This is a genomic window from Streptomyces sp. NPDC055099 (genome assembly GCF_053607685.1).
Genome location: NZ_JBSGUA010000002.1, coordinates 677,651 through 732,327, shown reverse-complemented (window position 1 = coordinate 732,327; position 54,677 = coordinate 677,651). Strand labels below are relative to the sequence as shown.

General features: G+C 70.9%; 59 protein-coding genes and 2 pseudogenes (2 of these 61 running past the window's edge). 43 read left to right on the top strand and 18 right to left on the bottom strand.

The features are described from left to right. From ACWFRU_RS07735 to ACWFRU_RS07705, 7 genes are all read left to right on the top strand, one after another. Positions 1-424 carry the 3' portion of an amino acid adenylation domain-containing protein gene (locus tag ACWFRU_RS07735; protein ID WP_453685198.1) on the top strand. The gene continues 6,158 nt to the left of window position 1, outside the view, so 424 of the gene's 6,582 nt are visible here — the last part of the coding sequence; the start codon falls outside the window, past its left edge; its stop codon occupies positions 422-424. Next, a complete protein-coding gene (locus ACWFRU_RS07730; protein ID WP_453685197.1) occupies positions 421-648 on the top strand; it encodes an MbtH family protein in 228 nt (75 codons plus the stop codon). The genes ACWFRU_RS07735 and ACWFRU_RS07730 overlap by 4 nt, the downstream gene beginning before the upstream one ends. After that, the gene (locus tag ACWFRU_RS07725) at positions 649-1,935 is read left to right on the top strand and encodes a cation:proton antiporter (protein WP_453685196.1); all 1,287 of its coding nucleotides are present in this window, start codon (positions 649-651) and stop codon (positions 1,933-1,935) included. A gap of 115 nt (positions 1,936-2,050) precedes the next feature. After that, entirely contained in the window at positions 2,051-3,556 is a 1,506-nt protein-coding gene (locus ACWFRU_RS07720; protein ID WP_453685195.1) for a tryptophan 7-halogenase, read from the top strand. A 33-nt stretch (positions 3,557-3,589) separates the two neighbouring features. Continuing rightward, positions 3,590-4,762, top strand: coding sequence for a cytochrome P450 (locus tag ACWFRU_RS07715; RefSeq protein ID WP_453685194.1), 1,173 nt, complete (start codon positions 3,590-3,592; stop codon positions 4,760-4,762). 7 nt (positions 4,763-4,769) lie between these two features. Continuing rightward, a complete protein-coding gene (locus ACWFRU_RS07710; protein ID WP_453685193.1) occupies positions 4,770-5,978 on the top strand; it encodes a cytochrome P450 in 1,209 nt (402 codons plus the stop codon). Continuing rightward, positions 5,975-6,247: a ferredoxin gene (locus ACWFRU_RS07705; protein WP_453685192.1), complete on the top strand. Its 273-nt coding sequence runs from the start codon at positions 5,975-5,977 to the stop codon at positions 6,245-6,247. Before ACWFRU_RS07710 ends, ACWFRU_RS07705 begins: the two co-directional genes overlap by 4 nt. 154 nt (positions 6,248-6,401) lie before the next feature. Here the strand turns inward: ACWFRU_RS07705 and ACWFRU_RS07700 are convergent, their stop codons facing one another. Next, positions 6,402-7,499, bottom strand: coding sequence for an alpha-hydroxy acid oxidase (locus tag ACWFRU_RS07700; RefSeq protein WP_453685191.1), 1,098 nt, complete (start codon positions 7,497-7,499; stop codon positions 6,402-6,404). After that, complete coding sequence (gene hppD / locus ACWFRU_RS07695; RefSeq protein ID WP_453685190.1) at positions 7,486-8,589, bottom strand: 4-hydroxyphenylpyruvate dioxygenase; 1,104 nt, start codon at positions 8,587-8,589, stop codon at positions 7,486-7,488. The genes ACWFRU_RS07700 and hppD overlap by 14 nt, the downstream gene beginning before the upstream one ends. Before the next feature lie 178 nt (positions 8,590-8,767). On the opposite strand from hppD, the gene ACWFRU_RS07690 reads away from it, so the two are divergent. From ACWFRU_RS07690 to ACWFRU_RS07660, 7 genes and pseudogenes are all read left to right on the top strand, one after another. Continuing rightward, complete coding sequence (locus ACWFRU_RS07690) at positions 8,768-10,102, top strand: aminotransferase-like domain-containing protein (protein ID WP_453685189.1); 1,335 nt, start codon at positions 8,768-8,770, stop codon at positions 10,100-10,102. Next, positions 10,099-10,998 carry a prephenate dehydrogenase gene (locus ACWFRU_RS07685; RefSeq protein WP_453685188.1) on the top strand — a complete coding sequence of 300 codons (900 nt, stop codon included), beginning with the start codon at positions 10,099-10,101 and terminating at the stop codon, positions 10,996-10,998. Before ACWFRU_RS07690 ends, ACWFRU_RS07685 begins: the two co-directional genes overlap by 4 nt. A gap of 125 nt (positions 10,999-11,123) precedes the next feature. Further along, entirely contained in the window at positions 11,124-11,696 is a 573-nt protein-coding gene (locus ACWFRU_RS07680) for a hypothetical protein (protein ID WP_453685187.1), read from the top strand. After that, positions 11,696-13,075: a peptidoglycan-binding protein gene (locus ACWFRU_RS07675; protein ID WP_453685186.1), complete on the top strand. Its 1,380-nt coding sequence runs from the start codon at positions 11,696-11,698 to the stop codon at positions 13,073-13,075. The genes ACWFRU_RS07680 and ACWFRU_RS07675 overlap by 1 nt, the downstream gene beginning before the upstream one ends. Further along, positions 13,072-13,779, top strand: coding sequence for an ABC transporter ATP-binding protein (locus ACWFRU_RS07670; protein ID WP_453685185.1), 708 nt, complete (start codon positions 13,072-13,074; stop codon positions 13,777-13,779). The genes ACWFRU_RS07675 and ACWFRU_RS07670 overlap by 4 nt, the downstream gene beginning before the upstream one ends. A 92-nt stretch (positions 13,780-13,871) precedes the next feature. Then, a complete protein-coding gene (locus tag ACWFRU_RS07665) occupies positions 13,872-15,044 on the top strand; it encodes an ABC transporter permease (RefSeq protein WP_453685290.1) in 1,173 nt (390 codons plus the stop codon). Positions 15,045-15,188: 144 nt separating this feature from the next. Beyond that, positions 15,189-15,656, top strand: a pseudogene (locus ACWFRU_RS07660) (PPOX class F420-dependent oxidoreductase); the annotation flags it as partial. A gap of 116 nt (positions 15,657-15,772) precedes the next feature. On the opposite strand, the gene ACWFRU_RS07655 reads toward ACWFRU_RS07660, so the two are convergent. Then, a complete protein-coding gene (locus tag ACWFRU_RS07655; protein WP_453685184.1) occupies positions 15,773-16,624 on the bottom strand; it encodes a LysR family transcriptional regulator in 852 nt (283 codons plus the stop codon). A gap of 120 nt (positions 16,625-16,744) precedes the next feature. On the opposite strand from ACWFRU_RS07655, the gene ACWFRU_RS07650 reads away from it, so the two are divergent. The 9 genes from ACWFRU_RS07650 (at position 16,745) to ACWFRU_RS07610 (ending at position 22,471) form a co-directional block, all read left to right on the top strand. Then, on the top strand, positions 16,745-17,680 hold the full coding sequence (locus ACWFRU_RS07650) for an EamA family transporter (RefSeq protein WP_453685183.1): 936 nt from the start codon (positions 16,745-16,747) through the stop codon (positions 17,678-17,680). Between the two features lie 183 nt (positions 17,681-17,863). Next, positions 17,864-18,796, top strand: a complete 933-nt coding sequence (locus ACWFRU_RS07645) for a DMT family transporter (protein WP_453685289.1) — start codon at positions 17,864-17,866, stop codon at positions 18,794-18,796. Beyond that, complete coding sequence (locus ACWFRU_RS07640; protein WP_453685182.1) at positions 18,789-19,007, top strand: hypothetical protein; 219 nt, start codon at positions 18,789-18,791, stop codon at positions 19,005-19,007. The genes ACWFRU_RS07645 and ACWFRU_RS07640 overlap by 8 nt, the downstream gene beginning before the upstream one ends. A 280-nt stretch (positions 19,008-19,287) precedes the next feature. Beyond that, on the top strand, positions 19,288-19,518 hold the full coding sequence (locus ACWFRU_RS07635) for a hypothetical protein (protein WP_453685181.1): 231 nt from the start codon (positions 19,288-19,290) through the stop codon (positions 19,516-19,518). Between the two features lie 138 nt (positions 19,519-19,656). Continuing rightward, entirely contained in the window at positions 19,657-20,160 is a 504-nt protein-coding gene (locus ACWFRU_RS07630; RefSeq protein ID WP_453685180.1) for a methylated-DNA--[protein]-cysteine S-methyltransferase, read from the top strand. Between the two features lie 46 nt (positions 20,161-20,206). Next, complete coding sequence (locus ACWFRU_RS07625; protein WP_453685179.1) at positions 20,207-20,941, top strand: 2OG-Fe(II) oxygenase; 735 nt, start codon at positions 20,207-20,209, stop codon at positions 20,939-20,941. Next, positions 20,938-21,243: an Ada metal-binding domain-containing protein gene (locus tag ACWFRU_RS07620; protein WP_453685178.1), complete on the top strand. Its 306-nt coding sequence runs from the start codon at positions 20,938-20,940 to the stop codon at positions 21,241-21,243. Before ACWFRU_RS07625 ends, ACWFRU_RS07620 begins: the two co-directional genes overlap by 4 nt. Beyond that, entirely contained in the window at positions 21,240-21,806 is a 567-nt protein-coding gene (locus ACWFRU_RS07615; protein WP_453685177.1) for an ABC transporter substrate-binding protein, read from the top strand. Before ACWFRU_RS07620 ends, ACWFRU_RS07615 begins: the two co-directional genes overlap by 4 nt. Continuing rightward, positions 21,803-22,471: an alpha-ketoglutarate-dependent dioxygenase AlkB family protein gene (locus ACWFRU_RS07610; RefSeq protein ID WP_453685176.1), complete on the top strand. Its 669-nt coding sequence runs from the start codon at positions 21,803-21,805 to the stop codon at positions 22,469-22,471. The genes ACWFRU_RS07615 and ACWFRU_RS07610 overlap by 4 nt, the downstream gene beginning before the upstream one ends. Positions 22,472-22,496: 25 nt before the next feature. On the opposite strand, the gene ACWFRU_RS07605 is transcribed toward ACWFRU_RS07610, so the two are convergent. Beyond that, a complete protein-coding gene (locus ACWFRU_RS07605) occupies positions 22,497-23,117 on the bottom strand; it encodes an L-threonylcarbamoyladenylate synthase (protein ID WP_365818036.1) in 621 nt (206 codons plus the stop codon). A gap of 83 nt (positions 23,118-23,200) precedes the next feature. Continuing rightward, complete coding sequence (locus ACWFRU_RS07600) at positions 23,201-23,959, bottom strand: PP2C family protein-serine/threonine phosphatase (protein ID WP_453685175.1); 759 nt, start codon at positions 23,957-23,959, stop codon at positions 23,201-23,203. A 197-nt stretch (positions 23,960-24,156) separates the two neighbouring features. On the opposite strand from ACWFRU_RS07600, the gene ACWFRU_RS07595 reads away from it, so the two are divergent. The 3 genes and pseudogenes from ACWFRU_RS07595 (at position 24,157) to ACWFRU_RS07585 (ending at position 27,555) form a co-directional block, all read left to right on the top strand. Beyond that, positions 24,157-25,137, top strand: a complete 981-nt coding sequence (locus ACWFRU_RS07595) for an AraC family transcriptional regulator (protein WP_453685174.1) — start codon at positions 24,157-24,159, stop codon at positions 25,135-25,137. A gap of 176 nt (positions 25,138-25,313) precedes the next feature. Continuing rightward, positions 25,314-25,880 (top strand): annotated as a pseudogene (locus ACWFRU_RS07590) (dioxygenase family protein); the annotation flags it as partial. Positions 25,881-26,016: 136 nt separating this feature from the next. Then, entirely contained in the window at positions 26,017-27,555 is a 1,539-nt protein-coding gene (locus ACWFRU_RS07585; RefSeq protein ID WP_453685173.1) for an FG-GAP-like repeat-containing protein, read from the top strand. Positions 27,556-27,649: 94 nt separating this feature from the next. On the opposite strand, the gene ACWFRU_RS07580 is transcribed toward ACWFRU_RS07585, so the two are convergent. Further along, complete coding sequence (locus ACWFRU_RS07580) at positions 27,650-28,228, bottom strand: TIGR04222 domain-containing membrane protein (protein ID WP_453685172.1); 579 nt, start codon at positions 28,226-28,228, stop codon at positions 27,650-27,652. Positions 28,229-28,450: 222 nt separating this feature from the next. On the opposite strand from ACWFRU_RS07580, the gene ACWFRU_RS07575 reads away from it, so the two are divergent. The 3 genes from ACWFRU_RS07575 (at position 28,451) to ACWFRU_RS07565 (ending at position 30,884) form a co-directional block, all read left to right on the top strand. Next, a complete protein-coding gene (locus ACWFRU_RS07575; protein WP_453685171.1) occupies positions 28,451-29,434 on the top strand; it encodes an ArsR/SmtB family transcription factor in 984 nt (327 codons plus the stop codon). Between the two features lie 188 nt (positions 29,435-29,622). Further along, positions 29,623-30,201 carry a peptidoglycan-binding protein gene (locus ACWFRU_RS07570; protein ID WP_453685170.1) on the top strand — a complete coding sequence of 193 codons (579 nt, stop codon included), beginning with the start codon at positions 29,623-29,625 and terminating at the stop codon, positions 30,199-30,201. Beyond that, positions 30,174-30,884, top strand: a complete 711-nt coding sequence (locus ACWFRU_RS07565) for a C39 family peptidase (RefSeq protein WP_453685169.1) — start codon at positions 30,174-30,176, stop codon at positions 30,882-30,884. Before ACWFRU_RS07570 ends, ACWFRU_RS07565 begins: the two co-directional genes overlap by 28 nt. A gap of 279 nt (positions 30,885-31,163) precedes the next feature. On the opposite strand, the gene ACWFRU_RS07560 is transcribed toward ACWFRU_RS07565, so the two are convergent. Beyond that, positions 31,164-31,703: an RNA polymerase sigma factor gene (locus tag ACWFRU_RS07560; protein WP_453685168.1), complete on the bottom strand. Its 540-nt coding sequence runs from the start codon at positions 31,701-31,703 to the stop codon at positions 31,164-31,166. A gap of 205 nt (positions 31,704-31,908) precedes the next feature. On the opposite strand from ACWFRU_RS07560, the gene ACWFRU_RS07555 reads away from it, so the two are divergent. Further along, entirely contained in the window at positions 31,909-32,922 is a 1,014-nt protein-coding gene (locus ACWFRU_RS07555; protein ID WP_453685167.1) for a MerR family transcriptional regulator, read from the top strand. Positions 32,923-32,944: 22 nt separating this feature from the next. Here ACWFRU_RS07555 and ACWFRU_RS07550 read toward each other — a convergent pair whose 3' ends face one another. The 3 genes from ACWFRU_RS07550 to ACWFRU_RS07540 form a co-directional block, all read right to left on the bottom strand. Then, positions 32,945-33,991 carry an iron-containing redox enzyme family protein gene (locus ACWFRU_RS07550; RefSeq protein WP_453685166.1) on the bottom strand — a complete coding sequence of 349 codons (1,047 nt, stop codon included), beginning with the start codon at positions 33,989-33,991 and terminating at the stop codon, positions 32,945-32,947. Next, positions 33,981-34,238, bottom strand: a complete 258-nt coding sequence (locus ACWFRU_RS07545; RefSeq protein WP_453685288.1) for a CDGSH iron-sulfur domain-containing protein — start codon at positions 34,236-34,238, stop codon at positions 33,981-33,983. Before ACWFRU_RS07545 ends, ACWFRU_RS07550 begins: the two co-directional genes overlap by 11 nt. Before the next feature lie 76 nt (positions 34,239-34,314). Then, entirely contained in the window at positions 34,315-34,995 is a 681-nt protein-coding gene (locus ACWFRU_RS07540) for a HemK2/MTQ2 family protein methyltransferase (RefSeq protein ID WP_453685165.1), read from the bottom strand. 371 nt (positions 34,996-35,366) lie between these two features. On the opposite strand from ACWFRU_RS07540, the gene ACWFRU_RS07535 reads away from it, so the two are divergent. From ACWFRU_RS07535 to ACWFRU_RS07525, 3 genes are all read left to right on the top strand, one after another. Then, positions 35,367-36,671: an ATP-grasp domain-containing protein gene (locus ACWFRU_RS07535; protein WP_453685164.1), complete on the top strand. Its 1,305-nt coding sequence runs from the start codon at positions 35,367-35,369 to the stop codon at positions 36,669-36,671. A 65-nt stretch (positions 36,672-36,736) separates the two neighbouring features. After that, a complete protein-coding gene (locus tag ACWFRU_RS07530; RefSeq protein ID WP_453685163.1) occupies positions 36,737-38,800 on the top strand; it encodes a CocE/NonD family hydrolase in 2,064 nt (687 codons plus the stop codon). Positions 38,801-38,963: 163 nt separating this feature from the next. Continuing rightward, positions 38,964-39,320, top strand: a complete 357-nt coding sequence (locus ACWFRU_RS07525) for a PRC-barrel domain-containing protein (RefSeq protein ID WP_363206036.1) — start codon at positions 38,964-38,966, stop codon at positions 39,318-39,320. 142 nt (positions 39,321-39,462) lie between these two features. Here the strand turns inward: ACWFRU_RS07525 and cpt are convergent, their stop codons facing one another. Both cpt and ACWFRU_RS07515 read right to left on the bottom strand, forming a co-directional pair. After that, positions 39,463-39,996, bottom strand: a complete 534-nt coding sequence (cpt, locus tag ACWFRU_RS07520) for a chloramphenicol phosphotransferase CPT (RefSeq protein ID WP_453685162.1) — start codon at positions 39,994-39,996, stop codon at positions 39,463-39,465. A 98-nt stretch (positions 39,997-40,094) separates the two neighbouring features. Next, positions 40,095-40,505 carry a hypothetical protein gene (locus ACWFRU_RS07515; RefSeq protein ID WP_453685287.1) on the bottom strand — a complete coding sequence of 137 codons (411 nt, stop codon included), beginning with the start codon at positions 40,503-40,505 and terminating at the stop codon, positions 40,095-40,097. Between the two features lie 138 nt (positions 40,506-40,643). Here ACWFRU_RS07515 and ACWFRU_RS07510 point away from each other — a divergent pair, with 138 nt between their 5' ends. The 5 genes from ACWFRU_RS07510 to ACWFRU_RS07490 all read left to right on the top strand — a co-directional run bounded on the left by ACWFRU_RS07510 (position 40,644) and on the right by ACWFRU_RS07490 (position 45,605). Then, positions 40,644-41,867, top strand: a complete 1,224-nt coding sequence (locus ACWFRU_RS07510; protein WP_453685161.1) for a 4-hydroxybenzoate 3-monooxygenase — start codon at positions 40,644-40,646, stop codon at positions 41,865-41,867. A gap of 141 nt (positions 41,868-42,008) precedes the next feature. Then, on the top strand, positions 42,009-43,514 hold the full coding sequence (locus ACWFRU_RS07505; RefSeq protein WP_453685160.1) for a SulP family inorganic anion transporter: 1,506 nt from the start codon (positions 42,009-42,011) through the stop codon (positions 43,512-43,514). Between the two features lie 141 nt (positions 43,515-43,655). Continuing rightward, the gene (locus ACWFRU_RS07500; RefSeq protein WP_453685159.1) at positions 43,656-44,186 is read left to right on the top strand and encodes a YceI family protein; all 531 of its coding nucleotides are present in this window, start codon (positions 43,656-43,658) and stop codon (positions 44,184-44,186) included. Positions 44,187-44,280: 94 nt separating this feature from the next. Next, a complete protein-coding gene (locus ACWFRU_RS07495; RefSeq protein ID WP_453685158.1) occupies positions 44,281-44,829 on the top strand; it encodes an isochorismatase family cysteine hydrolase in 549 nt (182 codons plus the stop codon). After that, positions 44,826-45,605 carry a uracil-DNA glycosylase gene (locus ACWFRU_RS07490; RefSeq protein ID WP_453685157.1) on the top strand — a complete coding sequence of 260 codons (780 nt, stop codon included), beginning with the start codon at positions 44,826-44,828 and terminating at the stop codon, positions 45,603-45,605. The genes ACWFRU_RS07495 and ACWFRU_RS07490 overlap by 4 nt, the downstream gene beginning before the upstream one ends. A gap of 28 nt (positions 45,606-45,633) precedes the next feature. Here ACWFRU_RS07490 and ACWFRU_RS07485 read toward each other — a convergent pair whose 3' ends face one another. The 4 genes from ACWFRU_RS07485 to ACWFRU_RS07470 form a co-directional block, all read right to left on the bottom strand. Further along, the gene (locus ACWFRU_RS07485) at positions 45,634-46,320 is read right to left on the bottom strand and encodes a DUF6766 family protein (RefSeq protein ID WP_453685156.1); all 687 of its coding nucleotides are present in this window, start codon (positions 46,318-46,320) and stop codon (positions 45,634-45,636) included. 83 nt (positions 46,321-46,403) lie between these two features. Continuing rightward, positions 46,404-46,820, bottom strand: coding sequence for a hypothetical protein (locus ACWFRU_RS07480; protein ID WP_453685286.1), 417 nt, complete (start codon positions 46,818-46,820; stop codon positions 46,404-46,406). 222 nt (positions 46,821-47,042) lie between these two features. Next, a complete protein-coding gene (locus ACWFRU_RS07475) occupies positions 47,043-47,234 on the bottom strand; it encodes a CsbD family protein (protein WP_365818086.1) in 192 nt (63 codons plus the stop codon). A gap of 122 nt (positions 47,235-47,356) precedes the next feature. Next, a complete protein-coding gene (locus ACWFRU_RS07470; RefSeq protein WP_453685155.1) occupies positions 47,357-47,818 on the bottom strand; it encodes a VOC family protein in 462 nt (153 codons plus the stop codon). A 92-nt stretch (positions 47,819-47,910) separates the two neighbouring features. On the opposite strand from ACWFRU_RS07470, the gene ACWFRU_RS07465 reads away from it, so the two are divergent. Together ACWFRU_RS07465 and ACWFRU_RS07460 are read left to right on the top strand one after the other, a co-directional pair. Further along, positions 47,911-48,891 carry a helix-turn-helix transcriptional regulator gene (locus tag ACWFRU_RS07465; protein ID WP_453685154.1) on the top strand — a complete coding sequence of 327 codons (981 nt, stop codon included), beginning with the start codon at positions 47,911-47,913 and terminating at the stop codon, positions 48,889-48,891. Positions 48,892-49,043: 152 nt separating this feature from the next. Beyond that, the gene (locus tag ACWFRU_RS07460) at positions 49,044-50,111 is read left to right on the top strand and encodes a S1 family peptidase (protein WP_453685153.1); all 1,068 of its coding nucleotides are present in this window, start codon (positions 49,044-49,046) and stop codon (positions 50,109-50,111) included. A gap of 104 nt (positions 50,112-50,215) precedes the next feature. Here the strand turns inward: ACWFRU_RS07460 and ACWFRU_RS07455 are convergent, their stop codons facing one another. Next, entirely contained in the window at positions 50,216-51,343 is a 1,128-nt protein-coding gene (locus ACWFRU_RS07455) for an agmatine deiminase family protein (RefSeq protein ID WP_453685152.1), read from the bottom strand. Positions 51,344-51,482: 139 nt separating this feature from the next. Here ACWFRU_RS07455 and ACWFRU_RS07450 point away from each other — a divergent pair, with 139 nt between their 5' ends. Then, the gene (locus tag ACWFRU_RS07450; RefSeq protein ID WP_453685151.1) at positions 51,483-52,073 is read left to right on the top strand and encodes a TetR/AcrR family transcriptional regulator; all 591 of its coding nucleotides are present in this window, start codon (positions 51,483-51,485) and stop codon (positions 52,071-52,073) included. 54 nt (positions 52,074-52,127) lie between these two features. Here the strand turns inward: ACWFRU_RS07450 and ACWFRU_RS07445 are convergent, their stop codons facing one another. Beyond that, a complete protein-coding gene (locus ACWFRU_RS07445; RefSeq protein WP_453685150.1) occupies positions 52,128-52,688 on the bottom strand; it encodes a DinB family protein in 561 nt (186 codons plus the stop codon). A 220-nt stretch (positions 52,689-52,908) separates the two neighbouring features. On the opposite strand from ACWFRU_RS07445, the gene ACWFRU_RS07440 reads away from it, so the two are divergent. Together ACWFRU_RS07440 and ACWFRU_RS07435 are read left to right on the top strand one after the other, a co-directional pair. Further along, on the top strand, positions 52,909-54,087 hold the full coding sequence (locus tag ACWFRU_RS07440; RefSeq protein WP_453685149.1) for a serine hydrolase domain-containing protein: 1,179 nt from the start codon (positions 52,909-52,911) through the stop codon (positions 54,085-54,087). Between the two features lie 348 nt (positions 54,088-54,435). Beyond that, a protein-coding gene (locus ACWFRU_RS07435) for a hypothetical protein (protein ID WP_453685148.1) crosses the window boundary here: on the top strand, positions 54,436-54,677 show its beginning. The gene runs 1,264 nt beyond the window's last position; the window shows 242 of its 1,506 coding nt (coding positions 1-242); its start codon is at positions 54,436-54,438; its stop codon lies off the right edge, out of view.

Sequence of the window (54,677 nt, the reverse complement as noted above, 5' to 3'; positions counted from 1 at the left end):
AGGGGAGGGCCAGGCGCAGGGCGCCGACGTGGCCTCCCTCTACCGCTCGTCCGGCATGAGCGAGCAGGCCCTCGCCAATCTGGAGACGGTCGTCCGCAACATGTCGGGTTTCGCACCGGACCACACGCCCCGCCCCTCCCGCGGCGACCTGACGCTCTTCGTGGCGGCCGCAGACCGGAGCGAGGACCGGCCCGTGGCAGAGGCCGTCGCGAGCTGGCGGCCCTACATCGAGGGCGCCATCGAATCGCACGAAGTGCCCGTCGGCCATTACGACATGCTCAAACCCGAGGCCCTCTCGCGCATTACGCGCGTCGTCGCGCGGAAACTCGACGCCACGGAGAAGACCACGGAGGGGAACGCGCAAAAGAACACGGCAATGAATCCCGACCAGAGCACCGCAGCCGAAAAGGAGACCGAACGATGACCAATCCCTTTGACAACGAAGACGGCACCTTCCTGGTTCTCGTCAACGACGAGGGGCAGCATTCCCTGTGGCCCGCTTTCGCCGAGGTCCCCGAAGGCTGGACCACCGTGCACGGCGAGGCCACCCGGCAGGAATGCCTCACGTACATCGAGGAGAACTGGACGGACATGCGCCCCAAGAGCCTCGTCGCGGACATGAGCAGGAACGAGACGGCGGCTCCGTAGATGGACACGGAGTCGCTGGTGACCGTGGCGATCGGCGATGTGGCCGTCATCCTCATCGCCTCCCGCCTCCTCGGGGCGCTGGCCCGCCGCTGCGGCCAACCGGTGGTCATCGGCCAGATCGTCGCCGGTATCGCCCTGGGCCCGACGCTGCTCGGACGCCTGCCCGGAGATCCGGCCTCGCGGCTCTTCCCGTCCGAGGTGCTGCCGTTCCTGACCGTCCTCTCGCAGATCGCCATCGTGATCTTCATGTTCGTCGTGGGGTACGAGATGGACTGGCGGCAGCTGCGCCAGGGAGGCAGAGCGGCGGCCACGGTGGCGCTGTGCGCGTTCCTGGTCCCGGCGGCTCTGGGCGTGGGCTCGGTGGGGCTGTTCCACGGGGCGTTCGACGCGGTCCAGCCGGGGCGTGCGGACGGCAGGGCGTTCTGGCTGTTCATGGCCGTGGCGGTGTCCGTCACCGCGCTGCCCGTGCTGGCGGCCATCGTCCGTGAACGGGGGCTCGCGGGCACCCCCGAGGGCACCGTGGCCACCACCGCGGCCGGCCTCATGGACGTGGTCGCGTGGCTGGTTCTGGCCGCAGCGCTGGCCGGCACCGGGCACGCCACGGGACGGTCGTGGCACGTGACGCTGCTGCTGATCTCCCTGTTCGTGGCCGCCTTGTTCCTGGCGGTGCGACCGGTGCTCGGGTGGTGGCTGCGGCGCTCGGGGGCGGCGTCGGCCAACCAGCTCACGATCGCGCTCGCCCTCGCCCTGGGCAGCGCCTGGGTGACCGCGGAGCTGGGCCTGCACCCCGTGTTCGGCGGGCTGCTCGCCGGACTTGCGATGCCCCGCGCGGGCGGCGTGCCGGACGCCGATGTGCTGCGGCCGCTCGAGCAGACCTCCGACCTGCTGCTCCCGTTGTTCTTCGTGACGACAGGGCTGTCCTTCAACCTCGGCTCGCTGGACGGGGACGGGGGCCTCCTGCTGCTGTTGATCCTCGCCGTAGCGGTCGTGGGCAAGCTCGGCCCCGCGTACGCGGCATCCCGTATCAGCGGCATGGACCCCTACCGGTCGGCGACCGTGGCCGCGCTGGTGAACACCCGCGGGCTGACGGAACTGATCGTCCTGAACGTCGCTCTGGACGCGGGGATCATCGGTCCCGCTCTTTTCACCGTTCTCGTGCTGGTGGCTCTGGTCACCACCTTCATGACAGGTCCTTTGCTGTCCCTGACAAAGAGCAGGCAGCAGCGGAAAACCCCGCGCGGCCCGGAAAAGAAGACCGTCCCCGCACTGACGGATGGACAGCCTTGACGCCCGGGCCGGGCGATTTCAGACTCGATTGAGCATCAGACATTTCTGGGGCAGTGGAATTCTCCGGGCGGGTGCCGTGGCATTCGGTTTCTCCGTCCGGGGAAAGGGGAGAGGGATGACCTTGCCGGATTCCGAGCAATTCGACGTGGTGGTGGTCGGCGGAGGGCCCGCCGGGTCGACCCTGGCCGCACTGGTGGCCATGCAGGGCCGGCGGGTCCTGGTCCTGGAGAAGGAGTTCTTCCCGCGCCACCAGATCGGGGAGTCCCTGCTGCCCTCCACCGTGCACGGCGTGTGCAGGCTGACGGGCGTCGCGGACGAACTGGCCAGGGCGGGCTTCCCGCGCAAGCGCGGCGGCACCTTTAGGTGGGGGTCCAACCCGGACCCCTGGACCTTCTCCTTCTCGGTCTCCCCGCGCATGAGCGGGCCGACGTCGTTCGCCTACCAGGTGGAGCGCTCCAAGTTCGACGACATCCTGCTCAAGCACGCCCGCACCGTGGGCGCCGAGGTGCGCGAAGGCTGCGCGGTGCTCGACGTCGTTGCCGACGACGAGCGGGTCAGGGGCGTCACGTACACCGACGCCGACGGCAACGAACGCCGGGCGCTCGCCACCTTCGTCGTGGACGCCTCGGGCAACAAGAGCCGCGTGTACCAGCGGGTGGGCGGCAAGCGCGAGTACTCGGAGTTCTTCCGCAGCCTCGCCCTGTTCGGCTACTTCGAAGGCGGCAAGCGGCTGCCCGAGCCGAACTCCGGCAACATCCTGTCGGTCGCGTTCCCCAGCGGCTGGTTCTGGTACATCCCCCTCAGCGACACCCTGACGAGCGTCGGCGCCGTCGTGCGGCGCGAGATGGCCGAGAAGATCCAGGGCGACCAGGAGAAGGCACTCATGGCGCTCGTCGACGAGTGCCCCCTGATCGGCGAGTACCTCGCGGATGCCAAGCGGGTCACCACCGGTCAGTACGGACAACTGCGCGTCCGCAAGGACTACTCGTACCACCAGACGACCTTCTCCCGCCCCGGCCTCGTCCTCATCGGCGACGCGGCCTGCTTCGTCGACCCCGTGTTCTCCTCGGGCGTCCATCTGGCGACGTACAGCGCACTGCTCGCGGCCCGCTCCATCAACAGCGTCCTGTCCCAACGCGTCGACGAGGAGGCGGCGTTGAAGGAGTTCGAGGCCCGCTACCGGCGCGAGTACGGCGTGTTCTACGAATTCCTGCTGTCCTTCTACGACATGCACCACGACGAGGACTCCTACTTCTGGCAGGCAAAGAAGGTCACCAGGACCGAGCGGCCCGAACTCCAGTCGTTCGTCGAGCTCATCGGCGGTGTCTCCTCCGGCGAGCGCGTCCTGACCGACGCCGAGATCCTCGCCAAGCGCTTCTCGTCCGGCTCCGCGGAGTTCGCCGCCGCGGTCGACGAACTCGCGGGCAGCGCGGACGGAAGCATGGTGCCGCTGTTCAAGTCCTCGGTGGTGCGCGACGTCATGCAGGAGGGCGGCCAGGTCCAGATGAGGGCCATGCTCGGCGAGGACGCCGAAGCGGAGGCCCCCCTGTTCAGCGGCGGCCTGGTGCCGTCACCCGACGGCATGTTCTGGCAGCGGCCCGCGTCCGGCCCGGCCGAGTAGGCAGCAGCCGAAGAGACAGAAGGAGGTCCGCGCATGGCGCGGCCGTCAGAGCTCTCCATGCACAACCGCAGGGACCGTCTCGACCCGCTGCCCGAACTGGGTGAACTCAGCGCCAGGGCCCCGCTGTCCGAGGTCGACCTCGGCGAAGGGCCCGGCACGTCGACGGGCTGGCTCGTCACGGGCCACGACGAGGTGCGCGCGGTCCTCGGTGACGCGGAGCGGTTCAGCACGGCCCCGCCCGCGGGCGGCAGCCGGCCGGTCCAGGCGGGCAACCTCATCCAGTACGACCCGCCCGACCACTCCCGGCTCCGGCTGCTGCTCACGCCGGAGTTCACGGTCCGCCGGATGCGGGACCTGGAACCCGCCGTCGAGGCCGTCGTGGCGGACTGCCTGGACTCCATGGAGAAAGCGGGGCAGCCCGCCGACTTCATGCGGCACGTCGCCTGGCCCGTCCCGGGCCTCGTCATGTGCGAGCTGTTCGGTGTGGCACGCGACGACCGGGCCGAGCTCGCACGGCTGCTCAAGGTCAGCAGGCCCGCCTTTAGGGGCCGGCGACTCCAGATGACCGCGGGCGCCGCCTATCTCGCGTACGTCGACCAGCTCGTGGCCCGCAACCGGCGCGCACCCGGCGACGACCTGCTCGGCAGGCTGGTGCGCCGGCACGGCGACGACATCGACGACGACGAACTGGTCGGCCTCACCGCGTTCGTCATGGGCTCGGGCGTCGAGAACATGGCCAGCATGCTGGGCCTCGGCATCCTCGCGCTGCTCGAACACCCCGATCAGCTCGCCCTGTTGCGCAGGTGCCCGCACCTGATCGACCAGGCCGTGGAGGAGTTCATCCGCTACCTGTCGATCATCCCCACGGCGTCCCCGCGCACCGCCCGCGAGGACGTACCCCTGGCGGGGAAGGTGATCAAGGCCGGTGACCAGGTGGCCTGTTCCCTGTTCGCGGCCAACCGCGTACGGCCGCCCGGGACGCCGCCGGACACCCTCGACATCACCCGCGAGGCCACCGCCCACGTGGGGCTCGGCCACGGGATTCACTACTGCATCGGGGCCTCGCTGGTGCGGATGGAGCTCAGGAGCGCCTACCTGGCGGTGCTGCGCCGCTTTCCCGCGCTGCGCTCCGCCGTGCCGCCGAACGAGATCCGCTTCCGGACGCAGGCGCCGTACGGCGTGGAGACACTGCCCGTCACCTGGTAGGGGAGCGATGACACCGACGACCGAACCTGGCCCCGTGCACGTCCGCCGCGAACGCTTCGGCCCGGGAGAGGACCTGCGGCGGCTGGCCGAAGCACGCGCCGTGTCCCGGATCGACGTGGGGCCGGGGGCCGACGGGATGCCCGTCTGGCTCGTCACGGGCCACGCGGAGGTACGCCAAGTACTCGCGGACCACCGCAGGTTCACCACCCGGCGCCGCTTCGGGCCGCGCGCACCGTCCGGGTGCGCCGAGGGCCCGCGGCCCGACGAGCTGATCGGGCAGCTCATGGACTACGACCCGCCCGAACACACCCGGCTCCGGCAGATCCTCACGCCCGAGTTCACCCTGCGCCGCATGCGCAGGATCGAGCCGGGCATCACGGGCATCGTCACCGAGCACCTCGACGCCATGGAACACGCGGGGCCGCCCGCCGAGCTGGTCGCGGCCTTCGCCGCACCCGTCCCCGGCGCCGCCCTGTGCGAGCTGATCGGAGTGCCCCGCGACGACCGCGGCGACTTCCTGCGCCGCTGCCACGCCTTCCTCGCGCCCGGCCGGGGACGGCAACGGCGAGCGGCGGCCGGGGAACTGCTCTCGCGGTACGTGGCCGCGATGGTGGCCCGGCAGCGCACCGACCCCGACGAGGGCTTCCTCGGCATGCTGATCCGCGACCACGGCGACGACGTCACCGACAAGGAACTGCGGGGCGTCTGCGTCCTGTTGGTGCTCGCGGGCCTCGACAACATCTCCGGCATGCTGGGCCTCGGCACCCTGCTGCTGCTCGACCACCCCGACCAGCTCGCCGCCGTGCGCGACGACCCGGCGGCGGTGGACGGCGCCGTCGAGGAGCTGCTGCGCCACCTGAGTGTGCCGCACGCCCCGACACCCCGTACCGCGCTGGAGGACGTCACCGTCGGAGGGCAGCTCATCAGGGCGGGGGAGCACGTGCTGTGCTCGCTGCCGACGGCCAACCGCGACCCCGCGCTGCTCGCCGAGCCGGACCGTTTCGACATCACACGCGCGCCGGGGGCCCATGTCGCCTTCGGCCACGGCATCCACCACTGCCTGGGCGCGGCGCTGGCCCGGATGGAACTGCGCATCGCCTACCCGGCGCTGCTGCGGCGCTTCCCCGGCCTGCGCCTCGCCGTGCCGCAGGACGAGGTGCCGTTCCGCGCCCACGCGCTCGCCCACGGGGTGGAGCGGCTGCCGGTCACTTGGTGACCCCCTTTCCTGTCGAGTTCCTGTCGTGCAAGAACGCGGAGGAGACGCACATGGACGTACGGGTCGACGTAGACCGCCACCGATGCGCGGGTTCCGGGCTCTGCATGGCCCAGGTCCCCGCGGTCTTCGACCAGTCGGACGAGGACGGCAAAGTCCTGCTCAACGCCCCCGCCCCGGGCCCCGAGTTGACGGCGGCCGTGCGCGCGGCGGCCGCGCGGTGCCCGTCCGGCGCGATCACCCTGCGCGAACACGACACCGCGGGCCACTGACACGCGTAGCCCTGCCTGGCCGGTCCCGGTCTATGGACTGCGCACCCTACGTAGCTCCGTTGACGGCGGCCGCGCGGTGCCCGTCCGGCGCGATCACCCTGCGCGAACACGACACCGCGGGCCACTGACACACACGTAACCCTGCCCGGCCGGTCTACGGGATGCGTACCGTACGCAGCTCCCTCGCCGCCTCGACACCGGGGCAGCCCGCGAGGCCGAGCGCGTCGCGCAGCTCGTCGGCCAGCAGATCGAGGACCTGCCGGACGCCGGCCTCGCCGGCCGCGGCGAGCCCCCACACCGGGGGCCGCCCCACCAGCACGCCGTCGGCCCCCGAGGCCAGCGCCTTGAGCACGTCGGTGCCGCCGCGGACGCCGCCGTCCACCATGACCTCGCAGGCACCGCCGACGGCCTCCACCACCTCGGGCAGGGCGTCGATGCCGGGCAGCGCGCCGTCCAGCTGACGGCCGCCGTGGTTCGACACCACGACGGCGTCAGCGCCGATACCGGCGGCGCGCACCGCGTCCTCGGGGGTGAGGACGCCCTTCACCACCAGCGGGACATGGATGGCGGCTCGCAGTTCCTCCACGCATCGCCAGGTCACCGCGGGTGAGAACGCCTCGGCCGTGTGGGCGGCCACCGCCGAGCCCCCCGCCGGCGAACGGTGCGCCGCCGAGGCCGCACCGCCGTCGAGATGCGCCGCCCGCACGTCGCCGGGCAGCGTAAAACCGTTGCGCACGTCCCGCGGGCGGCGGCCCATCCAGGGCACGTCGACGGTGAGCATCAACGCCTCGCAGCCCGCGTCCTCGGCCCGGCGCGCCAGGTCCAGGGAGCGCTGCCGCTCACGGAGCCAGTAGAGCTGGAACCACACCGTGCCGCCGACCGCCGTGACCTCCTCGACGGGGACGCTGCTCAACGTGGCCACCGTGAACGGCACCCCCGCCGCCTTCGCCGCCCGCGCGGTCGCCAACTCGCCCTCGGGATGCACCAGTCGGTGGTACGCCACCGGGGCGACGGCCACCGGCATCCGCACCGGGCGGCCCAGGAGCGTCGCGTCCGTCGCGCAACCCGAGACATCCCTGAGCACCCGGGGCGCGACGAAGACACGGTCGAAGGCCTCCCGGTTCGCGGCGAGGGACCGCTCCCGGCCGCTGCCACCCGCGACGAAATCCCACACCTCGGGTGGCAGGGCCGCGGCCGCCGCTTTCTCGGCGTCGCCCAGATCGCGCAGGGCCGCGGGCTCAGCGCGCCACACGCTGCCCGGTCCGTTCCAGCTCCACGGCCTCGTACAGCGCCTTGATGTTGGAGCTGCCGAAGGTCTGGGCGCCCTGGCGTTCGATGACCTCGTAGAAAATCGTGCCCCTCGGATGGGCCGACGCGGTGAAGATCTGGAACAGCTGGCCGTCATGGTCCTCGTCGACCAGGAGATGCGTCGCGCGCAGTTCGCTCAGCGTGTGCGACTTGAGCCCGATCCGTTCGGCGAGCAGTTCGTAGTACGTCGACGGGGTCCGCAGGAAGGCGACACCGCGCGCGGCCAGCGTGCGCACCGAGCGCACGGCGTCCTTGCTGGAGAAGGCGAGATGCTGGACCCCGGCGCCGTGATGGCTCTTGAGGAATTCGTCGATCTGGCCGGGCTGCGCCAGCGGATCGGGCTCTATGAGCGTCAGCGTCACCGCCCCGGACGCGCTCTGCACGACCTTGGAGTCCATCGCCTGGGCGCCGACGACGATGTGCTCCTTGAAGACCTCACGGAAACCCAGGGCCCGCTGATAGAAGCGGGCCGTCGCATCGAGGTCGCCGGCGTTCAGGCACACCGCGATGTGGTCGATGTCGATGAGCCCCACCTCGCTGGTGCGCGCCTCGCGCGAACCGAGCGCGGGAACGAAGCCCGGCGGCAGGCCGGGGCCTTCCCCCGGGGACCGCTCGACCAGCGTGTGCACCACGTCGCCGAATCCGGCGACGGCGGCGGTGACCGCGGGGCCCTCGCCCGCGTGCCGGGTCGGCTGCCGCAGGGGGCGCGCGCCGCCCGCCACCGCCGCGGCGAAGGCCGCGGACACATCGGCGGTGCGCAGGGCGATGTCGGCCACGCCGTCACCGTGCGTGGTCACGTACGTGGTGGCGGGGTGCCGTCCGGCTGTCGCCTCGGTGAGCACCAGTGTCATCCGTCCCTGGCGCAGGGCGATGCTGCGGTGCTCGGCGGAACCGCCGGTGCCGACGACCGTGAAGGCGTACTTGTCGACCCAGGCGAATACCGCTGCCTCAAGGCCGTCGACGTACATCTCGACATAGTCGATCGCGAGATCCGAGAGGGGACTGTTCGGTGCCGTTGCGGGTAAATCCGTCATCGGAGTCCTCGTGGGAAGAAGAATGCGGATTCTTGCTCTCGCGCCGGTTCACGGAATGCCGGAACAGCAGAAAGCGCGAGGCAGAATTGTCTTTGCGCACCTATGCTACGACTGACTTCTTTGTGTCCGCACCTGTCAAGCCATTGCTGTGGATCTGTTGTCAGGAGACGCTGAAGTGATGGAAATCCTGCAAACTGAAATCGCCGTCGCGGAGTTGAACGCGGCCACCCTGCACGCGTCGCTGTCCGATGTGTCGATGGAGTCCATGAACCTCCTCAACCAGGTCGCCGACACCTATCCCGACGCGATCTCGTTCGCGGCGGGACGCCCATACGAGGGCTTCTACGACGTGGCGCAGATCCACGAGCACCTCCGGGTCTTCTGTGACCACCTGAGGGACCGGCTCGGTCTGAGCGAGGCGCAGACCGCACGCACGCTGTTCCAGTACGGCGCGACGAAGGGCATCATCGGCGACCTCGTCGCGCGCAACCTCGCCGTGGACGAGGGCATCGACGCCGACCCGGCATCCGTCGTCGTCACGGTCGGCTGCCAGGAGGCGATGTTCCTGCTGCTGCGGGCGCTGCGCGCCGACGACCGCGACGCCGTGCTCGCCCCCAGCCCCACCTATGTCGGCCTGACGGGGGCCGCGTTGCTCGCCGACATGCCCGTGCTGCCCGTGCGCACCGCCGCCGACGGCATCGACCTCGACGACCTGGTGGTCCAGTTGCGCCGGGCACGCGCCGAGGGAAAGCGGGTCCGTGCCTGCTATGTGACGCCCGACTTCGCCAATCCGGTGGGCGTCAGCCTGCCGCTCGCCGACCGGCTCCGGCTCCTGGACATCGCCGCCGACGAAGACCTCCTGCTCCTGGAGGACAACGCGTACGGCCTGCTGAACAGCGCCGTCGACCGGCCGCCCACCCTGAAGTCGCTCGACCGCCACCAACGCGTCGTCTATCTGGGCTCGTTCGCCAAGACCGCGATGCCGGGCGCCCGCGTCGGCTACGTGGTCGCCGACCAGCGGGTGACCGGCGGCAGCGAGGGCAGCGCAGACGGCGTACTGCTCGCCGATGAGCTGTCGAAGCTCAAGAGCATGCTCACCGTGAACACCTCACCGATCGCCCAGGCCGTGATCGGCGGCAAACTCCTCGCCCACGACTGCAGCCTGGTCGCCGCCAACCGGCAGGAGACGGAGGTCTACCGCCGCAACCTGAGCCAGGTTCTCGACGGCCTCGACCGGCGCCTCGGCGACTGCCCCGACGTCACCTGGAACGTGCCGACCGGAGGGTTCTTCATCGTGCTCACCGTGCCGTTCACCGTCGACGACAGCCTTCTGGAGTACGCGGCGCGCCGCCACGGCGTGCTGTTCACGCCCATGCACCACTTCTACGGTGCTTCGGCCGGGTTCCGACAACTCCGCCTCTCCATCAGCACGTTGACGCGCGACCGTATCGAGCGCGGTCTCGACGGTCTCGCCGCGCTGATCCGCGAGCGCCTGGACGGTGAGGTCACGTGACGATCCGCACCCTGGCCGTCGTCGGCACCGGACTGATCGGCACCTCCGTGGCCCTCGCGGCCCGCGCGCACGGTGTGAGCGTCTACCTCTCCGACCGCGACGAGTCCGCCGCCCGCGCGGCGGCGGTCCTTGGCGCCGGACGGCCGGAGCTCCCGCGGGACCCCGTGGATCTGGCCGTCCTCGCGGTGCCGCCCAGCCAGATCGCCCCGGTCCTGTCCCAACTCCAGTCGCGCGGGCTCGCGTCGAGCTACACCGACGTGGCGAGCGTGAAGGCGCTCGCCGAGCGGGAGATCCTGGACACCGCCCCCGACCCGTCCCGCTACATCGGCGGACACCCCCTGGCCGGCCGTGAGCGGTCAGGCCCGCTCGCCGCCCACGCGGAGCTGTTCCGCGACCGGCCGTGGGTGCTCACCCCGACCCGCCTCACCTCCCGGGCCGCCTTCGGCCGCGCCCTCGACCTCATCGCGCTCTGCGGCGCCGTGCCGCGCGTGATGCGGGCCCGCGCCCACGACGACGCGGTGGCGCTCACCTCGCACGCGCCGCACCTGGTGGCCAGCCTGATGGCGGCTCGCCTGCGGGAGGGACCGGCGGACGCCACCCGCCTCGCGGGGCAGGGGCTGCGCGACACCACCCGGATCGCCCGCGGCGACTCCCGGCTGTGGAGCGACATCGTCGAGTCCAACGCGGCGGCGGTCGCCGACATCCTCACCCGGCTCCAGGAGGATCTGTCCAGCGTCGTCGCCGCCCTGTACGACCTCGCCGACCGCGAGCGGGGGCGGGAACTGTCCGGCAAGAGCAGGCACACCCTGGTGGACCTCCTCGACCGCGGGGCCGCCGGGGTGGGGGAGCTGGACGAACCGCGCCCTGGACAGCCCGTGCCGTGCCCTCCCCGGTGAACTCCGGGTCCTTGCAGGTGAGTTGGGATGCTTCACCGGCACCTGTGGCCGGGTGCCGGTGAAGCTGTACGGGCGGTGTCGTTTGTATCCGCCGTGTGACCGGTGCCCGCGTAGAACTTGGCCCCATGTCCACCACACACAAGCGAACCGCACAGACACTGCTCGCGGCGTCGGCGCTTGTCGCCGGCGTCTTCCTCACCGGCTGCTCCGGTGACTCGTCGGCCGCCTCGTCGGACGACCCGAAGAAACCGGACGCCTCGCCCACCAGCCCCTTCGACCAGGCCCTGGCCTTCTCCGAGTGCATGCGCGAGAACGGCGTCTCCGGCTTCCCCGACCCGCAGAAGGACGCGGGCGGCGGCATCGCGCTCACGCCGGGCGGCGATGTCGACCCCAACTCGGCGGAGTTCCAGTCCGCCACGGAGGCCTGCCGCGACAAGATGCCCCAGGGCGGCCAGCTCGGCGGGGGCGGAGGCGGCGGCGAACCGCTGGACTCGGCGAAGGTCGCGGCCTGGGCGAAGTGCATGCGCGAGAACGGCCTGCCGAAGCTGCCCGACCCGGAGATCAACGGCGGCAACATGGCCCTCGACTTCGGCGCGAGCGGCATCGACCCCGGCAGCGACGAGTTCCAGAAGGCCAGGATCGCCTGCCAGGACAAGTGGCCCGGCGGCGGCCTCACGGGCTCCGGCGGCGGCGCCTGATGACCGCGCCCGACGAGACCCGTGAGCGACAACGGGACGAGGAGACAGGGGAGTTCGAGGAGAGCGGGACCGAGGAGCCGGCCCACGGCTCCGGCAACGGTTCCGGGGCCCTGGAACTGCACACGCCGGGAGAGGTGTCCGAGCGAACCCCGGACGCCGTCGCCGCCTCTGAGGAGACCGCCCTGCGGGAGGCCGCCCCGCAGCAGGCCGCCCCCGACGCGGGCGACGGCGACGGCGGCGAGGTGACCACGCCCCCGGCGGCGCGCGGCCGCAGGCGCCGCCCCCTGCGCATGTCGCTGATCGTCGTCGCGGCGATCGCCGTGGTCGCCGCGGCGGGCGCCGCCACCACCGGCGTCCTCGGCGACGACGGCTCCGGATCGGCTGGCGGTGCCCCCTCCGCCCCGCCGAAGACCGCGGAGGTGGAGCGGACCACCCTGACACGCACGGAGACCGTGGACGGGAACCTCGGCTACGGCGACGCGACGGCCGTACAGGCCCCCGCCGCCACCAAGGCGGGCGCCGGGATCATCACCTGGGTCCCGGGCGACGGCGACACGGTCAAGCGCGGCGGCACCGCCTACAAGGTGCAGGAGCAGAAGGTCCCGCTGCTCTACGGCTCCACCCCCTTCTACCGCCCGCTGGAGACGGGCACCGAGGGCAAGGACGTCGAGATCCTGGAGAAGAACCTCTCCGCGCTCGGCTACACCGGCTTCACCGTCGACGACACGTACGACGCGGGAACCGCCGAAGCCGTACGGGACTGGCAGGACGACCTGGGCCGCGAGGAGACCGGCATCGTTCAGCCGTCGGACGCCGTCATCGCGCCCGGCGCCCGGCGCGTCGCCGAGGTGAAGGCCACGGCCGGAGCCCCGTCGAACGGACCCGTCCTCACCTGGACCGGCACCGAACGCACCGTCACCGTCGACCTCGACGTGCAGTACGAGGACATGGTCGAGAAAGGCACCGAGGCCACGGTCACCCTCCCCGACGACACCACGGTCAAGGCCGAGGTGACCGACGTCGGCACCCCCTCCACACCGTCCCAGGACGGCGGCTCCGAGGACGCGGGCGGTCAGTCCGGCGGCGACGACAAGCCCACGCTGCCGGTGGAATTGAAGGTCGAGGACCAGAAGGGGCTCGGCCGCTACCAGGCGGCCGCCGTGGAGGTCTCACTGAAGGCGGAGACCCGAAAGGACGTCCTCGTCGTCCCCGTCAACGCCCTGGTGGCACAGCAGGGAGGCGGCTACGCCGTGGAGGTCGTCGGAGCGGACGGCGAGGTGAAGCCGCGACCGGTGAAGGTCGGCATGTTCGCCGACAGCATGGTCGAGGTGTCCGGGGCCGGCATCACCGACGGCACGGTCGTGGGGGTCCCCAAGTGACCACTGTGGCGCACCCGGTGGTCGAACTCGCGGGAGTCTCCAAGACCTACGGAGAGGTCGAGGCGCTCAAAGGCGCCGAACTCGTCATCCGGCGCGGCGAGTTGCTCGCCGTCGTCGGACCTTCCGGTTCGGGGAAGTCCACCATGCTCAACATCATGGGCACCCTCGACCGCCCCACCACCGGCACGGTGCACATCGACGGCCACGACGTCGACCGGCTCAGCGACCGCGAGCTCTCCGCGCTGCGCGCCGGGACGATCGGCTTCGTCTTCCAGCAGTTCCACCTCGCCCCCGGCGTACCGGCGCTGGACAGCGTCGCGAACGGACTGCTCTACAGCGGCAGGCCGCGGGGCGAGCGCCGCGGACTCGCCGAGCGGGCCCTGCGCCGGGTCGGCCTGGGACACCGCCTCTACCACGAGCCGCACCAGCTCTCCGGCGGCGAGAAGCAGCGCGTCGCCATCGCACGCGCGGTCCTCGGCGATCCGCCGCTGCTCCTGGCCGACGAACCGACGGGCGCTCTCGACTCCCGTTCCGGTGCGGTCGTGATCGAGCTCCTGCACGAACTGCACCGGGCCGGGACCACCGTCGTGGTCATCACCCACGACCGGGACATCGCGGGCTCCCTGCCGCGCGAGGTCCGGATCAAGGACGGCCGCATCGAGCAGGACGCCGCCGCCCTGCCGCCCGAGGAGGCCGTGCGATGAGCGTGACCAGGGAGCTGAGTACGACGGAGGAGCGGGGCACCGCGCGTGAACTGCCCCGCCCCGCGCCGCCGCCGCGCCCCAAACCGGCCCGGATGGGACCGGCCGACGTGCTGCGGGTCGGTGGCTCCGGCCTGCGCTCGCGGCCCCTGCGGGTCTTCCTCTCGGCGCTCGGCATCGCCATCGGCATCGCGGCGATGGTCGGCGTGGTGGGCATCTCCACCTCCAGCAGCGAGGACCTGAACCGGCGCCTCGCCGCCCTCGGCACCAACCTTCTGACCGTCTCCCCGGGGCAGTCCTTCGCGGGTGACGCGGCCCATCTGCCCGACTCCTCCGTCGACATGATCGGCAACATCGAGGACGTCGAGTCGGTGTCCGCCATCGGGAAGACGAGCGCCAAGGTCTACCGCAACGACCACATCAAGAAGGAGGAGACCGGCGGCCTCAACGTCTACGCGGCCCGCACGGACCTGCCGAAGACGGCGGGCGCGGAGACCGTCGACGGCCGCTGGCTGAACGCCGCCAACCAGCGCTACCCGGCCGTCGTGCTCGGCCCCAAGGCGGCAGAACAACTGGGCGTGTTCCGGGCCGGACCCGACACGAAGGTGTGGCTCGGCGGCCAGTGGTTCACCGTCGTGGGAATCCTCGCGCCCAACGAACTCGTCCCCGACCTGGACTCGGCCGCGCTGGTCGGCTGGCCGGTCGCGGAGAAGGAGTTGGACTTCGACGGGCACCCGACGACGGTCTACACCCGGGCCGAGGAATCCGCCGTGGGCGACGTGCAGTCCGTGCTCGGCGCCACCGCCAACCCGGAGAACCCCAGCGAGGCCAACGTCTCGCGCCCCTCCGACGTCCTGGAGGCCAAGGAGGCCACCGACGACACCCTCAGCGGCCTGCTGCTCGGCCTGGGCGCCGTCGCCCTGCTGGTCGGCGGGGTCGGCGTCGCCAACACCATGGTCATCTCGGTCCTGGAACGCCGCTCGGAGATAGGCCTGCGCCGCTCGCTCGGCGCCACCCGTGGCCAGATCCGTACGCAGTTCCTCTGCGAGGCCCTGCTGCTCTCGGCCCTCGGCGGCCTGGGCGGGGTCCTGCTCGGCATCGCCGTCACCTCCGGCTACTCCACCTACCAGGGCTGGCCCTCGGTGGTGCCGGTCTGGGCGATGGCGGGCGGCGTCGGCGCGACCCTGGTCATCGGAGGGCTCGCCGGGTTCTATCCCGCGGTCCGCGCGGCCCGGCTGCCTCCCACGGAGGCACTGGCCACGACATGACTCCGGAGAGGTGACCCCGTAAAACCGTGCCCCAATAGACGCGGTGCCTTCGTCAGCCTAAATCCCCCGCGGGCGACGAGGGCATCGCTTTGTCCCCGGACAGTGACTCCCCTGGACGGCCCATTTCTCTCGTATTCTCGCCCCATGACTGAGCACTTAGGGAAATCCGAGCAGTCGGGGGAAACCCAGCAGTTGGGGAAAGCCGACGAAAGTGCCCTGTTCGACCTGCTCCAGGAGCAGCGCATCGGCACGCTCGTCACCCTCAAACGCGACGGCCGCCCGCAACTCTCCAACGTCGGCTACGCGTACGACCCCGACGAACGCGTCATCCGCCTCATGGTCACCGACAGCCGCGCCAAGACCCGCAACCTGCGCCGCGATCCGCGCGCGAGTTTCCTCGTCACCGACGGTGCCGGATTCTCCTACATGATTGCCGAGGGTGACGCCGAACTGACGCCGGTCGTGACCGACCCGCATGACGTGGTCGCCGACGAACTGGCCCTGGTCTTCAGGGGGTTCCAGGGCGAGCACCCGGACTGGGAGGGTTTTCGCGCCGCGATGGTGCGGGAGCGGCGCCTGGTGATCCGGCTGCACGTCAAGCACGTGTACGGGGCCGCGGGGAAACGGGTGCTTGCGGGCAGCGGCCCCAAGGTGGCCATCAAGGGACCCGGCAGCGGGCCCGTGGCCGGCGGCCCCGGTCTGCAGCTCGGCACGGACGGTCCGCCGCCTCACCTGCGGTAGAGATCGGTCGCGAGCGCCACCGCGGCGTGCGTCATGGGATGCGGGTCGTGGCGGCGCCAGATGAGGTGGACGGCGATGGGCTCGGTGTCGCGCAGCGGGCGGAACACGACGCCGTCGCGGCGGTACTGGTTCGCGGTGCTCTCCGGGGTGAGGCCGACGCAGCGGCCCGACGCGATGATCGCCAGCCAGTCGTCGATGTCCTGGGTGTACTCCACCGGGGGGCGGGCCTCTTCGGGCCACAACTCGGCGGTGGTCGTGCCGGTGCGCCGGTCGATGAGGAGCGTACGGCCTTGTATGTCGGCCAGCGGGACGGAACGCCGCTTGGCCCATGGGTCGTCGCTCGCCAGGGCGCAGAAGCGCCGCTCGTGACCGACGACGGCGCTGGCGAAACGCGACTCGTTGAAGGCGGTGCGCACCACGGAGAGGTCGCACAGTCCCTCGGCGAGCCCGCCGGTCGCGGAGTTCGTCCGGATCAGCGACAGCTCGACGTCGGGGTGCCCGGCGGCCCAGCGGCGCTGGAACTCCGCCGTGTGGCGGCCCATCGCCGACCAGGCGTGGCCGATGCGCAGCCGGGTGTGTCCGGTGGTCGCCTCCCGGATGAGGTCGTCGGCCTCCGCGAGCACGTGCCGGGCCCGGGCGAGCACCTGAACTCCCGCGGTCGTGGGCGTGATGCTCCGACTGGTGCGGTGCAGCAGGCGCACCCCGAGCACCTCCTCGAGACCGCCGAGGGTGCGGGAGACGGCCGCCTGGGAAACGCCCAGCTCGGCGGCGGCATCGGTGAAGCCGCCGGTGTCCACGATGGCGACCAGGCAGCGCAGATGCCGCAGTTCCAGATCCATGTCCGCAGTGTAGGGACGACAGGCGCACCTGGATAACCAGGGCGTATCGATAACCAGAGCGTATGCATGGTGACTCGCATGCATTTTTCGTATGTGTGAGAGTGGCGCATTCTGCGGAGCATGCGAACGTCTCAGAGCCAGGCCGTACCCGCCGCGCCAGCCGTGCCTGCCGCGCCCGCCGTCGGTGAGGGCGTCCCGGAGCAGATGCGCGATCCGGCGAACAGCTCGCGAGGTCGCCTCTCGGGGATGGCGATGATGTTCGGCAGCGGCGTGTCCAACCAAGTCGGCGCCGCGACAGGCGCGTTGGCGTTCGATGTCATCGGCCCCGCCGGCGTCGTGGCCGTACGGCAGTGGGTCGCGGGAGTGGTCCTGCTGGCGGTGGGCAGGCCGAGGGTGCGCGCCTTCACCTGGCGCCAGTGGTGGCCGCTGCTGTGCCTCGCGGCGGTCTTCGCCACCATGAACCTTTCGCTCTACACCGCGATCGACCGCGTGGGCCTCGGTCTCGCGGTGACCCTGGAGTTCCTGGGACCGCTGACGGTCGCGCTGGCCGCCTCCCGCCGTGCGGTGGACCTCGGGTGCGCGGTCGTGGCGGGAGCGGCGGTGGTCGCACTGGCCCGCCCGCAGCCCAGCACGGACTACCTCGGCATCGGCCTCGGGCTGCTCGCCGCGGCCTGCTGGGCCTCGTACATCCTGCTCAACCGCACGGTCGGCGCCCGCCTTCCCGGCGTCGAGGGTTCGGCCACGGCGGCGGGGATCTCCGGGCTCCTCTATCTGCCGGCCGGCATCGTGGTGCTCGCCCACCATCCGCCGACGGCCGCCGCCCTGGCCTGTGCGGCCGCCGCCGGAATCCTCTCCTCCGCGGTCCCGTTCCTCGCCGACCTGCTCGCCCTGCGCCGGGTCGACGCCCGCTTCTTCGGCATCTTCATGAGCGTCAACCCGGTCCTCGCGGCCCTGGTGGGCATGGTGGTCCTGGGTCAGACCCTGGGCTGGGTGGAATGGCTGGCGATCACGGCGATCGTGACGGCGAACGGGGTCAGTGTCTTGAAGCGGTCCTGAAACGGTCCTGAGGCGATCTCGGACGGCCGCTACGGATGTAGCTCAGCTTAACGATGACTAAAAACTTGTTGCTTGTCCTTTCAGGTCGGCGGCGGCATCGTTTCGTTCAGCGACGACAGCCCGGCCAGGACAGGGAGATCAACAGTGAACGGCGTCCCCGGAAGAACGTGGGCAGCGGCAAGGGTGGGCGTGCTGGCCCTCCTCTGGGGATCGACCTTCCTGTGGATCGAACTGGCCCTGGACGGCTTCTCTCCCGTACAGGTCACGCTCCTGCGCTGCGCGCTCGGAGCGGCGACCTTGACGGTCCTGCTCTTCAGCACACGCAACCGCCTCCCACGGGGCCGTGCGACGTGGAAGCACATCGTCATCGCCGCCTTCTTCTGCAACGCCCTGCCCTTCGGGCTCTTCAGCGTCGGGCAGCAGACGGTCGACTCCGGGGTGGCCGGGGCGCTGAACGCGACGACTCCGCTGTGGTCCGTCCTGATCGGCCTCGGCATCGGCACGGAACGCGGGCTGCGACCGGTCCGCCTCGCCGGACTCCTGCTCGGGTTCGCGGGTACGTCGCTGATCTTCGCCCCGTGGCAGCAGTCGGGGCTGACGAGTTGGGGCGCTCTCGCGATCGTGGGAGCGGCGGCGAGCTACGCGGTCGGCTTCACGTACATGGGGCACCATCTCGTCGGCAAGGGCATGCCCACCCTGTCCCTGTCCGCCGCTCAGCTGATGGCGGCGACGGGCCTGACGGCGCTTGCCCTGCCGGTGGGTGGTCTGGAGCCGGTCCACGTGACCCCCACGACCCTGATCGCCGTCACCATCCTGGGAGTCTTCGCCACCGGCATCACCTTCCACCTCACCTACCGGATCATCGCGGACGAGGGCGCGACGAACGCCGCGACGGTCGGATACCTGCTGCCGGTGGTCTCCGTCGCACTGGGCGCCATCGTGCTGGACGAGCCCTTCAGTCTCCGGGTGGCGGCGGGGATGGCGGTCGTCCTCATCGGAGTGAGCATGACGCGCCGCCAGAAGCGGACTCCGGCCGCACCTCCGACGAAGATCCCGGAAGCGTCGATTCATCCGGCTGGCACGCGGCATCCGTGGGTACATTCCCCGCATGACTGATGCCGTGGACTCCGACGAACTGCTGCGCCGCATCCAGCGGGCCCGAGCCTGGGCCCAGCAGGAGGAACAGCACTGGAAGACACAGTCCGACAAAGCGGAGGCGGAAAACCCCACCGAAGCGCCGGCGGCAAGAATCTCCGCCACCGCGTACGAGGCGGTCCGCAAGGTCCTGGACGAGATCATCGAACCGGGGATCAACGACGGCGACTAGGCCCGTGACCGATCTACCGATCTACCGACCTACCGATTCACCGATCTACCGATCTGCAGGGCGCTGGCGATCCACAAGGCCTGCCGCTAGGCTCCGTGTTGCTCATCCGAGAGCCACAAGCGCTGGCGACGTGTCCGATGGGGGACAGCGCTCCCTTCTCGGCTGACCATGAGCACCATGAGTCTCTGATCGTCGCGGAGCCTCAGCAGGCCATCGCATTCGGTGGTCGAGCTGAGGCTGCCCGCCGACTGGTCGACCACCCTCGTGAAGGGATCGACTGGTGAGGCTCACATTTCCCGCGCAGGTACTTCTGACGCTCCTGTCCTTCGTGTCGTCGCTACTGGTGGCGGTGGTGGCGGTGGTGGCGGGACTGCTCTCGCGCGAGGCCGGGGCGCCGCCGGCCGGTGCGGTGCTGTACGGCGGCGGCGCCTTCATCGCCTGGATGACACTCAGCGTCACGGTGCTCACGGCACTGGGCCTGCTCGGGCACCACGGTCATTCCGCGGAGTGAGGGTCACTCTCCAGCGCCGCCCGTCGCGCCATCAGCGCGATGTCCGATTCCCGCCAGCGCCCGCTGCCCCTCCACCCCATTGTTGGGGGTGGAAGGGAAGCGAAGAGAAGCACGGCAGGGAAGAAGAGGGAGGTCGTCATGACCGTCTATGCCACCGCCGCCAGCCCGCTCGGCGAACTGCTGCTCGTGGGCGAGCCGACACCGGACGGTGTCTCGCTGACGTCACTGTCCATGCCCGGGCAGAAAAACGCACCTGCGGTGAACGGCAGGTGGGTCCGCGACTCCGGCCGTTTCTCGGAGGTCACGCGGCAACTGTCCGCCTACTTCAACGGCGAACTCACCACGTTCGAGATCGAGTTCACCCCGAGCGGCACCGACTTCCAGCGGCGCGTCTGGAGCGCCCTGGAGGAGATTCCGTACGGGACCACGACCACCTACGGCGAGCTCGCGCGGCGGATCGGTGTGGAGCGGGGGCGGGTGCAGGCCCTGGGTGCCGCGATCGGTGCGAATCCGCTGCTCCTGGTGCGCCCCTGCCACCGCGTGATCGGCGCGGACGGCTCCATGCGCGGCTACGCGGGCGGCGTGGAACGCAAGGTCCAACTCCTCACCCACGAGGGCGCTCTGCAACCCGCCCTCATCTGAGTCTTTGCCTTTGCCCGACCCGCACGATCACGAAGGACCCCTCATCATGATCGACACCGCTCACCCGGCGGCCGTCCGCGTCGGCGAACGTGTCGCGGCCGAGGACTGGGGCGCGCTGGCCGCCGAGCTCGACGAGTACGGTCACGCCCTCACCGGTCAGCTCCTGGACCCCGGAGCCTGCCGTGACCTCGCCGCCCTGTACGACGACACCGACCGCTTCCGCAGCACCATCGACATGGCCCGCTACCGCTTCGGGTCGGGCCAGTACCGGTACTTCACCCACGAACTACCGGATGTCGTACGGGAGTTGCGTGAAGCGTTCTATCCAAGGCTGCTGCCCGTCGCCCGCGACTGGGCCGCCAGGCTCGGCAAGCCCGCCCCCTGGCCCGACAGCCTGGGGGAGTGGGTGGAGATGTGCCACGCGGCCGGACAGGCCAAGTCCGCCCAGATCCTGCTCCGTTACGGGCCCGGCGACTGGAACGCCCTGCACCGCGACGTCTTCGGCGACATGCTCTTCCCGCTCCAGGTCGTCATCGGGCTCGACGCCCCGGGAGCCGACTTCACCGGCGGAGAGTTCCTCATGACCGAGCAGCGCCCCCGCGCCCAGTCACGCGGCTCGGCCACGACCCTGCCGCAGGGCCACGGCCTCATCTTCACGACTCGCGACCGGCCCGTGGCGTCCAAGCGCGGCTGGTCGACCGGGCCGATGCGGCACGGCGTGAGCACCGTCCGCTCCGGGCGCAGGCACACGCTCGGCCTGGTCTTCCACGACGCGGCGTGAACCCCTCCCCGGCCGGGAAGGGGGCGGGCCCGCGTACGTACAGACTGTGCGGGGCCGACGGAAAGCCATACCCCAGCGACACACCCGGCACCCTGGGCGGCCACCGTCGCGCACGCCTGTACGGCCGCCTCGACTGCCCCTCCGCACTGCGGGCGGTAGCCCGCGGCCCGTACGCCACCCACCGGGTGTTCTTCCCCGACGAAGCCACCGCGATCGCGGCCGGATACCGTCCCTGTGCGGTCTGCCTGCCCGCTCAGTACGCTCGCTGGAAAGCAGACCCAGAAAGCACCGGCACGCCATGAGCATCCGCACGGAGCGGGAAGCCTCCCGCTCGCCCCTCGTCAGCGCCACCGAGCTGGCCGCCCACGCGGACGACCTCCGCGCGCCCGCCGCGCACACCGAAGCCGAACTCACCGCCCTCATCGGCCTGCTGACCCGGCCGAAGGCGCGGATCGAGACCGTCACGGTGGGCCACAGCCGCGACCCGGCATCCCGGGCCGTCGCCGAAGCCCTCGCCGCCGCCTGGACGGCCCGCGGCGGCACCGTCCTCGCCACGGTGAGCTGGCCGGAGGCCGCCGCGTCCTGGCTGCGCCCCGCACACCGGCTGACCGCGCAGCTCCCGGACGCCTGGGTGATGGCCGCCGCGCCCCTCGGATTCGCCCAGCTGGCCCGGCGTCTGCGCCACTCCACCGGCTGGGACCCGGCCCGCACCTACGCCTTCGTCTCCCTGCGGGACTCCCGCGTCCCGGCGCTCGCCGGCGACGACGTACTGCACGGCCTGCGCGGCGCCACCCCCGACGGCGACACCTGGGACGTGCGCCACCGCTGGGTCACCACCCACCTGTCCGCGGAGGTGCCCTCGTGAGCGCCCTGATCCCCAGGCCCATGCGGGAGATCGCACCCGGCGCGGTACACGTGCCGGAATGGCTCACCCCGGACCAGCAGCGCGAGCTCGTCACGGCGTGCCGCGACTGGGCCACCGGGCCCGTGCCGATCCGCCACACCCAGTTGCCGCGCGGCGGGGTCATGTCCGTGCAGACGGTGTGCGTCGGCTGGCACTGGCAGCCGTACCGCTACACGCGGACCGCCGGTGACGTGAACGGCCGGCGGGTCGCCCCGTTCCCGGACTGGATGGTCGCGCTCGGCCGCAGGGCGCTCGCGGCGGCGTACGGAGACGCGTCGGCCGTGGCCGATCACACGCCGTACACGCCGGACACCGCGCTGATCAACTTCTATGACGGGCAGGCCAGGATGGGCATGCACCAGGACAAGGACGAGCGGTCATCGGCCCCGGTGGTGTCCCTGTCCATCGGCGACACCTGTGTGTTCCGCGTGGGCAACACGCAGACCCGTACCAAGCCCTACACCGACATCGAACTGGCCTCGGGCGACCTGTTCGTCTTCGGCGGCCCCTCGCGTCACATCTTCCACGGCGTGCCCAAGGTTTACGAGGGCACCGCGGACCCCGCCACCGGCCTGGCCTCGGGCCGCCTGAACATCACGATGCGGGTCACCGGTCTCACCGGCTGACCGAGCGGCCCGGGCCACTCGGCTCCTACTCGAAGCGCGAGGTGTCGCCCGCCCCTCGGCGCACGATCTCCGCCTCGCCGCCGGAGAAGTCGATGACCGTGGTCGGGCTCGTGCCGCAGTCGCCGGAGTCGACCACCGCGTCCACCACGTGGTCGAGGCGTTCCTTGATCTCCCAGCCCTGGGTCAGCGGCTCCTCCTCGTCGGGCAGGAGCAGCGTGCTGGAGAGCAGCGGCTCACCGAGCTCGGTGAGCAGGGCCTGCGTGACGACGTGGTCGGGAATCCGGACGCCGACGGTCTTCTTCTTCGGGTGCAGGAGCTGACGCGGCACTTCCTTCGTCGCGGGCAGGATGAAGGTGTAGCTGCCCGGCGTGGCCGCCTTGATCGCGCGGAACACGTCGTTGTCGACGTGCACGAACTGACCCAGCTGCGCGAAGTTCTGGCACACCAGGGTGAAGTGGTGGCGATCGTCGAGGTTCCGGATCTTGCGGATCCGGTCGAGACCGTCGCGGTTGCCCAGCTGGCATCCGAGCGCGAAGCAGGAGTCCGTCGGATACGCGATCAGCGCACCGGAGCGGATGCTGTCGGCCACGGTGCTGATGCTGCGCTGCTGGGGGTTGTCGGGGTGCACGTCAAAATACTTCGCCATCCGCCGAGCGTACGTGATCGCCTCGGCAGCCCCCGGTTCCTCAGCGGCCACAGGGTGGTTCGCGGGCGTCGCGCGTCGACGCGTCAGTCGTCGTCGACGACCGTGATCAGCGCGAGCGTGATGTTGTCAGGGCCGCCGGCGTCGATGGCGGCCTTCCACAGCTCGAAGACCGCCCGGCCTCCGTCGTGGGCGGCGAGCACCTGGGCGAGGGTCTCCTCGGGCACGGGGTCGGTCAGGCCGTCGGAGCACACCAGGAAACGCTCACCCCCGACGAGCGGCACCGTGCTGACGTGCGGGGTGATCGCGGTGAACCGGAGGGCGCCGCCGAGCGCCTGCGTGACGATCGACGTGGTGCGTCGGCCGGGCGCGGGCGGCGGGCTGTCGTCGACGCTCACCTGGCGCAGGGTGCCGTTCGCGTCGGCTCCGCTCACGTCGAGCACTCTGCTGTCGCCGACGTTGAACACGAGGAGTTCCTGCCCGAGGAGCACGACACCCGCGACCGTCGTCCCCATCGTCGTCAGCTCGGGGTCGCGTTCGGCTGCCTCGTACACGGCGCGATTGCAGGCGTTCAGCGCGTCCCGCACGGCCTCCTCGCTGTCCAGCACCGATCCGAGCGCCGCAAGGCGCCGTACGACGAGACCGCTGGCCACCTCGCCGCCCGGCTGACCGCCGATGCCGTCGGCGACCGCGACGACGAGGGGGTTGCCGAGCGGGAATCCCAGGGTCTGCGGGTTCTCGGTCATCGTCCCGCACAGCGTCCATGGGCCGACGGCCAGACTGTCCTCGTTGTGGTCGCGTACGAGCCCGGGGTGGCTCAGCGCGGTGACTGTGATGTAGGGCATCCGTGGGTCACCTCTCCGCGGCGGCGGGCGTTCCGCAAGACCATTGTCGCGCCCTGAGCCGCTCCCGGCTCAGTGGCGGACCGTGGGCGCCCCCTGCCCGGCGGTGACCGTGCGTGCCATGGTGGGGGAGTCGGCTGGTCTGGACCAGTCTCCGGTCTCGGTGAGGTCCTGGTGAGGTCTCGGTGAGGAGCGTACGCATGCGCGGCACAACGGTCTTGCCCGGCGAGGGGAACAGCGGGTTACCCGGCGAGGGGAGCAGCGGCGTATCCGGTGAGGAGGGCATGCCGACGCATCGCCTCGAAGTGCCGATGCCCAACGCGCTGCCGTTCGCCATCGGCACCTTCGACACCATCGGTCCGATGTCGCGGGCGTCGTTCCCGCACCGGCACACCTTCCACGAGATCGTGCACGTCACCGGGGGCACCGGGGAACACGTCGTCGACCTGACCCGCTTCGCCCTGCGGCCGCCGAACCTGTGCTTCATCGCCCCCGGCCAGGTCCACCACTGGGAGAACGTCACCGGCCTCGAGGGGAGCGTCATCCTCTTCACCGACGACTTCCTCCTGGACCACCCCGGCGACCGTCACGCGCTGCGCGGGCTGGGGCAGCGCTCCTGGGCGGAACTCCCCGACGAGGAGGCCGACCGGACCGCGCGCCTCGTCGCCGACCTCGACGGTGAGTACCGTGCGGGCGCGGATGGATTCCAGGGCGTGCTGCGGGCCCTGCTGCATGTCCTGGTGGTGCGGGCGGCGCGGCTGCCCGCACGCCGGTCCGCCGATGTCCCGCCCGCCCCGACCACCCGGCCCGGTTCCGTGGCCGCGCGGTTCCTGACCTTGCTCGGCAGCCCGGAAGGCCCCCAGAGGTCCGTGCGCGCGTGCGCACGACATCTGGGTGTCTCCGAGGGCTACCTGAGCGAGGCGGTCAAGGCGTCCACCGGCCGCACGCCCGGTGAACTGATCCGGCAGGCGCGGGTGCACGAGGCCAAACGCCTGCTGCTGCGTACGGAGTTGTCGGTCCGTCAGGTAGCGGCGCGGATCGGTTTCCCTGACCCCGCCTACTTCTGTCGCTTCTTCCGCCGTGAGACCGGAGCGAGTCCCGGGGACTTCCGGCGCGGCACCGGCGATATTCACCACGACCACCGACTTGAGTCCATCGCCCGGATCCTGCCGCCCGCATAACTTCGGAGCCGATCCGGAACCCACCCCACCCCCCTTCAGGAGGAGCGATGGAGCGCGAGATCGGCACGGCGGAGGACGGCACACGCGACGACGGCGGAGAGGCTCAGGCCAAGGAACAGCGCGACGGTGGCGGCCCCAGCCGCAAGACCGTGCTGAGAGCGGCCGCCGCGGTGGGCATGGCCCTGCCGGTGGCCCTGATGGGGGTCCCCGCCCTGGCCAGGACCGCGGGCGAACGCGGCGTGGCGCCGGAGGCGACCCCGGCCTGCGACGACGGTGACGACCCGACGCCCCCGCAGATGGAGGGGCCGTACTTCAAGCCCAACTCGCCCCGGCGCACCTCGCTCCTCCAGCCCGGCACCCCGGGTGTGCGGCTCACCGTCACCGGTTACGTCTTCGGGCGCGCCTGCCGGCCCATACCCCGGGTCCTGCTGGACTTCTGGCAGGCCGACACCTACGGGACGTACGACAACACGGGGTACCGCTTCCGCGGCCATCAATTCACCGACGCCAACGGCGCGTTCAGGCTCACCACGATCGTGCCCGGCCTCTACCCGGGCCGCACCCGGCACCTGCACGTCAAGGCACAGGCCCCGGGGCGCCCGGTCCTCACGACCCAGCTCTACTTCCCCGGCGAACCACGCAACAACACCGACCCGATCTTCGACGCACGGCTGCTCATGAACGTACGCACCGTCGGAAACGCGAAGGAGGCGGACTTCGACTTCGTCCTGAACGTGCCCCAGTAGCCCCAGTAGCCCTGGGCGCCGTGGGGCGTCGAACCTTTGGTGGACGTGAGGGGTCAAGTGTTCGGCCGGCATGAACCGGCGGTGAAATCCGCCGGGCAGCCACCCAACCGCACTCTGAACCAAGGGAACCTGTATGTCGCGAGCCAAACAGCACGCCGTCGGACGTAACGCCCGCCGCGCCCTGCCCTTGATGGCCGCCTCCCTGCTCGTGGGCAGCGGCCTCTCGGCCCTGGCCATCGGGCAGGGCAGCGCCTGGGCGGCCACACCGGACGGCGACGCCGACCGTGCCGGCGCCGCCGCCGTGAAGGTGACGGACGACTTCAACGGCGACGGTTACGACGACCTCGTCGTCGGCGCCCCGGGCGGCACCGTCTCCGGCAAGGCCAAGGCCGGGTATGTCGTCGTGACCTACGGCTCCAAGGACGGTCTCGACCCCGCCAAGAAGAAGATCATCAGCCGCTCCACGGCCGGCGTGCCCGGCGCGGCCACCGCCAACCAGGAGTTCGGCAGGCACTTCACCAAGGCCGACCTGGACCAGGACGGGTACGCGGACCTGGTGGTCGGCACCGGTGTCGCCGGCGGGGGCTCGGTGATCCTGTGGGGCTCCGAGAGCGGCCCGACCGGCGGCACCGCCGTCAACACCTTCGGATTCGCCCCGCAGGCCGGGGACTTCGACGGGGACGGCACCACCGACCTGGCGCTGTTCGACCTGGTGGCGTATCACGGAGACGACCCGGTGGAGCAGAAGGCGCGTCTGTGGAAGGGGCCCATCGCGCGCACGGGCGCCCCGGCCGCCACCCTCGACTTCATGGACAAGTCGGAGTGGTGGAGCTATGAGAGCGAGGAGCGCCCCTACCCGGGCTGCCGCGAGAGGCCAGAGATCTGCGTCGACGGGCCGCTGTCCGTCCAGGGCCCGGTGATCCCGGAGGCCGTCGGCGACATCAACGGCGACGGCCGCTCCGACATCGCCGTCAACGACTACACCGGCGACGGCTCCTGGACCAACAGCATCCTGTACGGCAGCCCCACCGGCTTCAAGCGCGGTGAGGCGGCAGGGGCCAAGGGGCAGCTCGGCATCGGCGACATCAACGGCGACCACTACGACGACCTGGTCGTCGGCGAGAGCGGGTACGGCGAGGTCGAGTCCGAGGTGATGGTCGCCTACGGCTCGGCGGACGGCCTGAAGCCGGAGGTGCAGAAGTTCGACCAGGACCTGCCCGGCATACCCGGCGCCGAGGAGGAGGGCGACCGCTTCGGCAGCTCCGTCTCCGTCGGCGACGTGACGGGTGACGGCTTCGCCGACATCGCGATCGGTGTCGTGGGCGAGGACGTCAAGACCGTCGGCGACGCGGGCGCCGTCGTGCTGGTGCATGGAAGCGCGAACGGCGTGACCGGCACCGGCGCCCAGGCCTTCCACCAGGACACCTCGGGCATCCCCGGAGTCGCCGAGGCCGACGACCAGTTCGGTGCGACCACGGCACTGCTCGACGTCACGGGCGACGGACACCGTGACCTCGCGGCGTCATCCGTACGGGAGAACGCCCAAGCGGGCGCGATCTGGTCGCTGCGCGGCACCTCGACCGGCCTGACCGCCACGAACTCCGTCGCGTTCGGCCCCAAGGACGTCGGGGCCCCGGATGCCGCGGCGCTCTTCGGCAGCACCCTGCGCTAGGCACGGATCGGCACAAGTGGGGGCCCACGCACATGTGGTGACGGTTCGCCACCCGATGTGCGCGGGCCCGCCCTGTCCGTCGCTCGCCCGCCAGTCAGTCGCCTCCGCCGCCACCGCCCCCGCAGCCGGAGTCCGCGTGATCGGAGCCCGAGTCGCGTTCCAGGGCGTTGCCCAGGCGGATCATCGCCCGGCCGAGACCGGACGGAACGTACTGTGCCTCCGCGACGGCGCGTCGGACCGTGCCCTTCGGGAGAACCTCGGGACCGGCGAACACGTGGTCGGGGAGGGTCCCCTCGTCCTCCGCCTCCTGGAGCCGCTGCCTGCCGACCCGGGTCAGCTGGTGCCGGGACCTGGTCACCAGGCCCCACTCCGCGAGCCGGTCGCTGATCTCCTCGACCTCCGGGGACTCGCGCAGCTCCGCGCACACCGTGGCGGAATTCCGGCTGTCGGGGCACGCCGCGATCAAGGCGCGCTCGACCGGATGCTCCGGTGTCTCATCGCCCACCGCGCACATCCGTGACGCCCTGAGCCTGAGCAGCCCGCGCTCGGCCAGCCCGATCACCGCGCACTCCACCACGCGTCGCGGCCCACCCGCCAGATAGGCTATGTCGTACGCCCCAAGGGCCCGTCGTGCTGCCGCCGCCGTCGTGGCCCGCCTGAAGTACACCCGCATGCCCCCACCCCCTTCGGACACCCCGTCTTTCGCCTGTGGTGCCCGACGTCGGGAGCGCGCACCCCTCTCGCGCGCCCCTTCAGAGCAAAACTTGAGGGTTCGGGCACCACCCGTCTCCCTTGACAGCAACCGCCCCACGGGGATGGCCTTGAGCCCTGCCGCGCGCCGCCGGGGCGACGCGGCGGACACGGAACCGGGCACGGGGCACAGGGGGAGAGGGCCATGCTGCGGGTGCACTTCACGGCCGAGGACCTGGCGCGGGTACGGGTCGCGTCGGGGCCGGACTTCCTCTGGGAGATCAGCAACAGTGTCCAGACGCTCCAACGGCGCGACGGGGCGCGGGTGTTCGGGCAGTGGCGCCGCTGGGCCAGGCCGCGCCTGTCGGCCAACTGCCGCCTCCTGTCGCCCCTCCTGCCGCCGCACGGCTGCTCCCCGGACTTCCTCACCCCCACCCACGGGGAAGGCGAGACGCTCCAGGCGGCGGTCGACACCCTCGTGCGCACCCCTCGGCCGCGCCTGCGCACCGATCTGACGCGGGTGGCCGCCTCGCGTCGGCTGCCGGGCTGGACGGAGTCGCTGGCGCGTGGAGACGCCGCCGCCTTGCGGCAGTTGGGGCAAGCGCTGCACACGTACCACCTGGAGGCGCTCGCGCCGTTCTGGCCCCGCCTCCACGCCCAGATCGACGCCGACCGCATCCTCCGCCTGCACAGCCTCCTCGACGGCGGGACCGACGGCCTGCTCGCGGGCCTCGGGCCGCAACTGCGCTGGAACGCACCGGTGTTGGAGGCCGACTACCCGGTGGATCAGGAGCTGCGGCTCGACGGCCGTGGGATCACCCTGCAGCCCTCGTTCTTCTGCTGGCCCACACCGGTCACGCTCGCCGACGGCGAACTGCCGCCCGTCCTGGTGTATCCCATCGACCACGCGATGGACTGGGCCCACCCCGCACCCGCCGTCGACCGTCCGGACGACGGCGCCCTCGGGCCGCTCGTCGGTCACACGCGCGCCGCCGTCCTCAAGGCGGCGCGCACGGGCTCCTCCACGGTCGAGCTCGCTCGTCTGCTGTCGGTCACGCACCCGGCGATAAGCCAGCACGTCAAGGTGCTGCGCGCGGCGGGCCTGCTGACCACTGTCCGCCGGGCCGGGCGGTCACTTCACGTCGCCACCGCGGAGGGGCGCGCGCTGCTGCGCAGTTGCGGGTCGTAAGTCTGGGCTTTCATCGATTGCGTCTGGCATGGGCATGCAAGGAAGCTGACCGAGCAGTTGCCCACGCATCCCCCCCCACCGCGCCGCGTCCCGACACCCCGCCCCGCGCGCTGTTCAACGCGCGTCCATGTGTGAACTTCCGCGCACGGCACGCCCGGACGCCTCGACGATCCGTTGAAGGAGTGGCGTTGCGCACTACCCGTACCCTCCCCCTCGGCCTCACCCGCCGTGCGGCCGTGGTCGCCTCGCTCGCCCTGGCCGGCACTCTCTGTGCCGTGCCCGGCATCGCCCAGGCCGCCGCGTCCCCCACGGCGCCCGCGGCCTCCTCCGGGCACGGCCTGAAGTGGTCCCAGGAGCGCCATGGCCTGCCCCGCACCGGCTCGGTCGACGGCGCGACCGCCAGGGCCCTGCGGCAGGCGCCCGACGCCGAACTGCGCCGCACGTTCCGCACGGCGGCCGACCTCGGACCCGAGGAACTCGCCAACGCACGCACCGTCATCGGTGTCGGCAAGGGGGCGCAGATCCCCGAACAGGGCCTGGTCATCGCCCTGATGACGGCCATGCAGGAATCCACGTTCGTCAACTACCTGACGCCGGTCGACCACGATTCCCTGGGGGATCTTCCAGCAGCGCCCGAGAGGGCCAACGGTCCCGCTGATTCCCTGACCCGCACGCCTTCGCGCCGATTCCCCCCTCGCAACCCTCACGACCCCTCACGCCCCTCACGCCAGGAGGCCGTATGCGCAAGAGACTCGTCTCCACAGTGATCGCCGTCGCCGCCGTCGGCGCGCTCGTCACCCCGGCCGCCGCCCGGGCGGAACCCGCGCACCCGCACCGCGTGTCCGTCCTCGCCGAAGGTTCCAAGGCAGGGACCGCGGTCGTCAGCGGGCAGAACGAACCCGGCACGCGGCTGAACATCGGCGGGGCGCGGACCAAGAGCGCGCACACGCTCCCGGTCGACTACCAGGTCCAGGAGACCGGCTACTGGTGCGGCCCCGCCGCCACCCGTATCGCCCTGTCCGCGCGGATCGCCCCGCCGAGCCAGGGCGCTCTGGCGGCCCAGCTCGGCACCACCGAGGCGGGCACCGATCACATCAGTCAGGTGACCGGCGTGCTCAACGCCAACCTGGGCACCGGCTGGTACGAGACCAAGGAGATGCCGAACGACCCGCCCACCCAGGCCCAGAAGGACCTGCTGTGGAACGACATCGTCCTGGACATCGACAACAACTACCCGCTGGTGACCAACATCGTGGCCCCGCCCGGCAACCAGCCGCCCGGCTACCCCTCGGAGCAGACGATCTACCACTACTTCACCGTCATCGGCTACGACGACGCGAACCGCACCGTCCTCATCGCCGACCCCGCGTCCTTCGGCGGCAACCAGATCTACTGGCTCTCCTTCGATCAGCTCGCCACCCTCATCCCGCCGAAGGGGTACGCCGCCTGATCCGCGAGCCGTACGCCGCGTGAGCCGTACGCCGCGCGAGTCGTATGCCGTGAGGCGGCGACTGTGGGTGGCGCCACCGACACATGCGCCACCCACAGCCCGCTCGGCCGCCGTCTCGGGGGTGACGGCGACAGCCTCAGCGGCACCGACTCCGCTGAGGCCGAACAGGAAGCAGGGTCCGGGCGGTCCTGCCGACCTCAGGCACAATGACGGTCACGACGAGCTACCTACTGCTTCCGTCGCGACCCGGCGCTTGGATGCACCACGTACCAAGATTCTTCAGCAGCCCTCCCGCACGTCCTCCAGACGAAGGCGCAGACTGTGGATGCCGCGCCGGGCATGGCTCTTCACCGTGCCGAGCGGCCACCCGGTGCGCTCCGCGATCTGCGGATGGGTCAGGTCCTCGTAGAACGACAGACGCAACACCGTCCGCTGAGGTCCCGGGAGCCTGGCCAACTCCTGTGCCAGCAGCGTCCGTTCGACCGTCGCGTCCATGCCCTCGTGGGCGCCGTGATCCATCGTGGCGAACTGCGCCACCGCGCCCTCGACGAGCGCCGCCCGCCGGGTGCGCGCGCTGAGCGCGTCCGCGATCCTGTGCCGGGCGATGCCCGTCAACCAGGCGCCGAGACCGCCGAGTTCGGGGCGGTAGCCGTCCCGGCCGCGCCATGCGGCGAAGAACACCTGCTGGGTGATGTCCTCCGCCTCACGGCTGTCGCCCAGCGCGCGCTGGGCGAGGGCGTGCACCAGCGGCCCCCATCGGCGGTACACCGCCGCGAGGCTCGCCTCGTCACCACCGGCGAGGCCTCGGGCCAGATCCATGGTCCGCTCCCGCGCAGGGGCTCGCACCGGCTGTGGCACCAGTGTGCTCATCGGCGTGTCGTCAGCTCCTTCCGGCGATCGCAATCGCCGTACGAACGAACGGAAGTGGGCAGTCGCGCGGTCGCTGTGGCCGCGATCCGGTCATCCTGGAAACAGCTGCTCCGGCACGGCAACTCGCATCGGTTGTGCGTCGTATCGTGGCCGGATGAGCGAGGGGAAGCGCCGCGGTCAGGACAGCGAATCGGCCGGCACCGGAGTCACCACCGGGGCCCTGGCACGACGGCTGGGGGTGTCACCGACGACGCTGCGGACCTGGGACCGCAGGTACGGCCTGGGTCCCGCCCGGCGCGATCCCGGGCACCATCGCCGCTGGTCCGAGCGGGACATCGCCATGGTGGAGGAGATGGGCCGCCTCACCTCCTCGGGGGTCCCGCCTGCCGAAGCCGCTCACCAGGCGCTGAAACTGCTCGATCCCGATCCATCCGCCGGGACCGCGCCCGGCGGCCCGGCCGCCGTACCGCGGCCGAGGCGGCGGGCACGCCAGGCGCCGCCGTCCCCCGACACGTTCGTCCGCCGCCAGCGAGGCCTGTCGCGCGCGGCCGTGCGGCTCGACGCGCCCACCATGCAGGATCTGCTGGACGACGCGGTGGAGAGCCACAGCCTGGTCACCGCGTGGCAGGAGGTGATGGTGCCGACGCTGCACGCGGTGGGCCGCAAGTGGGAAGAGGCCGGCGACCGTTACGTGGAGGTCGAGCACATGCTGTCGTGGCATGTCTCGCGCACCCTGCACCGCTGCTCCATGGCGCCGACGGATTCCGCCGCGAACGCGCCGCTGGTGCTGGCCTGTGTACCGGGCGAACAGCATTCGCTCCCGCTGGAGGCGCTCAGCGCTGCGCTCGGTGAACTGGGCGTCCCGCAGCGCATGTTCGGCGCCGCCGTGCCGGTCGAGGCGGTCTCGTCCGCCGTGCGCCGGACGGGCCCGGCCGTCGTGGTCCTGTGGGCCCAGGCCCGCTCGACGGCGAGCGTCCCCCTGGCCCGCCACATCGCCGAGACCCGCTGGGGCGTACGAGGCGCCCGCGGGCGTCCCGCGGTCATGCTGGCCGGCCCCGGCTGGGCGGGCCCGGCCGTCCGCGGCGCACTACGCCCCACCAGCTTGCCCGAGGCACTGACCCAGATCGGCAGGGTACGCGGCGGGGCCACGGCGGAGCGGGGGACCTGACTGCCGTGTGACGCCCCGGTGCTCAGGCCGTCGCTGTCAACGGCGTGCGCAGCGCGCTGCGTTCGTCGCGCCAGGCGGCCAGGAGGCGGGCGCCCAGGCGGTCCTCCAGGAAGTCCGTGGCCTCGATGCCGAAGACCACGTCGGACTCCAGGCCGGGTTCGCTCGCGAGCAGGCCGCCGATCACATCGCGGCGCACCACCTGTTCGTGTACGGCGTCGGCCTCCACGTGTTCGTCGTAGAACCGCTCGGCCGCCTTGCCGGCACCGCACTTGCGCATCGCCTTGGCCAGCCGTCGCGAGCCCGGGGAGGACGTCACCTCGACGGCGGCGAAGTGCCCGACGAGGGCTCCGCGCAGCGCCCGGTGCAGGCCCAGCAGGGACATCAGGTTGACCGTCGCGAGTGCCTCCGCCGGGGCCGCGTCGAGATAGTGGCCGTACGCGGTCTCCAAAGAGAGGTCCCGCATGAGCTCGGCGTAGAGCCGGGCGTGGATGTCCTCGGCCCGGCCCGCCCCGAACTCGTCGAACTCGACGGCCACCATGCCCGCCTTGGCCCTGCCGTGCAGCCGGGGGATCACCCAGGCGTGCGGGTCAGCCTCCTTGAGGTGGTACAGCGAGCGCAGTGCCGCGTACTCCCTGAGCTGCCACAGCTCGCCGTCGCGTTGCAGATGGTGGCTGACGCTGGTGGGGACGTGCCCGACCGGCTCCAGGAGCAGGTCGGCCAGGGCGCGTTCGGCGCTGTCGGTGGAGCGGCAGTTGGCGCGCAGCGCGCCCAGGAAGCGTCCTTCGAGCGCGCGGCGCAGACCCAGCAGTTCGGGATCCCATTCGAGGTCCTCGCGGACCCCGTCGAAGCCCTGGTAGTGCAGTTCGTAGAGGACGTAGAGCGCCAGCTGGAGGTCGTCACCGTAAGGGTCGGCGTCGTGCGTGTCGAGGGACAGCGGCCCCGAACTCCCGCCCTGGCGCAGGGTGTTGACGACGAGCTCGGACAGCACGCCGCGGGGCTCGGGGAGGGCGGGGCTCGTGCGGCGCGACTCGCGGAGACCGTCGGAGAGTGTCTGGTTCTCAGCGGGCATCGGGTGCTTCCTCCCCCTTGGCGTGCTCGTCGGTGTGGGCGTTGGCGCTGTTGCCGGCATTGCCGCCGTTGCCGTCGGTGTTCCTGGTGTTCTCGGTGTCCTCGGGCTTCACGCGGCGGCGATGGCTCGTGTCGCACCACGGGTAGGTGCGGCTGCGGCGACAGGTGCAGATCGCGGTGGTGAAGCGCCGGGACGTCGTGACGCTGCCGTCCTCGGCGACGACCTCGACGGGCCCCTCGACGAGCAGGGGCCCCTCGGGGTCGACCGTGACACGTCGCGGCCGTGGGTCCCGCGGCGACGGGCCCGTCCCGGTCGGCGCGGGTTCAGGTGCGTTCGGCACGGATGACCACCAGTTCTTCCATCTCCTCGTCGCCCAGCAGCCCCTGCCGGCGCAGGAAGGCCCGGCGTGAGCGCAGGACGGGCCCGAACGGAATGAGCGCGCGGTCGGAGACCGAGGCCTCCAGGCCCGCCTTGGAGAGCCGGGACAGCGTGGCGTCGGTGTCACACAGCGCCGAATGGACCATGAGCAGCACACCTCCGGGGCGCAGCACCGCGGGCGCCGCGTCACAGATGCGGTCGACCAGCGCGCGGCCGTCCTGTCCAGCGTCCCAGGAACGCGCCGGGCCGCGCTGCGGCAATCGGCCGGAAGGAGAGGGCACGTACGGAGGATTGCTCGCCACGAAGTCGTAGGACCGCCCGGGAACGGCGGACGTGAGGTCACCCCGCAACACGGTGATGCGCTGACGCGCCACCAGCGCGTTGATACGGGCGGTCAGGACGGCCCGCCGGGCGATGTCCACCGCCGTCACCCGGGCGCCGAGCCGCGCCGCGTGGACGGCCAGCGCTCCGCTGCCCGTACCGAGGTCCAGCAGGTCCGTGCCGGGGCCGATGGCCTCGCGGCACAGGGCGCGAGCGAGCAGACCCGTGTCGTCCTGCGGCGCGTAGACCCCGGGAAGGGTCATCAGGTGTCCCGGGGCCGCACCAGCGGCTGTATCGGCGACCATCACGCACCTCCGGTCATTGCGGGGCCGGCCGGACGATGCCCCTCCTGATCCGGCCCTCTCACCACACTCCGCTGTTCTCGCACCTGCCACCACTCGGGTGGTGACGCACGGTGACGAGTCGGACCGACCGGATGTCTCTCTGGCCTCATGGATTCCTCGGCTGCTCGGGGCTCGCTCCCGCGACTGTCGATCTCCCAGGTGCCCTGCGAACCGGAACACACACGTACCGGACACCCGGAGTCACCGGACCCGGGGGGGGCGGAGGAGGGCCGGGGCGGAGGGGCCGCGATTGCGCCACTGCGACCTGGGTACGCGGCATTCCCAGCCACTCAGCGGAACAGCCGCTGGCACCCCGGACCAGAAAGGGCGCCATGCCGCTCAACATCTTCGTACTCGGCCTGGACGAGGCCAATCTTCCGACGCTGCGCGCGGTCCCCGACGCGCAGGACTACGTGTTCCACCCCCTCCTGACGGTCGACGAACTGCAGAGTGGAGAGGTGTCCGTCCCCGCACTGCTGGAGAAGGCCGAGGGGATACTCGACGCGTTCGACGGTCACATCGACGCGATCGTCGGCTACTGGGACTTCCCGGTCAGCACGCTCGTGCCGATCCTCAGCGAGCGCTACGGGACGCGGAGCACCAGTCTGGATTCCGTGGTCAAGTGCGAGCACAAGTACTGGAGCCGCCTGGAACAGCGGCGGGTCACCGACGCGCATCCGCCGTTCGGGCGGGTCGACATGGACAGCGCCGACCCCAAGCCCCCCGAGGGCATGGACTTCCCGATGTGGCTCAAGCCCGCCCTGTCCTACTCCTCGGAGCTCGCCTACGGGGTCGGCGACCAGGCCGAGTTCACCGAGGCGGCCGAGCGCATCCGCAAGGGGATGGGCCGCATCGGGCGGCCGTTCGAGGACATACTCGCCCGCGTCGAGCTGCCCCCGGAAATGGCCGACGTGGGCGGCCAGGTGTGCCTCGCGGAAGGTGCGCTCAACGGCATCCAGGTCGCGGTCGAGGGCTATGTCCACGAGGGCGAGGTCACCATTTACGGCATCCTCGACTCGATCCAGTACCCCGACTCGTCGTGTTTCCTGCGCCATCAGTACCCCTCCACTCTCCCCGGGCCCGTCCTCGAGCGGCTGCGGGACGTGTCGGAGCGGGTGATGCGGCAGATCGGCATGAACGCGGCGACCTTCAGCATCGAGTACTTCTACGACCCACGGACCGACGCGATCAACCTCCTGGAGATCAACCCGCGGCACTCCCAGTCGCACGCGGAGATGTTCGAGTACGTCGACGGCGTGCCCAACCACCACTGCATGCTGAGCCTCGCCCTGGGCAAGGACCCCCAACTGCCGTACCGCCAGGGCAAGTACGCCACGGCCGCCAAGTGGTACTACCGCTGGTTCGCCGACGCCACCGTGCACAACGTCCCCTCCCGCAAGGACATCGAGAGCATCGAGCGCCGCATTCCCGGCGTGCGCATCGACGTCGTGGTCGAGGAGGGGCAGCGGCTGTCCGACGCGTCCGAACAGGACAGCTACAGCTATGAGTTGGCCCACATCTTCACGGGCGGGGAGAGTGAGGAGGAGATGCGGGCCAAGTACGACCAGTGCGTGGCGGCCCTCGGCCTGACCTTCGACGAGGCGGAGCCCGGCGGCCGGGACACGAAGAACGACTGAACGACGACTGAACGAACGACCACCCCCCACGAAGGCACCACCGCAACACGAAGGAGCGTCTCCACTTGCGCTATGTGAGCGACCTTCCGTACGAGACCAAGGAAGAGGAGAACGTCACCATCCCCGTGGCGGACGGAACCCGCCTCGCGGCCCGCATCTGGCGGCCGACGTCCTCCGACCAGGACCCCGTCCCCGCGGTCCTGGAGTACATCCCCTACCGGCAGCGCGACCTGACCGCCGAGCGCGACTCCATCCACCACCCCTATATCGCCGGGCACGGCTACGCCTGCGTCCGCGTGGACCTGCGCGGCACCGGAGACTCCGAAGGGGTGCTCAAGGACGAGTACCTGGAGCAGGAGCAGACCGACGCCGAGGACGTCCTGGCCTGGCTCGCCGATCAGCCCTGGTGCGACGGCAACACCGGCATGATGGGGCTCTCCTGGGGCGCCTTCGCCGCGCTCCAGGTCGCCGCGCGGCAGCCGGAGAGCCTGCGTGCCATCGTCATCGCGTCCTTCACGGACGACCGGTACGCCGACGACATGCACTACATGGGCGGCGCGCTCCTGTCGGACAACCTCGCCGAGGCGGGCACCATGTTCGCCTACGGCACCATGCCCCCGGACCCGATGATGGTGGGGGACCGGTGGCGCGACATGTGGCACGAGCGGATGGAGGGCACCCGCCCCTGGGTGCTCGAATGGCTCCGGCACCAGCGCCGCGACGACTACTGGCGGCACGCCTCGGTCTGCGAGGACTATCAGGCCGTACGCTGTCCCGTCCTCGCGTCGAGCGGCTGGGCGGACGGCTACTCGAATGCCGTGACACGGCTGCTCGGCAATCTGGACGTGCCGCGCAAGGGCCTGATCGGCCCCTGGTCCCACAAGTTCCCGCACCTCGGTCAGCCGGGCCCCGCCATCGGCTACCTCCAGGAAGTGGTGCGCTGGTGGGACCACTGGCTGAAGGGCGTCGACAACGGCGTCATGGAAGGGCCGATGCTGCGGACGTGGATGCAGGACAGCGTGCCGCCCTCCACGTCGTACGAGGAACGTCCGGGACGCTGGGTGGGCGAGCCGTCCTGGCCGTCCCCGCACATCACGCCCGTCGTGCGGCGCCTCACCCGCCACGGGCTCTCCGAGCCGGTCACAGGGGCCGCCGCGGCCCGCGATTCCCCCGAGGGGGAGCGGTCAGGAGCGGACGAGGGACTGTCCGTCCAATCGCCCCTGTCCGTAGGCCAGTTCGGCGGGAAGTGGGCCTCCTACAACGCGCCCCCCGACCTGCCCTACGACCAGCGTGAGGAGGACGGCGGCTCGCTGGTCTTCGAGACCGACCCGCTGACCGAGCGCACGGAGATCCTCGGCTCACCCACCGTCGATCTCGACCTGAGCGTCAACCAGCCCGTGGCCATGGTCGCGGTCCGGCTCTCGGACGTGGCGCCCGACGGCAGCGCCACCCGGGTCAGCTACGGCCTGCTCAACCTCACCCGCAGCGAGGCGCACGGCGATCCGCGTCCCCTCGAACCGGGGCGCCGTTACCGCGCGGCCATTCCGCTCAACGGCGTCGCCCAGGCCTTCCCGCCGGGTCACCGCATCCGCGTGTCCCTGTCCACCTCGTACTGGCCGCTGGCCTGGCCGCCGCCCAAGCCGGTGCTCCTGACCGTGTACGAGAAGTCGAGCACCCTGACGCTCCCGGTCCGGCCGATGTCGGAGCCCGACGCCCTGCCGGAGCAGCCCTTCGACGAGCCGGAGGGCATGCGGCCGAGGTCTCCCGTCCAGCTGGTGGCTCCCGAGGAGCGCTGGCAGGTCAAGCGTGACCTGGTCGACTACGCCGCGGAGCTGGAGATCGTCAAGGACCGGGGGACGGTGCGCCTCGAGGACATCAACCTCGACGTCGGCCGCCGGGCCTACGAGCGCTACACCTCCAGGGCCGAGGACTTCACCTCCGCGGCCGGCGAGTCCGCCTGGACGATGACCTTCAAGCGCGACGACTGGGACGTACGGGTGGAGACCCGCACGGTCCTCAGCTGCGACGAGGACACCTTCCGGGTGGACGCCACCCTGGACGGTTACGAGGGTGACCGACGGGTTTTCTCGCGTACCTGGAATGAAACCGTGCCCCGCGACTTGCTGTGACACCGCGCTCGCTGTGACACCACGGCGAAATGAGCCGGGGCGAGACGGCCGGAAGTTTCTGTTTGGCCGCTATACCGCAGGGCACCCGATGGTTGGAGGTTGATCATCTCCTCCCGCTATGTGAATCCCTGCGTTTCGGGGAAAACGAATTGAGGAGTTCTCGATGAGCAACGAAATCTGGAGCTACGCTCCTACCGCCGGGCACGGCCCGGACGCCGATCTGACCGGTTACAAGGTCGAGGCAGCCGACGGCCACATCGGCAAGGTCGACAAGCACTCGAACGAGGTCGCCAACCAGTACATCGTGGTCGACACCGGAGTGTGGATCTTCGGCAAGGAGGTGCTGCTGCCTGCGAGCACCGTCACCGCCATCGACCACGAGGCGCGGAAGATCCTCGTCTCGCGCACCAAGGAGCAGATCAAGGACGCTCCCGAGTTCGACAAGGAAAAGCACCTGGGCGACCCCGCCTACCGCGACCAGCTCGGCGGCTATTACGGCGGCCTCGGTCCGGGTCACTGACCCCAGCGCGGTGGCGTGAACATTCCGCCCCATTGACACCGATGGCGTCCGAGGCAGCACATGCCTCGGACGCCATCAGGCGTTTATGCGGTGTTCGCGGATGAACTCGCCCGGCGGAATTCATGTCCGCCGGTTCTTTCGCTCAGCCGACGCGGGCGGCGATGGCCCGCGCGCATTCCAGGGATTCGGTGTGCGTCGTGTCCACTTCCATGTCGTAGAGCACTCCATGGTGGACCAATTCGGCCTGGGAGGCAGCCATCCCGGCGGCTCGGTCGCCTCGTGCCGTCTCCCGGCCCGCGGCGACGGTGGCGTCACAGCGGACGCCGACCCAGAGCACCCCCACATCTCTGAGGGCCTTTCGCCACCGCTCCTGGGACGCCGGGCCGCCGAGGAAGACCTCGTCGACGATGATCCGCGCTCCGGCGCGGGCCATCGACGCGATCCCCTCGATCCAGGCCGCCTCCAGCGTCCGGAACTCGGGGCCGACGGCCACCTTGCCGTCGCCGGCGATCTCGATTCCCTCCGAACCGGCCCGCATGGACGCGGGCATGGCGTCGACCAGGGTGTCGCAGCCGAAGGCCAGCCACGGATCAGGCAGGACCGCCTGAAGGCACCGCGCGATGCCGGACTTGCCGGAGCTGGACCCGCCGTTGAGAACGATCACTTGAGTGGTCACCGCGTCAGGGTAAGAGCATTATCGCGGCACCGGAAACGGATTTCGTCGGCCCGGCTGGGGCGTCACCCCGTCCGGGGTGTCGTCCCCGATCCGTCTGGTCAGCCCCTGCCGTCGTACGGGCTGACGCGCCGGTAGGCGGCCCGCGCGTGAAACACCCGGCCGGCTGTCGTGCCGACCAGGGCGGCGGCCAGCAGACATGTGATCCACTCGGGGTCCCGGTGACCGGCCCAGGAGATCTCACCGACGGGATGCGTGGCGAAGAAGTTCAGGAGCAGCCAGCACAGCAGGGCCGTCCCCGGCGCCGCGACGAAGCGGCCCCGCACCCCGAGGAGCGCGGCAAGGACCGAGAGAGCCGCGAGCGCGATCCCCGTCCGGTCGAGCGCACCGAGCAGATCGAGCACCATCACCAGCACGAACGCGCCCGCATAGGCTCCCGTCCAGATGAAAGGCGTGGCCACCGGTTCGGGAACGACCCGCACGCCTTTGGCGATGTACCGCCACTCCACCACCATCGTTTCCTCCCCACCGCCGGCCCGCCGGGGCGCCGCTGCCCCGGGCAGATTGTCGCACCACATCCGACGGCCGCCGTCCGGACGGACACCTGTCCGATGGTCTCCCGCTGGTCGTGTCCGCGTCATAATTTTGGGATGGACCTCGCCTCAGCTCCCGATTCCGCCCCGTCCCGACGGCGTGCCCGCGTCGTCGTCGTGGGAGCCGGACCGGCGGGCCTCACCGTCGCCAACATCCTCCGCGCCGCCTCCGTCGACTGCGTGGTCCTGGAGACGGAGAGCAGGGAGTTCATCGAACAGCGGCCCCGCGCGGGCTTCATCGAGGAATGGGCCGTGCGTGCCCTGGAACAGCGGGGTCTGGCCGACCGGCTCCTGGCCCACGCGCAGACGCACGGCGAATGCGAGTTCCGCTGGGCGGGGGAGCGCCACCGGTTCGCGTACGCGGAGCTCTCCGGGCACCGCCACTTCGTCTACCCCCAGCCCCTGTTGGTGACGGACCTGGTGAGCGCCTACGCCGACCGGAAGGGCGGCGACATCCGCTTCGGCGTACGCGACGTAAAACTGCACGCCATCGACACGGACCGCCCCTCGGTGTCGTACACCGACCCGGAGACCGGCGAGCGCACAGAGATCGAGTGCGACGCCATCGCGGGCTGCGACGGCGCGCGCGGCGTGACGCGCACCTACGCCGTGGCGGAGCGGGCCACCGTCGCCCGGCACGACTACGGCATCGGCTGGCTGGCTCTCCTCGCCCAGGCCCCGCCGTCCTCGGACTGCGTCGTCTTCGGTCTCCATCCGCGCGGCTTCGCGGCCCACATGGCCCGAAGCCCCCAGGTCACCCGCTACTACCTGGAGTGCCCGCCCGGCGACGACCCCGACAACTGGCCGCACGAGCGCGTCTGGTCCGAGCTGCACGCCCGCCTCACGGTGGCGGGAGCGCCACCGCTCACCGAGGGGCCACTGATCGAGAAGCGCGTCCTCGACATGCACAACTACGTGGTGGAACCCATGGCGTACGGGCGGCTGTACCTGGCGGGCGACGCCGCGCACCTCGCCGCCCCGATCGCGGCGAAGGGCATGAACCTGGCCCTGCACGACGCCCTGATGCTCGGTGACGCACTCGTCGCCTACTGCGCGCATGGGGACGCGAGTGGCCTGAGCGGCTACTCGGAGGCCTGTCTGCCGAAGGTGTGGCAGTACCAGGAGTTCTCCCGGTGGCTCTCGGAGCTGCTGCATGGGACGTCGTCGGGTGACCCCTTCCAGGCGGGCATCGCGACCGCGCGGCTGCGCAGGATCCTCGGCTCGCCGGCGGCCGCGGCCGCGTTCGCCGAGCTCTACATCGGCAAGGGCGCCGACGGCTGAGGATCTTCGTGTGCCCGCTGCCCGGTTAGGCTAGGGGCCTCCCCCCGCCGTGTCGCAGCTGTCGAGCGCAGCGCTCCCGGCCCTTTTTCCCGCACGCCCAGGGTGATGCCAGGCGCTGCCCGAGCACGACAGGTACCTCTCTTGTCCACGTCCGCACCGTCCCCGGCCGCCCGGCTGCGTGGCCTGCGCCCCGACTGGCTGTCCGACCCGAAGGTGTGGCGCACCGAGGTGCTCGCCGGTCTGGTGGTCGCGCTCGCGCTGATCCCCGAGGCGATCTCGTTCTCCGTGATCGCCGGGGTCGACCCCGCGATCGGTCTCTTCGCCTCCTGCACCATGGCCGTGACCATCGCGATCGTCGGCGGACGCCGCGCCATGATCTCCGCGGCGACCGGCGCGGTGGCCCTGGTCATCGCCCCGCTCAACCGCGAGCACGGGCTCGGTCATCTGGTCGCGGCCGTCATCCTGGCCGGCGTCTTCCAGATCGCGCTCGGCGCGCTCGGCGTGGCCAAGCTGATGCGTTTCGTGCCCCGCAGCGTGATGGTCGGCTTCGTCAACTCCCTCGCCATCCTCATCTTCATGGCGCAGGTCCCCGAGATGCACGACGTGCCCTGGCCCGTCTATCCGCTGATCGCGGCCGGGCTCGCCCTCATGGTGTTCTTCCCGAAGGTCACCAAGGTGGTCCCGGCGCCCCTCGCGTCCATCGTGATCCTCACGGTCATCACGGTCGGCGCCGGGATCGCGGTGCCGACCGTCGGCGACAAGGGCGAGCTGCCGTCCTCCCTGCCGGTGCCCGGCCTGCCCGATGTGCCGTTCACCATGGACACGTTGACGACCGTCGCGCCCTATGCCTTCGCCATGGCGCTGGTCGGCCTGATGGAGTCCCTGATGACCGCCAAGCTCGTCGACGACATCACCGACAGCCATTCGTCCAAGACCCGTGAGTCCATCGGCCAGGGCATCGCGAACATCGTCACCGGCTTCTTCGGCGGCATGGGCGGCTGCGCCATGATCGGCCAGACGATGATCAACGTGAAGGTGTCCGGGGCCCGCACGCGGCTGTCCACCTTCCTCGCGGGCGCCTTCCTGATGGTCCTGTGCATCGTCTTCGGACCCGTCGTCTCCGACATTCCCATGGCCGCGCTGGTCGCCGTGATGGTGATGGTCTGCTTCGCGACCTTCGACTGGCACTCCATCGCCCCGAAGACGCTCAAGCGGATGCCGGCCGGGGAGATCGCCGTCATGGTCGTCACCGTGGTGTGCGTGGTCGCCACGCACAACCTCGCCGTCGGCGTGGTCGCGGGATCGGTCACCGCGATGGTCGTCTTCGCCCAGCGCGTCGCCCACTTCGCCGAGGTCACCGCCACTACCGACGCGGACGGCGGCCGGGTGACCTATGCCGTCACCGGCGAGCTGTTCTTCGCCTCGTCCAACGACATCGTCGGACAGTTCGACTACGCGGGCGACCCCGACAAGGTCGTCATCGACCTGACCGCCGCCCACATCTGGGACGCCTCCTCCGTGGCCGCCCTGGACGCGATCGAGAACAAGTACGCCCAGCGCGGCAAGAGCGTGGAGATCATCGGCCTGAACAAGCCGAGCGCCCGGATCCACGAGAAGCTCACCGGCGAACTCACCGGCGGTCACTGACCCGCCGAGCCGGGACATTTGTACCGGGGGACCGGCGACATCCGGATCTGCCCCGCGCCGTGCCCGACCGGCACGCTGAGGGGAGTACCGCGGGGCTGTCCGAGCCACCCGCGGACGGTGGCAGAGGGAGGCGCTGAGGCCATGGTCCTGTTGAGTCCCACAGAGCAGAGCGTGCCGAGGAGCGGTACGTACGAGATCGACGCGGCGGCTTCGACGGTCCGGTTCCGGACGCGCACCGTCTTCGGCCTTCTCCCGGTCCGGGGCACCTTCGGCATCAGCCGGGGGCAGATCACCGTGGCCGACCCCGTCGACGCGTCCTCGGTGGACGTCACGGTCGGGGCGGCCTCGTTCGACTCCGGTCTGAAGCGCCGCGACCGGCACGTCACGTCCGCCGACTACCTCGACGCGGCCCGGCACCCGGAGATCGAGTTCCGCAGCCGACAGGTGACGCGGTCCGCGACGGGCCCGGCAGTGCTCGAAGGCGAGTTGACGGTACGAGGTGTCACGCGGCCCGTGGCCGTCACGGTCGGGGCGGTCGAGCTGCACGGACGACGCCTGACGGTCGAGGGCACGGCCACCGTCGACCGGTACGCGTTCGGCGTGACCACGGCGAAGGGCATGACCGGCCGCCGCCTGCACATCCACCTCGCGGTCGAAGCGGTCGCCGGCTGATCAGCTGGTCCCGGCCGGCCCGCGACACAGGCGTCACGGCGCTCTCAGGCGGGGCGTCCGTCGATCCGGGTGAGGGGCGTGATGGACTCGGAGCATGGCTGTAGAAGCTCTCATCGTCATCGACATGATCAACACGTACGACCACCCCGACGCGGAGATCCTCCGCAAGTCGGTCGAGGAAATCCTGCCCAACGTCCGCCGACTGATCGAGCGGGCACGGGAGAAGGACATCGCGGTGATCTACGCCAACGACAACTTCGGTCTGTGGCGCTCGCACCACGACGAGCTGCTCGACATCGCCCTGAGCGGCCCCCACGCCGATCTGGTCGCCCCGATCCGCCCCGAGGGCGACTCGCTCTTCGTGGTGAAGGCCCGGCACTCGATCTTCTACGACACCCCGCTGGAGTACCTGCTGCGCCAGCGCGGCATCGAGTCCGTGCTCCTGTGCGGTCAGGTGACCGAGCAGTGCGTCCTGTACTCGGCGCTCGACGCGCACATCAGGCACCTGGATGTCGTGGTGGCCGAGGACGCCTGCGCGAGCATCCACGGCGACCTCGCGTCGGCCGCCCTGCAGATGATGGAACGGAACATGCAGGCGCGCCTGGTCCGCTCCACCGACGAGGCGCTGTTCGGGTCCGCATGAACCCGCTGGACGAACTGGACGCGCATGTCGCCGGGTGCTTCGCCTGCCCCCGTCTCGTCGAGTGGCGGGAGGAGGTGGGGCGGGTCAAACGGGCCGCCTTCATGGACTGGACGTACTGGGCCCGGCCGGTGCCCGGGTTCGGGCCGCCCGACGCCTCCATGCTCGTCATCGGGCTCGCGCCCGCGGCACACGGCGGGAACCGTACGGGCCGGATGTTCACGGGCGACCGTTCCGGAGAGGTCCTTTACCGGGCCATGTACGAGCTGGGCCTCGCGTCGAGCCCGCACGCGGTGTCCATCGACGACGGCCTGACGCTGCGCGGGGTACGGGTGACCTCTCCGGTGCACTGTGCGCCGCCCGAGAACAAGCCGACCCCCGGCGAGCGCGACACATGCAGGCCGTGGCTCGTACAGGAGATGGAGTTGCTGGGTCCGCGGCTGCGCTCGGCCGTGATCCTGGGGGCGTTCGGCTGGCAGGCCGCACTCCCGGCGTTCGAGGCGGCGGGCTGGCGCGTGCCCAAGCCCCGGCCGCGGTTCGCGCACGGGGCGCGCGTGACGCTGGAACGTGCGGACGCGGAGGAAACCGGGGGACGCCCGGGGGCGCCCGCCGCCGGGGAAACCCGGCCGGGCCCCGTCACCCTGTACGGCTGTTTCCACGTGAGCCAGCGGAACACGTTCACCGGCCGGCTGACCCCGGACATGCTCAAGGACGTCCTGCGGGAGGCGGCGGGCGAGGCGGACATCGTGCCGTACGCACGGCCGGACGACCAGGACTGACGGCGAGGCCGTCACCGTTCCGGTGGGCTCAGCCGCCTTCGACCCCGGTCGAGTCATGGGCCGAGCCGACCGGTTTCGACTCCGGGGAGCCACGCTGGCGCAGGTACACGGAGAAGATGGCCATCGACCCGACGGCCAGCAGCTCGGACTGCCAGTTCTGCAGCGTGCGGTTCCAGAAGTCGGCGGCGCCCAGGTACTGCAACCAGCCGATGGGCGCCTGGAGTTCCCGCAGGTGCTCCTCGTTGTACGCGGCGACGCCGGTGACGGACTGCGCCAGCCAGGAGAACAGGAACAACGTGCACATGAGGATGCCGAGCGACCGGGAGTACCAGGCCTGCCGCGCGCCGCCCGCGGCCGCCCAGCGCGGCGAGTCGGCCTTCGCGTACGGCCCGACCTTCTGGTCCTTGTCCGCTTCCAGGCCCGCCTTGCCGAGCTCCTTGGACTCGGGCGACCCGCGCTGGAGCAGCCAGACCGTGCCGAAGATGTAGAGGAAGAACTGCAGGTACTCCGACTGCCAGTTCTCCGTCACGTCCACGGCGAAGTCGGAGGTGAGGAGATAGCCGCCGAAGCTCACCGGCCGCAGTTGCTCGGCGATGAGGTGGTTGTTGAAGTCGGCGTGCCCGGCGATCGCCTGGCCGGCCAGGGTGAGGATGAATCCGAGGCCGAACACCAGGGTCAGCCCGTTGTCGCGCAGAAAGCGCCCCGCCCGCGTCATCGCTGCATCAGCCCCAGCGTGATGCAGTAGACAAGGCCTCCGGTCACCATCAGCAGATACAGCGTGAACAACGCCCGCACCCGTCAACCGCCCTTGATCAGACACTGATACGGCATCTCCGGGCGCTCGGTGCAGCCGGCCGCCGTGATCTTCCACCCGCCGGGGAAGGACGACAGGAAGAACGTGTCGCGGTTCGTCACGACACGGGCCTGACGCCCGTACACATCGACGACGCGCACCTCGTCCGCCGTGCCCGCCTTGGGCAGCCCCGCGTCGGACAGAGCACGGGCGCACGGCAGTTCGGCGTTCTGCTCCAGCTCGTCGCGGGTCCCGGGGGCCAGCGCCGCGCAGCCGCGCGCGGTGTCCGTCATCCGCAGATGCTCCTGGAAGCGGAGCACCACCTCCGACGCGGAGTCCGCACGCTCCTGGACGCTGCCGCAGCCGCTCAGGGCGGCGGCCAGCAGCACTGCCGCGAGGGCACCCGCTCTCGCTCCCCGCATGGCGCGCACCAGATCTGCTCTCCTTCACGGACCGCCGGTCCTGGGCGACGATGCCGCACACGCTCCCGGCGAGCGGGCCCCACGGGCCCGACACGCGGTGGGGAGCGGAACGATTCATCTCGGCGGCCTAGAGCCGGCCCGCAGACGGTCCGGACACGGCCCGGAACGGCGGAAGCCCCCGCACGGGAGTGGGCGGGGGCTTCTGACTTCTGCGGAGTCCGGTCAGGCGTCGCGGCGCTTCATGGAGTCGCGAGCGTCCTCGGCACGGTCCCGGGCGCCGCCCATGGCCTTCTTGGCCTCGCCCTTCGCCTGGTCCATCTTGCCCTCGGCCTGCTTGCCGCGGTCGCCGGTGACCTTGCCGGTCATCTCCTTGGCCTTGCCCTTCATCTTGTCCATGCCGCCCTTGTCAGCCATGACCACTCCTTTGTCGGTACAGCGCCCACCGGGTGTCACGCACGGTGTGGGCCTCTGCGTTCAACGTAAGCGGGACACGGGGACCTCGCCCGTCCAGCCGTCACCCACCGTGACGGCGGAGCTCAGTCCAGGCAGAACTCGTTGCCCTCGGGGTCGGTCATCACGATGAAACCGGCGCTGAACGGGGGAGCGGGCTCGTCGCGACGCTCCCGCTTCGCCCCCAGCGCGACGAGGCGGTCGCACTCGGCCTCCAGTGCCGCCATGCGTTCCTCCCCCTCAAGGCCGGGGGCCGCGCGGACGTCGAGGTGGACGCGGTTCTTGGCGATCTTGTCCTCCGGGACCTGCTGGAAGAACACACGCGGTCCTTCCCCCTCGGGGTCCTCGATGGCCGACTTCGCGTTGCGCTGGTCCTCCGGTACGCCGATCCGCGCGAGGAACTCGTCCCACGCCGCGAGCGCGTCGGCGCCCTCGGGCAGGTCGACTCCGGGCGGGCCGGGGTGGACGTAGCCCAGCGCGTCGCGCCAGAAGGAGGACAGTGCACGCGGGTCGTGGGCGTCGAAAGTGATCTGGATGTGACGGCTCATCGGACTGCTCCGTTCGTGGCGGGATTCCTGGGCATCACCCTGCCAGGTATGGCGGACAGGATCGGTCCGCCATACCTGGCAGGGTGATCGTCATGAACGAGGGACTCGACGACGAATTGGGCACGACCGAGCGTGTGCTCACCCTGCTCGGCCTGCTGCAGCAACGCCAGGTATGGACAGGCCCCGAGCTCGCCGACCGGCTCGGGGTCACGACGCGCACCGTACGGCGCGATGTGGAGCGGCTGCGCACGCTCGGCTATCCGGTGTACGCGGGCCAGGGCGTCGGCGGCGGCTACCGGCTCGGTCCGGGGCGCGAACTGCCGCCGCTGCTTCTCGACGACCAGGAGGCGATCGCCACCGCGGTCTCCCTGCTCGCGGGGGCGGGCGGCGCTGTTGCCGGTGCCGGTGACGCCGCGCTGCGGGCCCTGTCCAAGCTCGACCAGGTCCTGCCCGCGCGGCTGCGGCACGAGGTGCGCACGCTCTCGGACTCGGTGGAGTTCTTCGGGGGAGGCCGCGCGCCCGTCGATCCCGGGGTGCTCATGACGCTGGCCAGGGCGTGCCGCGACGAGGTCGAGGCCGGTTTCGACTACCCGTCCAAGGGTGGGGTGAGCGGGCGGCGGGTCGAGCCCTACCGCCTGGTGGCCTCCGACCGGCGCTGGTACCTCCTCGCCTACGACCTCGACCGCGACGACTGGCGCAGCTTCCGCGTCGACCGGATGACCGGCGTGTCCGCGCGGACCTTCCGCTTCACCCCGCGCGAGGCACCCGACGCCGCGCCGTACGTACAGGAAGGTGTGGCCAGCCGGGTCTACACGCATCAGGCGCGCTTCCTCGTGCACGCACCGGCCGACACGGTGCGCGCGCAGATTCCGGCGTCGGCGGCGGTCGTACGGCCGCGGGGGAGCGGGCGCTGCGAGGTGCTCAGCGGCGCCGAGCGCCTCGACGCCCTACTCATGCACGTCCTCCTGCTGGGGCACGACTTCGAGGTGCTCGATCCACCGGAGCTGGGCGAACGCTGTCGGGTACTGGCCAAGAGACTTCTCTCGGCCCAGAACGCAACTCCCGTTCGATGAACACAACTCTCGTCGCACCCGTATCTAGGACCGGACATGTCCCCGGCTCCGGCCGGTGAGCGTATTCGGAATCCCCCACAGGAGGCGACGAGTTGAGGCACAAGCGAATACCCAAGCGAAAGGCCGTGCTGGCAGGTGCTGCGGCATTGGGCATGGTCGCGACGGCCGTCCTGCTGCAGCAGGCCAACGCCTCGCAGTCCGGGTCGGAGACCGGTTCAGGGGCCGCTGCCGAGCGGCTCAGCGCGGCATCGGCGACGAAGCTGGTCAAGCCGTTGGCCTCGCAACTGGGGGACGCCTACGCCGGGGCGTACTACGACGAGGAGAAGCAGCAGCTCGTCGTCAACGTCGTGGGCGACAACAACGCGGTCGACGTGCAGGTGAAGAGAGCTGGAGCGGTGCTGCGCAACGTCGAGAACAGTTCCGGTGAACTGGGCTCGGCCACCAAGACGTTGACCAGCCGGGCCACCATGCCCGGCACCGCGTGGGCCACCGACCCCAGGACCAACCAGATCGTCGTCACGGCCGACCGCACCGTCACCGGCGAGCGCTGGGACAAGCTCGAGGCGACCGTCGACTCACTCGGCTCGGGCATGGCCCGCATCCAGAAGTCCGCGGGGGAGTTCAAGCCCTTCGCGGCGGGCGGCGACGCCATCTTCGGAGGCGGCGCACGCTGCTCGCTCGGCTTCAACGTGACGACCGAGGACGGCAGTCCCGGCTTCCTCACGGCGGGGCACTGCGGGGTGGCCGCCGAGAGCTGGTCCGACGCCCAGGACGGTGCGCCCATCGGAACCGTCCAGGCCGCCACCTTCCCCGGCGACGGCGACTTCGCCCTGGTCACGTATGACGACCCGGCGACGGAGGCCCCGAGCACGGTCAACACCGGCGACGGCCAGACCACGGAGATCGTGCAGGCCGCCGAGGCGGCGGTCGGGCAGGAGGTGTCCCGCATGGGCAGCACCACCGGTCTCCAGTCCGGCACGGTCACCGGCCTCAACGCCACGGTGAACTATCCGGAGGGCACCGTCAGCGGGCTCATCCAGACCGACGTCTGTGCCGAACCCGGGGACAGCGGCGGCTCGTTGTTCACCGCCGACGGCAGCGCGATCGGCCTCACCTCGGGCGGCAGCGGCGACTGCACCGCGGGCGGCGAGACCTTCTTCCAGCCCGTGACCACCGCACTGGAGGCGGTCGGTGCCGAGATCGGCGCGGGCGGCAACTGACGGGCGTACGAAGCGCTGACGGACAGGAGTCATGACCATCGCGGCGCCGATCGCCCCCGGGCGTGAGGCGCCGCGATGAACGCCCGTCAGTCGACTCAGTCGACTCAGCCGACCGGCTCGCCGGGCTGGTCGTGGGTGGAGCAGTGGATGCCGCCCCCGCCGGAGGCGATGGTGTCGATCCGGACGGGCACGACATCACGTCGGGGGAAGTGCTCGCGCAGGATGCCCTGCGCGCGGTCGTCGGCCTTCCGGTCTCCGAACTCGGGCACGAACACCGCGTCGTTGGCGACGTAGAAATTGACGTACGCCGAGACGAAGTCGTCGCCCCCACCCCTGATCCTGTCCGGGTCGGGCTGCGGCAGATCGATGACCTCGAAGGACCGGCCCCTGGCGTCCTCGGCCTCGCCGAGCACGGCCTTCGCCTGGTCGGCCGCTCGCGACCAGGAGTCGGCGGGCATGCCGGGCACCGCGCGGTCGAACAGCACCACACCCGGCGCGGTGAACCGCACGAGGCTGTCCACATGCGCGTCGGTGATGTCCTCGCCGCGCACGCCGGCCAGCCAGACCACCTTCTCGATGCCCAGCGTCCGCTTGAGCTCGGACTCGATCTGGTCCCGGCTCTTTCCCCGGTTGCGGTTGTCGTTGACGATCGAACTCTCGGTGATGAGGAGAGTGCCCTCGCCGTCGGTCTCGAAGGAGCCGCCCTCGGCGACCAGGGGAGCCTTTCTGCGCGGGATGCCGTACTCCGGCAGGAGCAGGCGGCCCACGCGGGCGTCGTCGGTGTGCTCCTGCTTGTTCCCCCACCCGTTGAAGTTGAGGTCGACGCCGATCACGTCGCCGTCCTGCTCCACGAAGACGGGCACGGTGTCACGGGCCCACAGGTCGTCGACGGCCAGCGGAATGACCTCGACGTCGCGCCCGCAGGCCTTCTGGGCGGTCTTCCGCTGTTCGGGCCTGGCCAGCATCACGACGTACTCGTACTCGGCGATGGCGCGGGCGAGGCGCGCGATGTCCTCGCGGACGTGAGGCAGGTCCTCCTCCCACACCGACTCCAGGGCGGGCCACGACATGAAGGTGCGCGCGTGGCTCTCCCATTCGGCGCCCATGCGCAGTCCCTTGCCTGCCGGCGTGGCCTCGGCGCCCGGCCCGCACGCCGAGGCCCCGAGAGCGGCGGTTCCGATGCCGGCGAACGCCCGCAGGGTCCTGCGGCGCGAAGGGAAGACAGGGGACACGGTGCGCTCCGGACGTTCGAGGGGGTCACACGGCTGTGATGATTCCCGACTCGACTCTGGCATGAACTGAAAATTCAGTCAAACATCGAGCCGTATCCGGAGGCGCCGTGCCCGCGAGGGCCCGATAGGGTTCGGCTCCATGGCGTCTCGCACCACTCAGATCCTCGAAGCGGCCGCACGGCTCATCGCCCGTCGCGGCGTCCGCGGCCTGCGCGTCGAAGAACTCGCCGCCGAGGCGGGGGTGTCGACCGGGTTGATCTACTACCACTTCAAGGACCGCACCGGGATCCTGCGCCACACGCTGGAGTTCATCAACGACCGCGCCGAGCGCTACACCACCGGCCGCGCGACGGACGCCGAACCGCTGTCCCCGCGCGCGGAACTGGACGAAACCCTCCTGCTCGAACTGCAGGACACCCAGCTGGTCAGGGAGAACAGCACCGCGTGGGGCGAGCTGCGGGCGAGCGCCGTCTTCGACGAGGCGCTGCGCGACGACCTCGCCAGGGCGACCCTGGTGTGGGTGCAGGAGGTGGCGGCCCTCCTCGGCCAGGTGCAGCCGACGGCTCCGGCGCCCGCCCTGGCCGCGGCGGCCGAGCGGCTCACCGCCCTGCTCGAAGGGCTCAGCATGCGCTGGCTCAGCGGAGGGCTGCGCATCGACCACGCGCGTGATCTGTTGCGCGGCGCCATCGATGCCGAGCTGGCGCTGCTGGGGGAGGAGCAGCGCCAGTGAGGTGCGTGCCGCCGCCCCTGAAAATTATGTCAGTCGGGCGACGGGCCGCCCTCCTCACGCCATGCTCGTCGCGCCGTCCAGGGACTCGCGGATGATGTCGGCGTGGCCCGAGTGCTGGGCTGTCTCGGTGACGATGTGCATCAGGACCCGCCGGGCCGACCACTGCGCGGTGTCCTGGAACCACGGAGCCTTCGGCAGTGGCCACGAGACGTCCAAGTCGGGCAAGGCGGCGACCACTTCATCGGTCCGGCGGGCCACCTCGGCGTAATCGGCGAGCACACCTGCCAGCGTCTCGCCCGGCAGCAGCCGGAAGCTGTCCTTGTGGGCGGCCCACTCGGCCTCGGTCATGGCCATGAAGTCCGGCATCGCCGACGGGCCGTTCAGAATGAAGCCCACCCAGGACTCCTCCACCGCGGTGACGTGCTTGATCAGACCGCCGACGCACAGCTCACTGGCGGTGGTCCGCTGCACGGCCTGCTCGTCGGTGAGGTCACGTGCGGTGAAGCGCAGGGAGTGGCGGTGCTTGGCCAGCGTCTCCAGCCACTCGGCGCGCTCGCCGGTGACAGCCGGAGCCTTCGCCTCGTCGGTGGTGGTGGTCGCTTCGGTCGCGGTCATGGTTCTTCGCCTTCCGGTGTGCCTGTCTCGCCGGTCAAGGAACACGCTAGGAGGCATATAGGTCGGAAAGTGTCCTAGATGGCGAGCTGTTTTTTGGTGATCCCTGGGGATAGCCCTACCTAAGCCGGGCGGCCAGCAGGATCGTGCCGAGCCGCGCCCCCGGAAATGCTGGGACCGGCAGATGCCGCTGGTTGTCCCATGAATCCGTAGGAGTTGGCGCGTGCGTGAGCAGGTATGGCAGAGGTCCCGTTCTTCCCGGCGGCAGGGAGGTCCGCGCAGAGCACTTCCGGTGGCGATCGCGGTCGCCGTCGGCGTCATGACGGCGGGCGCCCTTGCGCCACCCGCCGCGGCCGACGCCAGGCCGCACGGCGTCGACACCGTCCAGCAGGGGCTCGACAGGCTGGTGCGCTCCGACGGGCTGCCCGCCGCGCTGGCCAGTGTGCAGAGCCCGCGGGACCGCACCCGTACCTACACCGCGGGGGTCGGCGATGTGACCACCGGCTCGAAGGTGCCGAGGGATGGCCGGGTGCGGATCGGCAGCAACACCAAGGCCTTCACCGCGGTGGTGGTGCTGCAACTGGTAGGCGAGGGGAAGATCGGCCTCGACACCTCGGTCGACACCTATCTGCCGGGCCTCGTCCACGGGGAGGGTATCGACGGCAGCCGCATCACCGTCCGCCACCTCCTGCAGCAGACCAGCGGTCTTCCCAACTACAGCAACTACCTCGGGGAGGACGTCCGGTACTTCGCACCGCGTGAACTCCTCGACATCGCGCTGAGGCACAAGGCGGACTTCGAACCCGGGAAGAAGTGGGCGTACAGCAACACGAATTACGTGCTGGCCGGCCTGCTCGTCGAGAAGGTCACCGGACACGCCCTCGCGGACGAGATGGACCGGCGCATCATCAAGCGCATCGGGCTGCGCCACACCTACTTCCCCGCCCCCGGTGACGCGAGCATCCGAGGCCCCCATCCCCACGGCTACTACCGGGCCTCGCCCGACGCGCCACTGACGGACATCACGGAGATCGACCCCTCCTGGGGATGGGCCGCGGGGCAGTTGATCTCCACCAACTCCGACCTCAACCGCTTCTACTCCGAGCTCTTGGGCGGCCATCTCCTGCGCCCGGCCCAGCTCGCCCAGATGCGTGGCTCCACCCGTCCCGCCGAAGAGACCTTCGGCCCCGGCGCCCGCTACGGCCTGGGACTTGTGAGCAAGCCGCTGCCGTGCGGCGACGGCCTCTACTGGGGCCATGGCGGTAGCTTCCCCGGCTACGAGACCCGGGGCGGAGCCACGGACGACGGCCGCGCGGTCAATGTCGCGGTGACCATGCAGCTCGACGACGCGGCGGGCAGAGAGCGCGTCGACGAGGTCGTGGACGCGGCCCTGTGCCGGTGAACCAGCGGGCACGACACGCACTTGATGTCCCGTCAGCCCAGGGCCGCGGCAGCCGCTGCGGCAGACGGGCCGTCAGCTGGGCCATCTGTGCCGGGCGTCGGCGGCCACGGGCGGTGCGTTCACACCCGTAAGGATCAGTGCGCCGGTCTCCGCCCGTGAGAGCCGGATGCCCTCTGGCCTGCCGGTTCGCCCGGTCATGGATCCACCGTCGGCCCATGCCCCGGATCTTCGCGCTGCGCTCCCTCATAAGTCGGGTTAGTTTGTGCACGTTTTTCCGACTTATGCCTTTCGGTCTGCCTCCAGTGGGCCGAAAGGGGAGCCCTGCCGCGGGCAGGGGGAAGGCAGGCGATGGTCAAGACCTTGAGTGCCCCGCTCGTCACAGTGGAGAGCCGTGGCCCGACGCCGGTCGTCCGTCCGCCGCGACGCGCCATGGGTCAGGGGTGGCTGGCTGCCGTGGCGGTGGCTTTCGTACTGGCCCAACTGGCCCTCGTGCGGCCCGGCATGGGCCTCGGCTGGGACGAGGCGGTGTACGTCAGCCAGGTCAGCGGTCACGCTCCGCCCGCGTTCTTCAGCGCGCCACGCTCCCGCGG

What these genes read in the sequence shown, in the direction of transcription:
- ACWFRU_RS07730 (WP_453685197.1), top strand. Translation starts at nt 421, where the DNA reads ATGACCAATCCCTTTGACAACGAAGACGGCACCTTCCTGGTTCTCGTC.
- ACWFRU_RS07725 (WP_453685196.1), top strand. Translation starts at nt 649, where the DNA reads ATGGACACGGAGTCGCTGGTGACCGTGGCGATCGGCGATGTGGCCGTC.
- ACWFRU_RS07720 (WP_453685195.1), top strand. Translation starts at nt 2,051, where the DNA reads ATGACCTTGCCGGATTCCGAGCAATTCGACGTGGTGGTGGTCGGCGGA.
- ACWFRU_RS07715 (WP_453685194.1), top strand. Translation starts at nt 3,590, where the DNA reads ATGGCGCGGCCGTCAGAGCTCTCCATGCACAACCGCAGGGACCGTCTC.
- ACWFRU_RS07710 (WP_453685193.1), top strand. Translation starts at nt 4,770, where the DNA reads ATGACACCGACGACCGAACCTGGCCCCGTGCACGTCCGCCGCGAACGC.
- hppD (WP_453685190.1), bottom strand. Translation starts at nt 8,589, where the DNA reads ATGACGGATTTACCCGCAACGGCACCGAACAGTCCCCTCTCGGATCTC.
- ACWFRU_RS07690 (WP_453685189.1), top strand. Translation starts at nt 8,768, where the DNA reads ATGGAAATCCTGCAAACTGAAATCGCCGTCGCGGAGTTGAACGCGGCC.
- ACWFRU_RS07680 (WP_453685187.1), top strand. Translation starts at nt 11,124, where the DNA reads ATGTCCACCACACACAAGCGAACCGCACAGACACTGCTCGCGGCGTCG.
- ACWFRU_RS07675 (WP_453685186.1), top strand. Translation starts at nt 11,696, where the DNA reads ATGACCGCGCCCGACGAGACCCGTGAGCGACAACGGGACGAGGAGACA.
- ACWFRU_RS07665 (WP_453685290.1), top strand. Translation starts at nt 13,872, where the DNA reads ATGGGACCGGCCGACGTGCTGCGGGTCGGTGGCTCCGGCCTGCGCTCG.
- ACWFRU_RS07655 (WP_453685184.1), bottom strand. Translation starts at nt 16,624, where the DNA reads ATGGATCTGGAACTGCGGCATCTGCGCTGCCTGGTCGCCATCGTGGAC.
- ACWFRU_RS07650 (WP_453685183.1), top strand. Translation starts at nt 16,745, where the DNA reads ATGCGAACGTCTCAGAGCCAGGCCGTACCCGCCGCGCCAGCCGTGCCT.
- ACWFRU_RS07640 (WP_453685182.1), top strand. Translation starts at nt 18,789, where the DNA reads ATGACTGATGCCGTGGACTCCGACGAACTGCTGCGCCGCATCCAGCGG.
- ACWFRU_RS07630 (WP_453685180.1), top strand. Translation starts at nt 19,657, where the DNA reads ATGACCGTCTATGCCACCGCCGCCAGCCCGCTCGGCGAACTGCTGCTC.
- ACWFRU_RS07625 (WP_453685179.1), top strand. Translation starts at nt 20,207, where the DNA reads ATGATCGACACCGCTCACCCGGCGGCCGTCCGCGTCGGCGAACGTGTC.
- ACWFRU_RS07615 (WP_453685177.1), top strand. Translation starts at nt 21,240, where the DNA reads ATGAGCATCCGCACGGAGCGGGAAGCCTCCCGCTCGCCCCTCGTCAGC.
- ACWFRU_RS07605 (WP_365818036.1), bottom strand. Translation starts at nt 23,117, where the DNA reads ATGGCGAAGTATTTTGACGTGCACCCCGACAACCCCCAGCAGCGCAGC.
- ACWFRU_RS07600 (WP_453685175.1), bottom strand. Translation starts at nt 23,959, where the DNA reads ATGCCCTACATCACAGTCACCGCGCTGAGCCACCCCGGGCTCGTACGC.
- ACWFRU_RS07595 (WP_453685174.1), top strand. Translation starts at nt 24,157, where the DNA reads ATGCGCGGCACAACGGTCTTGCCCGGCGAGGGGAACAGCGGGTTACCC.
- ACWFRU_RS07585 (WP_453685173.1), top strand. Translation starts at nt 26,017, where the DNA reads ATGTCGCGAGCCAAACAGCACGCCGTCGGACGTAACGCCCGCCGCGCC.
- ACWFRU_RS07580 (WP_453685172.1), bottom strand. Translation starts at nt 28,228, where the DNA reads ATGCGGGTGTACTTCAGGCGGGCCACGACGGCGGCGGCAGCACGACGG.
- ACWFRU_RS07575 (WP_453685171.1), top strand. Translation starts at nt 28,451, where the DNA reads ATGCTGCGGGTGCACTTCACGGCCGAGGACCTGGCGCGGGTACGGGTC.
- ACWFRU_RS07565 (WP_453685169.1), top strand. Translation starts at nt 30,174, where the DNA reads ATGCGCAAGAGACTCGTCTCCACAGTGATCGCCGTCGCCGCCGTCGGC.
- ACWFRU_RS07560 (WP_453685168.1), bottom strand. Translation starts at nt 31,703, where the DNA reads ATGGATCTGGCCCGAGGCCTCGCCGGTGGTGACGAGGCGAGCCTCGCG.
- ACWFRU_RS07555 (WP_453685167.1), top strand. Translation starts at nt 31,909, where the DNA reads ATGAGCGAGGGGAAGCGCCGCGGTCAGGACAGCGAATCGGCCGGCACC.
- ACWFRU_RS07550 (WP_453685166.1), bottom strand. Translation starts at nt 33,991, where the DNA reads ATGCCCGCTGAGAACCAGACACTCTCCGACGGTCTCCGCGAGTCGCGC.
- ACWFRU_RS07540 (WP_453685165.1), bottom strand. Translation starts at nt 34,995, where the DNA reads ATGGTCGCCGATACAGCCGCTGGTGCGGCCCCGGGACACCTGATGACC.
- ACWFRU_RS07535 (WP_453685164.1), top strand. Translation starts at nt 35,367, where the DNA reads ATGCCGCTCAACATCTTCGTACTCGGCCTGGACGAGGCCAATCTTCCG.
- ACWFRU_RS07525 (WP_363206036.1), top strand. Translation starts at nt 38,964, where the DNA reads ATGAGCAACGAAATCTGGAGCTACGCTCCTACCGCCGGGCACGGCCCG.
- ACWFRU_RS07510 (WP_453685161.1), top strand. Translation starts at nt 40,644, where the DNA reads ATGGACCTCGCCTCAGCTCCCGATTCCGCCCCGTCCCGACGGCGTGCC.
- ACWFRU_RS07500 (WP_453685159.1), top strand. Translation starts at nt 43,656, where the DNA reads ATGGTCCTGTTGAGTCCCACAGAGCAGAGCGTGCCGAGGAGCGGTACG.
- ACWFRU_RS07495 (WP_453685158.1), top strand. Translation starts at nt 44,281, where the DNA reads ATGGCTGTAGAAGCTCTCATCGTCATCGACATGATCAACACGTACGAC.
- ACWFRU_RS07490 (WP_453685157.1), top strand. Translation starts at nt 44,826, where the DNA reads ATGAACCCGCTGGACGAACTGGACGCGCATGTCGCCGGGTGCTTCGCC.
- ACWFRU_RS07485 (WP_453685156.1), bottom strand. Translation starts at nt 46,320, where the DNA reads ATGACGCGGGCGGGGCGCTTTCTGCGCGACAACGGGCTGACCCTGGTG.
- ACWFRU_RS07480 (WP_453685286.1), bottom strand. Translation starts at nt 46,820, where the DNA reads ATGCGGGGAGCGAGAGCGGGTGCCCTCGCGGCAGTGCTGCTGGCCGCC.
- ACWFRU_RS07475 (WP_365818086.1), bottom strand. Translation starts at nt 47,234, where the DNA reads ATGGCTGACAAGGGCGGCATGGACAAGATGAAGGGCAAGGCCAAGGAG.
- ACWFRU_RS07470 (WP_453685155.1), bottom strand. Translation starts at nt 47,818, where the DNA reads ATGAGCCGTCACATCCAGATCACTTTCGACGCCCACGACCCGCGTGCA.
- ACWFRU_RS07465 (WP_453685154.1), top strand. Translation starts at nt 47,911, where the DNA reads ATGAACGAGGGACTCGACGACGAATTGGGCACGACCGAGCGTGTGCTC.
- ACWFRU_RS07460 (WP_453685153.1), top strand. Translation starts at nt 49,044, where the DNA reads ATGGTCGCGACGGCCGTCCTGCTGCAGCAGGCCAACGCCTCGCAGTCC.
- ACWFRU_RS07450 (WP_453685151.1), top strand. Translation starts at nt 51,483, where the DNA reads ATGGCGTCTCGCACCACTCAGATCCTCGAAGCGGCCGCACGGCTCATC.
- ACWFRU_RS07445 (WP_453685150.1), bottom strand. Translation starts at nt 52,688, where the DNA reads ATGACCGCGACCGAAGCGACCACCACCACCGACGAGGCGAAGGCTCCG.